The 57,671-nt window shown below is 34.0% G+C and carries 48 protein-coding genes (1 of these 48 running past the window's edge); 23 read left to right on the top strand and 25 right to left on the bottom strand.

The genetic code is table 11. The features are described from left to right. Positions 1–958 (bottom strand): GMC family oxidoreductase (locus tag ABJF52_RS08605; RefSeq protein WP_348149091.1); only part of this gene is annotated, 958 nt, incomplete at its 3' end. 173 nt (positions 959–1,131) lie between these two features. Here ABJF52_RS08605 and ABJF52_RS08610 point away from each other — a divergent pair. The 4 genes from ABJF52_RS08610 to ABJF52_RS08625 all read left to right on the top strand — a co-directional run bounded on the left by ABJF52_RS08610 (position 1,132) and on the right by ABJF52_RS08625 (position 5,098). Beyond that, positions 1,132–2,124: a sugar phosphate isomerase/epimerase family protein gene (locus ABJF52_RS08610; RefSeq protein WP_348149093.1), complete on the top strand. Its 993-nt coding sequence runs from the start codon at positions 1,132–1,134 to the stop codon at positions 2,122–2,124. A gap of 125 nt (positions 2,125–2,249) precedes the next feature. Continuing rightward, positions 2,250–2,693: a DinB family protein gene (locus ABJF52_RS08615; RefSeq protein ID WP_348149095.1), complete on the top strand. Its 444-nt coding sequence runs from the start codon at positions 2,250–2,252 to the stop codon at positions 2,691–2,693. A 10-nt stretch (positions 2,694–2,703) separates the two neighbouring features. Continuing rightward, positions 2,704–3,930 (top strand): nucleoside permease, encoded by a 1,227-nt coding sequence (locus ABJF52_RS08620; RefSeq protein WP_348149097.1) that lies wholly within the window; start codon positions 2,704–2,706, stop codon positions 3,928–3,930. Positions 3,931–3,958: 28 nt separating this feature from the next. Further along, complete coding sequence (locus ABJF52_RS08625) at positions 3,959–5,098, top strand: Gfo/Idh/MocA family oxidoreductase (protein ID WP_348149099.1); 1,140 nt, start codon at positions 3,959–3,961, stop codon at positions 5,096–5,098. 78 nt (positions 5,099–5,176) lie between these two features. On the opposite strand, the gene ABJF52_RS08630 is transcribed toward ABJF52_RS08625, so the two are convergent. Together ABJF52_RS08630 and ABJF52_RS08635 are read right to left on the bottom strand one after the other, a co-directional pair. Next, positions 5,177–5,647 (bottom strand): ASCH domain-containing protein, encoded by a 471-nt coding sequence (locus tag ABJF52_RS08630; protein WP_348149101.1) that lies wholly within the window; start codon positions 5,645–5,647, stop codon positions 5,177–5,179. Positions 5,648–5,717: 70 nt separating this feature from the next. After that, positions 5,718–7,421: a GMC family oxidoreductase gene (locus ABJF52_RS08635; RefSeq protein ID WP_348149103.1), complete on the bottom strand. Its 1,704-nt coding sequence runs from the start codon at positions 7,419–7,421 to the stop codon at positions 5,718–5,720. Between the two features lie 152 nt (positions 7,422–7,573). Between ABJF52_RS08635 and ABJF52_RS08640 the strand changes: the two genes are divergently transcribed. The 5 genes from ABJF52_RS08640 (at position 7,574) to nadD (ending at position 11,536) form a co-directional block, all read left to right on the top strand. Beyond that, positions 7,574–8,626, top strand: coding sequence for a sugar phosphate isomerase/epimerase (locus ABJF52_RS08640; protein ID WP_348149105.1), 1,053 nt, complete (start codon positions 7,574–7,576; stop codon positions 8,624–8,626). Positions 8,627–8,638: 12 nt separating this feature from the next. After that, on the top strand, positions 8,639–9,400 hold the full coding sequence (locus ABJF52_RS08645) for a DUF1080 domain-containing protein (RefSeq protein ID WP_348149107.1): 762 nt from the start codon (positions 8,639–8,641) through the stop codon (positions 9,398–9,400). 95 nt (positions 9,401–9,495) lie between these two features. After that, complete coding sequence (locus ABJF52_RS08650) at positions 9,496–10,353, top strand: YicC/YloC family endoribonuclease (RefSeq protein WP_348149109.1); 858 nt, start codon at positions 9,496–9,498, stop codon at positions 10,351–10,353. Continuing rightward, complete coding sequence (gmk, locus tag ABJF52_RS08655; protein WP_348149111.1) at positions 10,353–10,946, top strand: guanylate kinase; 594 nt, start codon at positions 10,353–10,355, stop codon at positions 10,944–10,946. Before ABJF52_RS08650 ends, gmk begins: the two co-directional genes overlap by 1 nt. 2 nt (positions 10,947–10,948) lie before the next feature. After that, positions 10,949–11,536: a nicotinate (nicotinamide) nucleotide adenylyltransferase gene (gene nadD, locus ABJF52_RS08660; protein ID WP_348149113.1), complete on the top strand. Its 588-nt coding sequence runs from the start codon at positions 10,949–10,951 to the stop codon at positions 11,534–11,536. A gap of 28 nt (positions 11,537–11,564) precedes the next feature. Here nadD and ABJF52_RS08665 read toward each other — a convergent pair whose 3' ends face one another. The 5 genes from ABJF52_RS08665 to ABJF52_RS08685 form a co-directional block, all read right to left on the bottom strand. Then, the gene (locus ABJF52_RS08665; protein WP_348149114.1) at positions 11,565–12,734 is read right to left on the bottom strand and encodes a sialidase family protein; all 1,170 of its coding nucleotides are present in this window, start codon (positions 12,732–12,734) and stop codon (positions 11,565–11,567) included. A 66-nt stretch (positions 12,735–12,800) separates the two neighbouring features. Further along, positions 12,801–13,211, bottom strand: coding sequence for a hypothetical protein (locus tag ABJF52_RS08670; protein ID WP_348149116.1), 411 nt, complete (start codon positions 13,209–13,211; stop codon positions 12,801–12,803). Between the two features lie 113 nt (positions 13,212–13,324). After that, positions 13,325–14,272, bottom strand: a complete 948-nt coding sequence (locus ABJF52_RS08675; RefSeq protein WP_348149118.1) for a CAP domain-containing protein — start codon at positions 14,270–14,272, stop codon at positions 13,325–13,327. 81 nt (positions 14,273–14,353) lie between these two features. Further along, positions 14,354–16,654 carry an inorganic phosphate transporter gene (locus ABJF52_RS08680; RefSeq protein WP_348149120.1) on the bottom strand — a complete coding sequence of 767 codons (2,301 nt, stop codon included), beginning with the start codon at positions 16,652–16,654 and terminating at the stop codon, positions 14,354–14,356. A 71-nt stretch (positions 16,655–16,725) separates the two neighbouring features. After that, entirely contained in the window at positions 16,726–17,922 is a 1,197-nt protein-coding gene (locus ABJF52_RS08685; protein ID WP_348149122.1) for a porin, read from the bottom strand. 387 nt (positions 17,923–18,309) lie between these two features. Here ABJF52_RS08685 and ABJF52_RS08690 point away from each other — a divergent pair, with 387 nt between their 5' ends. Further along, entirely contained in the window at positions 18,310–18,666 is a 357-nt protein-coding gene (locus ABJF52_RS08690) for a nicotinic acid mononucleotide adenyltransferase (protein WP_348149124.1), read from the top strand. Between the two features lie 75 nt (positions 18,667–18,741). Here ABJF52_RS08690 and ABJF52_RS08695 read toward each other — a convergent pair whose 3' ends face one another. The 3 genes from ABJF52_RS08695 to ABJF52_RS08705 all read right to left on the bottom strand — a co-directional run bounded on the left by ABJF52_RS08695 (position 18,742) and on the right by ABJF52_RS08705 (position 23,646). Further along, on the bottom strand, positions 18,742–19,128 hold the full coding sequence (locus ABJF52_RS08695; protein ID WP_348149126.1) for a carboxypeptidase-like regulatory domain-containing protein: 387 nt from the start codon (positions 19,126–19,128) through the stop codon (positions 18,742–18,744). Between the two features lie 166 nt (positions 19,129–19,294). Further along, positions 19,295–22,126, bottom strand: coding sequence for a TonB-dependent receptor (locus ABJF52_RS08700; RefSeq protein WP_348149128.1), 2,832 nt, complete (start codon positions 22,124–22,126; stop codon positions 19,295–19,297). 83 nt (positions 22,127–22,209) lie between these two features. Continuing rightward, positions 22,210–23,646: a hypothetical protein gene (locus tag ABJF52_RS08705; RefSeq protein ID WP_348149130.1), complete on the bottom strand. Its 1,437-nt coding sequence runs from the start codon at positions 23,644–23,646 to the stop codon at positions 22,210–22,212. A gap of 227 nt (positions 23,647–23,873) precedes the next feature. Here ABJF52_RS08705 and ABJF52_RS08710 point away from each other — a divergent pair, with 227 nt between their 5' ends. Next, positions 23,874–25,217, top strand: coding sequence for a deoxyguanosinetriphosphate triphosphohydrolase (locus tag ABJF52_RS08710; protein WP_348149187.1), 1,344 nt, complete (start codon positions 23,874–23,876; stop codon positions 25,215–25,217). Between the two features lie 57 nt (positions 25,218–25,274). On the opposite strand, the gene ABJF52_RS08715 is transcribed toward ABJF52_RS08710, so the two are convergent. Next, a complete protein-coding gene (locus ABJF52_RS08715; protein WP_348149132.1) occupies positions 25,275–26,402 on the bottom strand; it encodes a DUF3078 domain-containing protein in 1,128 nt (375 codons plus the stop codon). Between the two features lies 1 nt (position 26,403). Further along, positions 26,404–28,176, bottom strand: coding sequence for a 1-deoxy-D-xylulose-5-phosphate synthase (dxs, locus tag ABJF52_RS08720; RefSeq protein ID WP_348149134.1), 1,773 nt, complete (start codon positions 28,174–28,176; stop codon positions 26,404–26,406). 285 nt (positions 28,177–28,461) lie between these two features. On the opposite strand from dxs, the gene ABJF52_RS08725 reads away from it, so the two are divergent. The 4 genes from ABJF52_RS08725 (at position 28,462) to ABJF52_RS08740 (ending at position 32,276) form a co-directional block, all read left to right on the top strand. Next, the gene (locus ABJF52_RS08725; RefSeq protein WP_348149136.1) at positions 28,462–29,274 is read left to right on the top strand and encodes a LuxR C-terminal-related transcriptional regulator; all 813 of its coding nucleotides are present in this window, start codon (positions 28,462–28,464) and stop codon (positions 29,272–29,274) included. 154 nt (positions 29,275–29,428) lie between these two features. Beyond that, positions 29,429–30,193: a LuxR C-terminal-related transcriptional regulator gene (locus ABJF52_RS08730; RefSeq protein ID WP_348149138.1), complete on the top strand. Its 765-nt coding sequence runs from the start codon at positions 29,429–29,431 to the stop codon at positions 30,191–30,193. Between the two features lie 155 nt (positions 30,194–30,348). Then, entirely contained in the window at positions 30,349–31,716 is a 1,368-nt protein-coding gene (locus tag ABJF52_RS08735; RefSeq protein WP_348149140.1) for a DUF5723 family protein, read from the top strand. Positions 31,717–31,826: 110 nt separating this feature from the next. Beyond that, entirely contained in the window at positions 31,827–32,276 is a 450-nt protein-coding gene (locus ABJF52_RS08740) for a nucleoside deaminase (protein WP_348149189.1), read from the top strand. Here the strand turns inward: ABJF52_RS08740 and ABJF52_RS08745 are convergent. The 3 genes from ABJF52_RS08745 to aspS form a co-directional block, all read right to left on the bottom strand. Next, positions 32,273–32,524, bottom strand: a complete 252-nt coding sequence (locus tag ABJF52_RS08745; RefSeq protein WP_348149142.1) for a hypothetical protein — start codon at positions 32,522–32,524, stop codon at positions 32,273–32,275. The genes ABJF52_RS08740 and ABJF52_RS08745 overlap by 4 nt on opposite strands. Positions 32,525–32,553: 29 nt before the next feature. Then, positions 32,554–34,335, bottom strand: a complete 1,782-nt coding sequence (locus ABJF52_RS08750) for a chloride channel protein (protein ID WP_348149144.1) — start codon at positions 34,333–34,335, stop codon at positions 32,554–32,556. Between the two features lie 89 nt (positions 34,336–34,424). Beyond that, positions 34,425–36,173 (bottom strand): aspartate--tRNA ligase, encoded by a 1,749-nt coding sequence (aspS, locus tag ABJF52_RS08755; protein ID WP_348149146.1) that lies wholly within the window; start codon positions 36,171–36,173, stop codon positions 34,425–34,427. Positions 36,174–36,486: 313 nt separating this feature from the next. Between aspS and ABJF52_RS08760 the strand changes: the two genes are divergently transcribed. Then, the gene (locus tag ABJF52_RS08760; RefSeq protein WP_348149148.1) at positions 36,487–37,233 is read left to right on the top strand and encodes a DUF4184 family protein; all 747 of its coding nucleotides are present in this window, start codon (positions 36,487–36,489) and stop codon (positions 37,231–37,233) included. Positions 37,234–37,340: 107 nt separating this feature from the next. Here the strand turns inward: ABJF52_RS08760 and ABJF52_RS08765 are convergent, their stop codons facing one another. The 6 genes from ABJF52_RS08765 to ABJF52_RS08790 form a co-directional block, all read right to left on the bottom strand. Continuing rightward, a complete protein-coding gene (locus ABJF52_RS08765; protein WP_348149150.1) occupies positions 37,341–40,862 on the bottom strand; it encodes an efflux RND transporter permease subunit in 3,522 nt (1,173 codons plus the stop codon). 4 nt (positions 40,863–40,866) lie between these two features. Then, complete coding sequence (locus ABJF52_RS08770; protein ID WP_348149152.1) at positions 40,867–42,039, bottom strand: efflux RND transporter periplasmic adaptor subunit; 1,173 nt, start codon at positions 42,037–42,039, stop codon at positions 40,867–40,869. A 41-nt stretch (positions 42,040–42,080) separates the two neighbouring features. After that, positions 42,081–43,421, bottom strand: coding sequence for a TolC family protein (locus tag ABJF52_RS08775; RefSeq protein WP_348149154.1), 1,341 nt, complete (start codon positions 43,419–43,421; stop codon positions 42,081–42,083). Continuing rightward, positions 43,421–44,026 (bottom strand): TetR/AcrR family transcriptional regulator, encoded by a 606-nt coding sequence (locus ABJF52_RS08780; protein ID WP_348149156.1) that lies wholly within the window; start codon positions 44,024–44,026, stop codon positions 43,421–43,423. The genes ABJF52_RS08775 and ABJF52_RS08780 overlap by 1 nt, the downstream gene beginning before the upstream one ends. 89 nt (positions 44,027–44,115) lie before the next feature. Continuing rightward, entirely contained in the window at positions 44,116–44,523 is a 408-nt protein-coding gene (locus tag ABJF52_RS08785) for a hypothetical protein (protein ID WP_348149158.1), read from the bottom strand. Between the two features lie 11 nt (positions 44,524–44,534). Then, on the bottom strand, positions 44,535–45,077 hold the full coding sequence (locus tag ABJF52_RS08790) for an RNA polymerase sigma factor (protein WP_348149160.1): 543 nt from the start codon (positions 45,075–45,077) through the stop codon (positions 44,535–44,537). A gap of 152 nt (positions 45,078–45,229) precedes the next feature. On the opposite strand from ABJF52_RS08790, the gene ABJF52_RS08795 reads away from it, so the two are divergent. Next, the gene (locus tag ABJF52_RS08795; RefSeq protein WP_348149162.1) at positions 45,230–46,204 is read left to right on the top strand and encodes a polyprenyl synthetase family protein; all 975 of its coding nucleotides are present in this window, start codon (positions 45,230–45,232) and stop codon (positions 46,202–46,204) included. Here ABJF52_RS08795 and ABJF52_RS08800 read toward each other — a convergent pair. Next, positions 46,201–48,465: a TonB-dependent receptor gene (locus ABJF52_RS08800; RefSeq protein WP_348149163.1), complete on the bottom strand. Its 2,265-nt coding sequence runs from the start codon at positions 48,463–48,465 to the stop codon at positions 46,201–46,203. The two genes, ABJF52_RS08795 and ABJF52_RS08800, sit on opposite strands and share 4 nt — an antisense overlap. Positions 48,466–48,621: 156 nt before the next feature. Between ABJF52_RS08800 and ABJF52_RS08805 the strand changes: the two genes are divergently transcribed. The 6 genes from ABJF52_RS08805 (at position 48,622) to ABJF52_RS08830 (ending at position 54,143) form a co-directional block, all read left to right on the top strand. Beyond that, positions 48,622–49,278, top strand: coding sequence for a metal-dependent transcriptional regulator (locus tag ABJF52_RS08805; protein WP_348149165.1), 657 nt, complete (start codon positions 48,622–48,624; stop codon positions 49,276–49,278). 2 nt (positions 49,279–49,280) lie between these two features. Then, the gene (locus ABJF52_RS08810) at positions 49,281–50,102 is read left to right on the top strand and encodes a ZIP family metal transporter (protein ID WP_348149166.1); all 822 of its coding nucleotides are present in this window, start codon (positions 49,281–49,283) and stop codon (positions 50,100–50,102) included. Between the two features lie 97 nt (positions 50,103–50,199). Then, positions 50,200–50,637: a hypothetical protein gene (locus ABJF52_RS08815; RefSeq protein ID WP_348149168.1), complete on the top strand. Its 438-nt coding sequence runs from the start codon at positions 50,200–50,202 to the stop codon at positions 50,635–50,637. Between the two features lie 99 nt (positions 50,638–50,736). Next, a complete protein-coding gene (locus ABJF52_RS08820) occupies positions 50,737–51,105 on the top strand; it encodes a nuclear transport factor 2 family protein (protein WP_348149170.1) in 369 nt (122 codons plus the stop codon). 230 nt (positions 51,106–51,335) lie between these two features. Next, positions 51,336–51,722: a DUF423 domain-containing protein gene (locus ABJF52_RS08825; RefSeq protein ID WP_348149172.1), complete on the top strand. Its 387-nt coding sequence runs from the start codon at positions 51,336–51,338 to the stop codon at positions 51,720–51,722. A 204-nt stretch (positions 51,723–51,926) separates the two neighbouring features. Continuing rightward, positions 51,927–54,143, top strand: a complete 2,217-nt coding sequence (locus ABJF52_RS08830; protein ID WP_348149174.1) for a response regulator — start codon at positions 51,927–51,929, stop codon at positions 54,141–54,143. Between the two features lie 22 nt (positions 54,144–54,165). Here ABJF52_RS08830 and ABJF52_RS08835 read toward each other — a convergent pair whose 3' ends face one another. Together ABJF52_RS08835 and feoB are read right to left on the bottom strand one after the other, a co-directional pair. Next, positions 54,166–55,695, bottom strand: coding sequence for a carboxypeptidase-like regulatory domain-containing protein (locus ABJF52_RS08835; protein ID WP_348149176.1), 1,530 nt, complete (start codon positions 55,693–55,695; stop codon positions 54,166–54,168). 375 nt (positions 55,696–56,070) lie between these two features. After that, a protein-coding gene (gene feoB, locus ABJF52_RS08840; RefSeq protein ID WP_348149178.1) for a ferrous iron transport protein B crosses the window boundary here: on the bottom strand, positions 56,071–57,671 show its 3' portion. 619 nt of this gene lie beyond the right edge of the window; 1,601 of the gene's 2,220 nt are visible here — the last part of the coding sequence; its start codon lies off the right edge, out of view; the stop codon is at positions 56,071–56,073.

A 57,671-nucleotide genomic window follows, 5' to 3' on the forward strand; every position in this document is an offset into this window, starting at 1 on the left:
ACTTGGATTGCATTAGAATTGAAGCAGATGCGATTGCGGAAGCACAAAGGAATATTACTTTTGCTTTAAACTCATGTGATTCTTTGGTAACTCTATCAATTACTTTAACACCTATAGCTTTTTTTGTATCAGCATTATAAATAATTTCATGAACTATTGAATCTGGCCTTAAGGTTAAATTCCCAGTTGCTTCTGCTGCAGGTAAAGTGGACGAAAGGCTGCTGAAGTAACCTCCAAAAGGACATCCACGAATGCAACGATTTCTAAACTGACATTTAGTTCTTCCATCAAAATTCTTGGTACCAGTTATATGCGCAACACGTCCAATAGTAACGGGTCTATCTTCAAATCCTGCTTTTACTTGTTCTTTAAAGTGTTCTTCAACGCAATTTAAATCCATTTGAGGTAAAAAGTTGCTATCAGGTAATTGTGGAAGGTTTAGCGCTTCACCGCTAACTCCAATATAATCTTCCACTTTAGCATACCAAGGTGCAATGTCTTTATATCGTACTGGCCAATCAACGGCAATACCTTCATTTTTATTCGCCCCAAAATCTATATCACTCCAGCGATAACTTTGACGACCCCATTGTAATGAACGTCCACCAACGTGGTAACCACGCATCCAGTCAAAACGTCTTATTTCATTATAAGGGTGTTCTAAATCATTCACAAACCACATTTTATTAGCGGCATTAGTAGTATAGCCAGTTCTATTTTGTTTTTCTTGTTTGGCTATATCTGCTTGGGTTGGTTTGCCTGCATTTGGAAAATCCCAAGGATCCATGTTAGCGGTTTCATAATCATCAATATGTTTAACCATTCTGCCGCGCTCTAACACAAGGGTTTTTAAACCGTTTTCGCAGAGTTCTTTTGCTGCCCATCCTCCACTTATACCTGAGCCAACTACAATTGCATCATAAGACTCCTGTACTTCGTTGTAATAGAAATTATTCATGTATAAATTGTTTATCGTCTAAATTTATTAAATATTAAATTAAATTTCTACATTTAAACCTTAACTCTTTTGAATATATAGCAATTTGTAGCTAGTTTTAGAGGAGAATTCAAGGAGATTTAATAATATAGTAGTTTCCTCAAATATAAATTTTATTCACATTGTAAATTATTATGAAAGCAAAGAACTTATTTAGATTAAATTCTATTATCGCGTTGGCGTTAATAGCGACTATTACATACTCATGTAAAGAGAAAAAGAAAGAGGCTGAAGCAGCAGCTGTAGAAGAAGTTAGTGAAGAAGCTACAGGTCCCTTTTTTCAGTTATCGTTGGCGCAATGGTCTATTCATAATATGATTAGAGAAGATAAAGTGGATCCATACACTTTTGCTGAAAAGGCAAAGAAATGGGGTTTTACAGGTTTAGAATATGTAAGTCAGTTATATCCTGCAGATTTAGAAGATAATGAATATTCGCCTGAAGCAATGGCGGCGTTTGTTGAAAAATCTAATGCTGAAGCCAAGAAGCATGGTATGCAGAATGTATTAATAATGATTGATGGACAGGGGAATCTAGCGGTAAGTGATAAAGCTGAACGTGATGCTGCAGTAGAACGGCATCATAAATGGGTTGATGCGGCCGCAGCAATGGGTTGTCATGCAATTCGTGTTAATTTAAATGGTGAATCGGATCCAGTAAAATGGCATGCCAATTCGGTTGATGGTTTAACTAAACTAGCAACGTACGCTAAAACTAAGAATATTGAAATTTTAGTTGAAAATCATGGTGGACTATCTTCAAACGGAGCAATGCACGCAGCGGTTATGGAAGAAGTAAATATGGATAATTGCGGAAGCCTACCTGATTTTGGTAATTTTTGTATTACTAGAAAAAAAGATAGCTGGGACTGTGCGGAAATGTATGATATATACAAAGGTGTAACTGAATTAATGCCACACGCAATGGCTGTAAGTGCTAAGTCGAATGACTTTGATGAGAATGGGAATGAAGTAAATATTGATTACAAAAAAATGCTTCAAATTGTGAAAGATGCTGGATACACAGGCTTTATTGGCGTGGAATATGAGGGTAAAGATTTAAGTGAAGAAGAAGGTATAATTGCTACAAAAGATTTAATGTTGAAAGTGGCTAAAGAATTAAAATAGGATAAAAAATGTATAGTGTAATGAAGGTTTGCCTTTATTAAATTTACTTTAGTAGACAAATTCATATAAGTGCACAACTTATTTCCCCTGATGAGGAACTACAGAAGTTAAAATGTGATTGGTAGATGAAAGTCTTTTTTAATCAGCTTTTTGATTATAATTTTTATTGTAATAAAAAAATAATTGAATTGTGTGCAGGAGAATCGGATGTGTCTGAAAAAACTATTGAGTTGTTTTCACATATTTTAAATGCGCATCACATCTGGAATTCGAGAATAATAGGTAAACAACCTGAGTTTGATGTATGGCAAATTCATACTATAACTTCATGGAATGATATTCATTATGACAATCAAAGGTCTACATTCGAAATTACTTCGAATGTAGATGATTTTGACAAAAGAATTGATTACGAAAATTCGAAAGGACGTTTATTTGCCAATAACGTGAAAGATATTTTATTCCATATCCTTAATCATTCTACCCATCATAGAGGACAAATTTCAATGAATTTAAGAGCAAATAATATAGAACCCATGCCTTTAGATTATGTTTTTTATAAACGTTAAATAATTAATTATGAACCCGAAAATTAGGGTGCAACTTTCTATAATGATGTTCCTTGAGTTTTTTATTTGGGGAGGCTGGTTCGTTACTCTAGGTTCTTATTTAAGTAATAATTTAAATGCTACGGGGGTTGAAACGGGAATGGCGTTTTCAACACAATCGTGGGGCGCTATTATTGCACCATTTATAGTGGGTTTAATTGCTGATCGTTATTTTAATGCAGAAAAAATACTTGGAATATTACATATTATAGGGGCATTGCTAATGTATCAAATGTCGCAAGCAACTGAGTTTAGTTTTTTCTATCCTTATGTACTGGGTTATATGATTTTATATATGCCGACTATAGCTTTGGTAAATTCAATTTCTTTTAGGCAATTAACTAATCCTAGTAAAGAATTTCCATTTGTTCGGGTTTTTGGTACAGCGGGGTGGATAATTGCAGGTTGGGTTATTAGTTTTGGTTTTCAGTGGGATTCTATAGAGAATATTGGGCAAGGAGCCTTGTCGAATACTTTTTTAATGGTGGCAATAGCATCGGGAATTCTTGGCTTGTTTAGTTTTACGTTGCCAAAAACTCCACCTACAGCTAAGCGTGATGGTAAAATAAGTATTTCTGATATTCTTGGTCTGGATGCATTAAAGTTGTTGCGAGATCGAAATTTTTTAATTTTCTTTCTTTCATCCATATTGATATGTATTCCATTAGCATTTTATTATCAAAATTTAAGTTTGTTTTTAACAGAATATAAAGTTGAAAATTCTACAACATGGGCAACCTTAGGACAAGTATCGGAAGTAATGTTTATGTTGTTGTTGCCTTTTTTTTTCAAACAATATGGGTTTAAGAAAACGATACTTTTTGGAATGTTAGCCTGGGGAGTACGCTATGTTTTATTTGCTTTTGGCGATGCTGGCGATTTATTCTTTATGTTAATCTTAGGGATAGGGTTGCATGGTATTTGCTATGATTTTTTCTTTGTCTCTGGACAAATCTATACAGATTCCAAAGCTGGTGAAAAAGTAAAAAGCGCAGCTCAAGGTTTAATAACTTTGGCTACATACGGAGTGGGAATGCTAATAGGATATTGGGTTGCTGGTATAATTTCTGATGAGTTTTTAATTTCGGAAAATGTACATAGCTGGAAAGAAATATGGATTTTCCCCGCGATTTTTGCAGGAGCAGTTTTTGTGATATTTTTGTTTTTCTTTAAAAACGAAGAGATAGAATACAATTGATTATTTATAACATTAATATTTAAGTATTATGCCAAAGAAAATAAGGTTAGGAGTTTTAGGAGGAGGCGGAGATTCTCTAATAGGAGTTTTACATAGAGTTGCTTCTCAAATAAATGATAATTATGAAATAGTAGGTGCTTGCTTCAATCCGGATTTTAAAGCTAATAAGGCATTTGCCCGTGAAATAGATGTTCCATTAAACAGAATTTACGAAGATTTTGATACGTTAGTGGAAGAAGAGTTAAAGTTGCCGGAAGATGAAAGAATACAAGTTTGTTCTATTTTAACTCCTAATTTCTTGCATTTCCCGATGGCTAAGAAATTGCTCGATAACGGTTTTAGTGTTATATGTGAAAAACCGATGACGACTTCACTAGAGGAAGCAAAAATTCTTCAAAAAGCACATAAGAAATCAGGAAAAGTTTTTGCTTTAACACATACGTATACTGGATATCCTATGGTGCGTCAAATGCGCGAAATGATTAAATCTGGTGCTTTAGGAAAAATACATAAAGTTGATGCTAAGTACTATCAAGGTTGGATTAATACTATTATTCATGATAAGAAAAAACGTTCTTCTGTGTGGAGACTAGATCCTAAAAAAGCAGGGATTAGCTCTTGTATGGGTGACATCGGAGTACATGCTTTTAACTTAGTAGAATATACTACAGGTTTAAAAGTGAAGTCTATACTTTGTGATTTTAATTATTTGTACAAGGATAATAAAATGGATATAGATGGCACGGTTTTAATTCGTATGGATGACCATGTAAAAGGTGTAATACGAAGTAGTCAAGTTGCTACTGGTGACGAAAATGGATTAGCTATTTCAATTTACGGAGAAAAAGCGTCCTTGCATTGGGAACAAGAAGATCCAAATTTCTTGTATGTAAAGAGTGATACTCAGCCAATGCAGGTATATAAACCAGGACATGCTTATAATTCTAAGCTATCTTTAAATGGAACGAAATTACCAGCGGGTCACCCTGAGGGAATTTTCGATTCTATGGCTAATATTTATTTAGGAGCTGCAAAGGCAATTAGAGGTAGAAAGTACAACGATGGTGAATTTCCAACGATGGAAGATGGTGTTCGCGGTATGAGCTTTATTGAAGCTACTGTGGAATCTAATAAGAATAATAATACTTGGGTGAAGTTGGTAAAATAACTTCAGTAATCGTATAAATTAAAAAGCCTGCTTATCCATTGATTAGCAGGCCTTTTATATTTTATCTAACTTGTCTGATTATTTTTTCCGTTCAAAAACTTTTTTGAAAGTTTGGCAAACAACAATCATACTTTCGCGAGGTACACGTTCAAATTCTGCCAATTCTCGGGTGTAATAATCCCAATGCGTTTTTTTCCAATAAGCTAAAGATTTGTCACCCTCACCCTCAATTTGTGCATATTCTTCGTCGATACTAAAAAAAGGTTTAAGCACAACCTTAGTGGTTTCAACAATACATTGCGCCTCACCGGCCCAATTAGTTACAACAGTAAAATCGCCTATTTTAGGCAGTCTTTCATTTCTATGTTGTAATCCTAATAAAGAGTCTGTTGTTGCTTTTTTAATTCCATCTTTCACTAATTGAGCACATTGATTAGCATCGTGTTCGTTATCGCAAAAGAGTATGGTTTTAGGTGCTTCGTGAAAGACATCCTCAAGGTGATTTTTTAAATAATCTCCCCACATGTTATTAGCTGATGTGTTTTCCATGAAATCTAAACGTATTGTATTTGTTTAATATTGTCAGTAATACTTGTCATAAACCTATTTTTCCTGCTATTTATGCGAATTTACCAGCCTTTAATTGTTGGGCTGCATGTTCCGCTGCTCTTGCGGTAAATGCCATATAAGTTAATGATGGATTTACGCAACTAGAAGAGGTCATAAATGCTCCATCCGTAACATAAACATTTGGAACTAAATGAACTTGATTGTGTTTGTTTACAATCGAAGTCTCTGCGCTGTGCCCCATTCTTGCTCCACCCATTTCATGAATTCCTAGTCCGGGATAAGAAGATTCCTCGTATGGTTGAACATTTTTAAAACCTGCAGCCTTAAACATTTCAACAATATCAGTCACCATATCTTTTCGCATATTGTGCTCATTCTCTTTAAATTCAACATCAAAATCAAGTTGAGGTAAGCCCCACTTATCTTTTTCAGTTTTACTTAATGTCACCCTGTTATCATCATGCGGTAAAAACTCGCCAAATCCAGTAACTCCTATGGTCCATTTACCTGGCTTTAATATTTCTTCTTTCAAATCTTTGCCATAGCCCATTTCTGCTACAGCTTCAGACCAAGAACTTCTACTGGCAGATCCCTGATAACCAAAGCCACGCAAATATCCTTTTCTTTTAGTTTTTTCATCTAGGTTTGCAAATCGAGGAATATAAAATCCATTTGCTCGCCTTCCTTTATAATATTTGTCTAGATACCCATCTACTTGTGCATAAGCTCCTAATTTATAATGATGATCCATTAATCCACGACCCAATGCATCGGAATCGTTACCCAATCCGTTAGGAAATCGCTCAGATTTTGATTGCAACAAAATTCCAACAGATGCCATTGCTGATGCACACAAGAATATAATTTTAGCTTTGAATTCTAGCTTTTCGTGAGTTTCAGTATCAATTACACGAACACCTGTTGCCATTTTAGTTTTATCATCATAGATAACTTCATGAACAATTGAATTTGGTCTCAATGTCATGTTTCCTGTTCTTTCGGCAGCCGGTAAGGTTGAAGAATTACTGCTAAAATAACCTCCAAATGGACAGCCTCGTCTACAACGGTCTCTATTTTGGCATTGCGTTCTTCCCTCTATTTTGGCATCGGGATCGGTAATATGAGCCGTTCTGCCAATGGTAACTAATCGCCCGTCATCGAATTTTTCTGAAACAGATTCTTTAAAATTTTCTTCCACACAATTGAGTTTCATTGGTGGTTGAAATTTGCCATCGGGTAGTTGTTTTAATCCTAATTTTTGGCCACTGACACCTATATATTCTTCCACCTTGTCATACCATGGTGAAATATCTTTGTAACGAACAGGCCAATCAATACTAACACCTTCTTTTTTATTAGCGCTAAAATCAATATCGCTCCATCTATAACTTTGTCTTCCCCAAGTTATCGAACGCCCACCTACATGATAACCCCGTATCCAATCAAAACGTTTGGTTTGTACATAAGGATGCTCCAAGTCGTTTACAAAAAAGTGCTTATCTGTATTGTCTGGGGCCCAATTTAATCGATGTTGAATATGATAATTTTTTTGATCCTCCTTAGAAAGGCGAGTTTTTAGTGGGTCATCCCATGGGTCGTCATTCATAGTAGGGTAGTCCTTAATATGTTCTACCATTCTACCTCGTTCTAAGACTAAAGTTTTAAGACCTTTTTCGCATAATTCTTTGGCTGCCCATCCGCCACTAATTCCAGTTCCTACCACAATGGCATCATACTGCTCATCTAGATTCATAAATTTATTGTATTAATTCTGATGGTTTTCCTATATTTATATCTTCTCAAAGAAAAAGAAGTTTGGATATTTTTCAAATCTAAATATAGGGTTTATTCCTAAAAACAGCACAATAAAACCAAATTCAACTAACATAATAGAATTAATTATATATGAAGACAATTAAAGGTCCTGGCGTATTTTTGGCGCAATTTGTAGATGATAAGGCTCCATTCAATTCATTAGATGGAATATGTAAATGGGCATCAGATTTGGGGTATAAAGGCATTCAAATACCTACTTGGGTAGATTTTTTAATAGATCTAGATAAGGCCGCTGAGAGTCAAGATTACTGCGATGAATTGAAAGGCAAGGTTAATTCTTATGGTTTAGAAATAACAGAACTTTCTACGCATTTGCAGGGCCAATTAGTGGCTGTACATCCAGCATATGATTTAATGTTTGATAATTTTGCACCTGATAGTGTAAAAAACAACCCAAAGGCGAGGACCGAATGGGCTGTAGATGTGGTTAAAAAAGCAGCTACAGCAAGTAGAAGGTTGGGTCTTAAAGCGCATGCTACATTTTCTGGAGCTTTGTTATGGCACACATGGCATCCATGGCCACAAAGACCGGCAGGTTTAGTGGAAATGGGATTTGAAGAACTAGCAAAAAGATGGATGCCTATTTTAAATCATTTTGATGAAGAAGGCGTGGATGTTTGTTATGAAATACATCCTGGTGAAGATTTACATGATGGTGATACCTTTGAGCGATTTTTAGAAGCAACCGGAAATCATAAACGTGTAAATATACTGTATGACCCAAGTCATTTTGTATTACAACAACTGGATTATATTGAATATATAGATCATTATCATGAGTTTATTAAGTCGTTTCATGTAAAAGATTCTGAGTTTAATCCAACAGGTAAGAAGGGAGCTTTTGGTGGATATAATGATTGGGGTGATCGTGCTGGAAGATATCGCTCTTTAGGTGATGGTCAGATTGACTTCAAAACCATATTCTCAAAATTAACGCAGTATGGTTGTGATGTTTGGGCAGTTATGGAATGGGAGTGCTGTATAAAAAGTCCTGAACAAGGTGCTCGAGAAGGTGCTATTTTCATTCAAGATCATATTATTGAAGCTACAGAAAAGACTTTCGATGATTTTGCTGGAACAGCAGTAGATAAAGAGATGTTAAAGAAAATATTAGGAACATAAATAAAACAATTCATGAAAAAATTAATAGTAACGGTTTTACTAATCTTTGTAAGTATTTCCTGTAAAGAAAAAGCTGAAAAAGCAGTTGATGAAGGGAATGTGGCAGTAGATTCTGAGCAACCTAAGTCTGAATGGATCACATTATTCGATGGCACTTCCTTAGATGCATGGCAGGCTTATATGGGAGGCGATGTGCCTGCCAGTTGGAAAATTGAAGATGGAGCAATGGTTTTTATTCCACCAACCGATGAAGAACGCAAAGATGAGAATGGTAAAAAGCAAAGTTTTAATCTGGTTTCTAAACAAGCATTTACAAGTTTTCAACTGTCTTTAGATTGGAAAATTTCTGAAGCTGGTAACGGAGGTATTTTCTGGGGCATTGTTGAAGATGCTAAATATAGTCAGCCTTATCATTCAGCTTTAGAAATTCAAATTCTTGATAATGATAAGCATCCGGATGGTAAGAATGGAACATCGCATCAAGCCGGGGCTTTATATGATTTAGTTTCACCATCTGAAGAAGCTACAAAACCCGTAGGCGAGTGGAATACTGCCGTAATTACTATAAATCATAATACAAACAAAGGATCATCTGTATTAAATGGAATAGAAGTTGCGACTTTTCCTGTGCATGGCATAGAATTAGATTCTTTGCTTAAAGGGTCTAAATTTGATGGTTGGGATGGTTTTGCGAAAGCTAAAACAGGTAAAATAGGTCTGCAGGATCATGGCAATGTTGTAGCCTTTAAGAATATTAAAATTAAAGAACTTTAATATTTATTTGCCTAAAATCAGTTGTTTGAAATGCCAATGAATATCAAGAGCAAGGAGCTAATTTTGGCTATCTTTGTTGAAAATAATAGCTGTCTATGATTCAGTCAATGACCGGTTTTGGGAAACATGTAGCCCAACTGCCTTCAAAAAAGATTACTGTAGAACTTAAATCTTTAAACAGTAAAAATCTTGATTTAAATGCTCGTATGCCGCAGGCTTATCGTGCTAAAGAATTGGATTTACGTAAGGTGATTGCTAGTTCTTTAGTGCGCGGAAAAATAGATTTTAGCTTATATGTAGAATTAACAGGAGCAGAAACTTCAGCGGTTGTAAATGAAGAAGTAGTAAAGCAATATATGCAACAACTTAAGTCTATTGCAGATGGAGATGATATTCATTTGTTAGAAATGGCTTTGCGATTACCGGATTCTATGAAAACCGAACGTGAAGATTTAGATGATGAAGATTTTGCAGTTATTCAATCAGTTTTAAAGGAAGCGTTATTAGAGATAAATATATTTAGATCAGAAGAAGGAAAAGTTCTTGAAACCGATTTTATTAATCGCATAAAGAATATTGAAAGTCTTTTACAAGAGGTTATAAAAATTGATGTTGATCGAATTGATACTATTCGAGAACGCTTAGAAAAAGCGATGGCTGATTTACAAGCTGAGGTTGATGCTAATCGATTTGAACAAGAATTAATATACTACCTCGAAAAGTATGATATCACTGAAGAAAAAGTGAGATTGGCAAATCATTTAGAGTACTTTTCTAGTACTCTAAATTCTGCCGATTCTAATGGTAAAAAGCTAGGATTTATTAGTCAAGAAATAGGCAGGGAAATCAATACTATTGGTTCTAAAGCCAATTATGCTCCTTTGCAACAAGTAGTGGTGCAAATGAAAGACGAATTAGAAAAGATTAAAGAACAAATGCTAAACGTACTTTAATGAAAGGTGGTAAGCTCTTAGTGTTTTCGGCACCCTCTGGTAGTGGTAAAACTACGATAGTAAGGCATTTATTAAACCAGCCAGAACTTAATTTAGCATTTTCAGTTTCAGCTACTTCAAGGCCGCGAAGAGTAAAAGAAAAGCACGGCGAGCATTATTATTTTATTTCTATTTCAGAATTTAAAAATCATATTAAAAATGACGATTTCTTAGAATGGGAAGAAGTATATAGAGATAATTTTTATGGCACGCTCAAAACTGAAGTTGAACGACTTTGGGCAGAAGGAAAAAATGTAATTTTTGATATTGATGTTGTAGGTGGGTTACGAATAAAAAAGAAATTCCCCGACCAAACATTAGCTGTTTTTGTAAAGCCGCCTAGTGTTGATGAATTGAAAATACGGTTAAAAAAACGTAGTACTGAAAGTGAGGATAAAATTAATATGCGAATTGCCAAAGCTTCAGTAGAGTTGGCTACAGCGCCTCAATTCGATAAAATCATCAAGAACTATGATCTTGATGTAGCTTTACAAGAGGCGAAACAATTAGTCTTAGATTTTATTCAAGAACCTAAATCGGCATCAAAAGACTAGAAGTGAAGAAGGTTGGACTTTATTTTGGAACCTTTAATCCAATACATATTGGTCATTTAGTGATTGCCAATCATATGGTTGAGTTTTCTGAGTTAGATGAAGTTTGGTTTGTAATAACACCTCAAAGTCCGTTTAAAGTAAAGCAGTCGCTTTTAAAAGATAATCATCGCTATCAAATGGTTTCAGAAGCCGTTAAGGATTATACCAAATTAAAACCATCTAAAATTGAATTTGGACTGCCGCAACCTAATTATACAGTGCATACTTTGGCACATTTAACAGAGAAATATGGCAATTCTTACGAATTCTGTCTTATCATGGGAGAAGACAATTTAAAAGGGCTACACAAATGGAAAAATTATGAGGTTATTCTAGAAAACCATAAGTTGTTTGTTTATCCGAGAATATCTGAAGGAAAAATAGAACATCGTTTTAAAGGACATCCTAAAATTAATAAAGTGAATGCTCCTATTATGGAAATATCTTCAACTTTTATTCGTAAAAACCATAAGGCAGGTAATAATATTAGGCCATTATTACCAGAGGCCGTGTGGGAATATTTAGATGAGATGAATTTCTATAGGTCATAGAAATAGCTCATTCAATTCTTATTAAAATTCATTCCATTGGAATTCTTGTAAACCGTATTTTCTTGTAATCATCAGTTTCGTAGATAACGCCTAAATTATTTTTGTCTAATTGCACTAAATCTGAATATGCTGCATAACCTTTGTGAACTTTAAAAAGTGTTTTCCAAGTTTTAGAATTGTCTGTACTTGACATTATAATTAGATTCTCACGTTTATTGAAAGTTGAAGGTGTTGAAAATAAGAGTAATTCTTCTTTGCCTCGCCAACTCAATAATGCAGATTGCACAACTGGACTGGGAAATTTATTAGATTCTATAATTGCAGTTTCGAAACTTTCTCCTCCGTCTAAACTGAATACTTCACCTCTATTTTTTACAGGTGAACCTCCATGTTGATCTCTGGTATTTACATAAATGCTGCCGTCAGGTAATTCAGCTATCGTTGTTTCATTGGCTTGTATATCATCCGTTAAATTAGTGTCTTCTGCTCCAATTTGCCATGTGTTGCCCGAATCATCGGAATAAATTAACGCAATACAATAGGCTTTTTTTCCTTTTTCGATGCTATTTGCTATAGGCACTACTAATCTACCTTTGTGGCTTCCGTTTTTTAGTTCAATACCATGTACTGGACCAATAGCATGCCACCGCCAATGTTTGCGTTTTACGGTGCGTGTTATGTTTTTTATGGGAGCCCATGTCACGCCTTCATCGGTTGTGAAGGTCATAAAGGCCATACGCTCATCTTTTAACTCATAATCTTTATTTAAAATATTATGTTCACTCATTGAAGTAGTATTGAACAGGAATACAATTTTGTTTTCATGCTCCACATGAATGGGTACAGGGTTTTGAACTGCCATTGTATCTAAATCATAAAGCACTTTCATAGGCTGCCAGGTTTTACCATGGTCTATAGATTTTCTGTAAACTATGTCTATATCACCGAAATCACTTGTAGAATTTTTACGTCCTTCTGCAAATGCGATTAAGGTGTTTTTTGTTTGAATTATTGTGGGTATTCTAAAAGCATGATATCCATTCATCCCTGAGTAATAAGGTATAGATGTACGTGAAGAATCCTTAGAAATATTAGTTTCAAAAGAAACGTCTGTTTTTTGGGCTAAACACGTGAATGTTGTGCAAACAATAATTAAACTAGATAGAAAGAAATTTTTGAGTGCTTTTATATGCTTCATTATACGAATGTTCTTAAAAGATCAATAATCCTTTGAAGATATAAAATACTGGTATATTGAGGAATTTTAAGAACCTTTTTCTAACACCTTTTCAGCCCAAGAAAAAGCACTATCAATATTGTCAAATACTCCTATTGGTTTTGCAATGAATAGTTTTTCTAAAGTAACTAGCATGCGTCGATATTTGTTATTAGAGACTATAGCAAAGCCTTTAAAATTTGGAAACATTTCAATAACCTCCTTGTAGCCCATAGTGTCTGCAGAATAGGAGTTCAAACGATGAGATATATAAATAATTGGCTTATAATCCCCGTAAATTTTTTGGCAAAGATATATTGGCTCAATAGCATTTTCTTTGGTTACATGAACACCTTCGTCAAATTCGCCTACCACAATATTAGTGTAAAAAAGGAATGTTCCTATATTTAATTTGTGTTTCGCAATAAGTTGCTGAGTTGTACTTGGTATAATCTCCATGATGTAAAAAATGCCCAGCGAAATATACAATAATCCATAGGATAGTAATTAAAAAACCCTTGTTTTATTTGTAGGTATCGAGAATAATGGCATAAGAATTTATGACTATAAAATTATAGATTTGGGTCAAAAAGAATTACAGTATATTCGAAATTTTCAAGTTCTCCGTCGATTTCCACATCTGTTAAGTTAACCACATAGGCGGTATCTTCTGTTTCATTAGTATTAATGTTTTGAGGTACCCAAACTATAGTTGGATCACCATAAACAGTGTTTAAATCTTCCATTGTTATAGATACAGAATTCCCCATTTCATCAACCATTGAGACAGTAGTTTGACTAAAATCGGCACCTTTAATGGAAAAGGACCACCTAGGATATACTAGGTTGTTGGGTACATATTCTGCTGGCGGCCATGCAATATAGTCAGGTTGGTCCTCCGGGGCTGTGCCAGAATTACCAACTACCCATAATACATTTGAATTATCTGTGTTTCCTACTCCTATTGATTGAAGCCTTGGCCATAACAGCCATCTTCTATGGCCTACTGGTCCATTTGCACTCCCAGGTTCACTAATATATAGGTCTACGGCTTCTGCATTTTTCGACATAGCTAAATTTGATTTTCCTGCTGCTTCACTTCCGTCATCAGTATAACAGGACCAACTGGAAGGTGGAAAATGATCGAGTTCTTGGTTGCTTTTCATCATTAATGCAGCTTCTTGAGCTTTTGCGCTTTGACCTGAATTTTCAGTTAAAGTGTTATTTAACCCAACGGCTAATCTAAAATAATGTACTCGTTGAAAAATTTTCGACATTATACCATCTGTGATTGATCCGGCATCACAATTGGCCGAATCACCATTCCATTGCGCGTCTGAAGAAGTGGTTTTAGAAGCTTCGTAATAATCTTGATATAGCGTTTTGGCGGTTGCTCGTGCAACATTATCCGTTTCAATTTCAGGAGGTATGGCCGTTTCATCATCTTTACTACAAGAAGCAAGAACAATAAATAATAGAATAGCTGAAAAGAAATAAGAGCGTTGCAAGAAGCGATACATAACGATTTGGATTTGCTATGTTAACGCAGAATTCTTTAAAACGTGATATTTTTTCGATGAAACGACGAACGACGAAAAATATTACTCTTCAGGAATTATTGGTTTTGCCGGTGGAATACTACTATCATGTTCCTGGAAATACTGTTCTAGAAGATTAGTAGTTGCTGTTAGTAAATCTTTCGTTTCTAAAAGAATTGAAAAATAAAGTGTAGTGTTTTTTGGACTAGATTCTTCAGTTCTTGTACGTGCAATTTGCTTTGCTATTTTTTGCGAAACAAGGTCAAATAGTTCTTGTTTGCCACCTAATATATCTCCAATTTGTTCAAAGGAATGTGAATCAAATGCTTTCTGGGTTTTTGTAAAAATCTCGTCCAGTTTGTGATCAATTTCCTTTAACTCTTTAATTTGATTGTATTTTAATTTTTTATGATTATTGTACACGTGCTTGTGGCTAACCTTCCCTATGTATTCTAAAGATTGAGAGATATCCGTTAAATGCGCCAAGGCATTAATATAGAAGTTACTTGCACCAACACTTGCTTCATCTAAGTTTTTAATGAAATAGAAAATATGATCGCGAAGTCCATCTATTTCGTCAGATAATTTAGCTCCTTGCTTTTTATTCTTCTTAAGTAGGTTTAAATCTTGTGTTGCAAGACCGTTAATAGAGTTGGTATAAATTTTATTTGTACGTTTAATTACAGTTGAAATATTCGTGGCACTTTCTTCTATTACACCTTGTATTGAGCTGCTTTCTGCTCGTTGCAATTGGTCTTCTTCTTTTATCTCTTTTGATTTTTTGTTGTAATTGATATAGTTTCTAGCCAATAAAAGAATAGCTACAAATAACAGAATGGCAATAGCAGCACCCTTACCAAAACTAATTAGCGAAAGAATAGCGCCTGATGCTATAAAGGCAATGATGGCAGTCATAAACCAGCCGCCAATTACATTGAGTACACCAGCAACGCGATAGACAGCACTTTCTGCGCCCCAAGCTCTATCAGCAAGCGAAGAACCCATGGCCACCATAAAAGTGACGTAGGTTGTAGATAGCGGTAGTTTATATGAGGTAGCGATAGAAATTAAAATACCAGCTACCATTAAATTTACTGCGGCACGAACTAAGTCAAAAGCTGGTAATTCGTGAACTCTATCTTTTGATAAAGTAATTACCGGCTTTTCAAATTGTTTGTCTATAGAGCTCTTCCACGTATTTGGAACAATCGTACCTGTATATTTAGCTATTGCAATAGATGCGCGAACCAATCCTCGGGAAAGAAAATTAGGTTGAAAACGCTCTTTAGTTTCACTTTGACTTGATAAATCTATTGATGTTTTTACAACACCTTTAGCCTTATTCGAAAACCAAAGAGTTGCTATCATTATCATTCCTGCGAATAATAGCATTAAGGTGGGAGTAGGTACTTTAGAAGCAAGTATTCCCATACTAAATTCCGTTGGGTCTACCCCCGAAAGTAACCAAGCTTCGTATGACTGCCATGCGGCGATAGGTACTCCAATAAAGTTAACCAAATCGTTACCAGCAAATGCTAATGCAAGCGCAAAGGTGCCAACTCCAATAATCAATTTGTATATATTAGTTTTAAAAAATTGAACCAATACATAGGATAGTATCGACCAAAAAACAAAACTAACAGCGGATATTGCGAACCAGTTTGATTCTAAAAAATCTTTTATTGTTTGCCCATCCAATGAATCAAGGTTTTCATTGGCAAATGCAGTTCCTTTAATGCCCTTCATTAAAATGAAGTAGGTGATTGCAGCTAGGGCAGCACCTCCAAAAAGTGCTCCAACCCATTTCGGTTTTTTACCATAATTAAATGATAATAACAACCGCGATAACCATTGAACTATTGCGCCTACAGAAAATGCGACTACTACTGAGAGTAGTATGCCGATTATAATTTCAGTGGCCTTATTTGTGTTAATATAATTTACAACATCAGAAAAATTTCCACTATCAGCACCTATTTTAATAAGTGCCATTGCTACAGCAGCCCCTAAAAGTTCAAATACAATTGAAACTGTTGTAGAGGTAGGCATTCCTAGTGTATTGAAGAAATCGAGGAGTAAGATATCGGTTATCATTACTGCCATAAAAATGAACATGATTTCGTCAAAATAGAACTCACCAGGGTTAAAAATCCCTTTACGAGCTACTTCCATCATACCGCTAGAAAATATTGCGCCAAAACCAATACCTAAACTGGCAACAATCATTATTGTTTTAAAGGAAATGGCTTTTGAGCCAATTGCAGAATTTAAAAAATTCACCGCATCGTTACTAACTCCAACTACCAAATCTGCAATTGCAAGAGCTACAAGAGCAACAATCATTAATAAGTAAAAATTATCCATAAGTGAACTCAAAAAATAGTTGGCAAATATCTATAACTGTTCTTTGTACAATGTTATCTAAAGGTTATATTTTAAAAGTGAATATCAACTTGTAATCTCCACATTAATTCATCGTTGTCAACAGTTTCAGATAAGTAGCTCAAATCAGTCTGTACTTTTAATTTATGACCAACAATATACTTAGAAAGTCCTAATGTATATTGGTTTTGTGCACTTATTCCAGTAATTTCTTCATCCAAGTCAATATTTGTAAATCTACCAGATACTTCCCAGTTATTACTTAGTAAGTATCCAGTTTGTAGATTTAGTCCACTGCCTATTTGAACGATATCCCCTGTCGGTGTGCCATCCGAATTTATTGCAATTGGGTCAGTGGCATTTCTGTAGGCAAATTCAGCCATAAAGGAGTACCCTAAATATTTAAACATGGCATCCACAAATATGGTATTAATGTCTGTTTCGTAAAAGCCGATATCAGTTACCATAAAACTTCCTTGATTACTATGTGTTTTTACAGCATCCTTATTGTAATCAAAGGTAGCAGCAAGCATTAGTTTTGGGCTCGTGTTTCTTTTTAAATCACTGGCAACATATGCTTTAAAATCACCAAAAGGAAAGATCTCAATGCGTGCAGTATGTTGTAATCCTCCTAGATTGCCACTTGTAATATTTCTGCCTTCACCTTGTGAGAGCGCTAGTTTTTCTTTGATTAAGAATTTTTCTGAGAGTTTGAAATGATGTCTTATTTGAATGCCTTGATCTCTATCTAAAGTAAATTTACTGTTTAATAATGAACGATTAACTTGTTGCAAGTTACCTGAAGAAATTACCCTTTCCATGTTTCCTGGAAGCTTAGTTTGCCCCATCCAAAACTCGAAATTACCATAGAAATTATACATTAAAACGCCATCCAGAATATATCTGGGAGAATTGCTCGTGAATTCTGAAGCGCCGGAAATGTCCCTATTTGAAAGGCCTAATTCAATTTTATATTTAAGTTTAGGTGAATAGGCGAATCCATCAAATTTCACACGGGCTCTTCGGATTGAGAAATTTTCCTGCAGATTTTCAAATCCACCATCTATATTTTTATCCCAATTTGCAACCGTAAGAAATTGCATTCTAAGACCTGCTTTCATTGACCAGGTGCTGTCTTTACCAATCAAATTAAACAAGCCATTTCCAAATGTACTGGATTTAGTTTCTTGAGCGTACGAAATGCATTGGATGGACAGGAATAGTCCTAAAAAAGTATGCTTGAGTTTCATTTGAGGTTTTGAAATAATTGTCTCAATAGCGTTTTTGTCAAAGTTAATTTAATGTAATGTAAATATTACGTAATACTCTTGAAAGTAAAAAATTTAAAAATATATTGAACATTATTTAGGTTGATAGTAAACTATTGAAGTTGTATTTCTTCCTGAGTAAATGAATATATAACATACTGATATTGTGTAAAGAAAGATTAATTATTATGGCGTTAAAACTGGAGTAAATGTAGATGAAAGAGAATTTTATTCATAAATAGGTTTTTGGTAACATACTAATAATCAATATAAAAGGTTTCTAATGTAAATTTAATGTTATCAAAAAGTTGCTTAAATGTTACCTAAAACGTATCTTTAAATTTATTATTTAAAATAAATCAGATTATTATGAAATATATATATTTAATTCTTACCATATTGTTGGTATCAAGTTCTGCCTTTGCTCAAAAAGAGAAAGAGATGAAAATGAATACTGAAACTAATTTAATAGAAGCTACTTATTATCATGAAAATGGTGAGATTAGTCAACAAGGCACTTTTAATTTGGATAAAAAATTACATGGTAACTGGATTAGTTATAATGAAGCAGGTGAAAAAATTTCGGAAGGTGCGTATGTGAATGGTATGAAAACTGGTAAATGGAATTTTTGGAACGAAGGTTCTTTAAAAGAAGTTGAATTTAGTAACAATGCAATTGCTAGTGTAGTTAATAAAGAAAGTTCAGTGCGTGTAACTAAAAATTGAAATTAGTTTGATGAAACAAAAAAATCCGTCAGTTTTAAACTGACGGATTTTTTTATGCTTTATATTAATATAGTTCTATTTCCTACTTGTATTCGCAGCAATTTTTTCTTCATTACTTGCTTTAGAATTTAGTGTTGTATCATCAAATTCAAATGTAAGAGCTGATAATGTTTCTTGTATTACAATAGTTTCATTCGCTACAACATTTACGGCAACTTCTTTGGTGTTATACCCTGCAAAGCTAATTTGAACAATATAATCTCCTGGTTGAACATTATCAAGTTCAAAGTTTCCGAAAAGATTGGTTTGCTTACTTATGTTGTCTCCTTTCAAAGAGATGTTAGCAAGCAATAATGGTTCGTTATTCATTTCTTGGTCTAGAATAGTACCTCTAATTGCTCCCTGTTGAGCAAATAAGCCGGTAGAAAAAAAAAGAACAACTAACGCCAAAATATTTTTCATAAGATAATATTATCTAAGGCAAAGAAAGTTCTTGTATGTAAAGTTAAAGTTAGGTGTAAGTTAATAGTAGGTTGCAAAAAGGTTAAGAAGTGTGTTCTATTAAAAGCAAAAAATAACGTCCTTGCGAATTGAGCAAGGACGTCATATGTATAGTGGGTGTTTTTACTTAAAATTTAATACTATATCCTAATGAGAAAGCCGTTCCTGGACTTCTTAAAGAGAATATTTTATTGGTTGCGCCAAACGATTCATATTCACTTAAAACGTCATCACCTAATAAATTAGTAACCTTGAAATTAATACTTTGATTGTTGTTTTCTCCAAAGCCTTTAGATAGGTTAAAGTTTAAGTTGTTATAAGGCATAGTATATACATCTGGAGCAAATCCATTACCTACAACCTGTAATGTTTTACCTTGTACATTATATGATAATCGAATTTGAAGATTGTTTTCTTCTCCTTCATAACTTAAACCTGCATTTACTAAAAATGGAGATTGCCCTTGTAATTCACGATCTTCACCTAGTGTTTCGCCGTCTCTTAAACCTAATGTACGCAAGTTGCGTTCTTGCTCGCTGTATATTTGAGTGGATTTTATGAAAGAAGTATTTACATTAAAACTAAAGTTGTTGAGTGCGCTAGTTATAAAACCTAAATTTTTACGAATTTCAATTTCTACACCAAGTACATCTGCATCACCTAAATTCTGTGGTTGAAAATTGTCGGTAGACGATTCAAAATAAGTAAGTTCAATAGGGTCTTTAAACTTTTTGTAAAAACCACTTATAGCAATCATCTCAGCATTAGTTCCAAACCATTCAGCACGAACATCGAAATTATTAATGTACGTCGGTAATAAGTCGATATTTCCTATAAAAGTATTATTCGATAATGGATCGAAAATTTTTGCAATGGACGCTTCCTTAAATGAGGGTCTTGCAGTTGTTCTGGCAAAAGAACCTCTTAAATTTACTTGTTCAGTTAATTCGTAAATTAAATTGGCAGTAGGGAAAAAATCGAATTCGTCAATTATTGTTTGATCATCATATATAACTTTTTGCGGATCGCTAGCATCACGGTTATCCTCTCCAGTATATTTAGCTTCAAACTTCTCCATTCGAACTCCAAGTACCGTTCTTAGTTTTGTCCCCAATTTAAATTCATTTGAAACATAACCTGCAATATTTTGTTGTACCGCTTCATACGAGTTGGCAGGTTCACTAATAGAAATGTCGGGGTCAATAAAAGAACCTACAGGATTTGCAGTTGTCCAAAGGTTTTCGTCTTTTAAAATATTATCAGCCATGCCATCATAGATTAGGGTAGAGGCATTACTTTCTATTTCAAAATTTATTATACCAAAATCTCTAGCTTTATAAGATCCATAGGCGCCAAATTTAAGTTTAGCATCTTTTTCGTTTATTTGATATCTTTTAGTTAAATCTAATTTTGCAACTCCATTAACCTCCTCTAAATCTCTCCATATCCTTTTAGGCTGGTTGTTTTGAGGTATTGAAGAAATACCATCTTCAACTTGAAAAGATGTAGTACGAATATCTTTATCTTCTATTCTTGATAAGGTAGGAGAAAGCGCCCATTCCGTTGTCCAAGTAGCCTCTTCATTGGTATGCGTTCCAGATAAAAGAGCGTTTGTAATAGAGCGTTGTGTATACTCTAAATTATCTTTAGAGAAGTTTACAAAGTCTGTAAAATTGAGCGTTTGGCTAAATATGCCTGCAGTTGACTCTCCATTTTGTAAATGCAAAAGATTTAATTTGTATTTAGAACGTTCTGTTTTAAAGGAAGTACCTAATAAACCGCTAACCAATACATTGTTCGTTCCAATATTTCCTCTTTGGGTTCTAAAAGTTTCGAGCTCATTTATTGAAGTATCAGAATTTCTTCGATAAAAATTGTTTTGTGCATTATCATAATAAGTAGTAGTGTTTTTGTACGACACGGAAGCTAAAAATCCAACACGATTAACCTCTTCTTTGCCAACTATATATTGATTTCCGGTAGTGAATCCTACGCTATAATCCATGCCATTACTGCTTTTCATTGCAGCTAAAGTTGGGCTAAAACTATTTGTAATAGTCGTTAATCGAGAATCATAGGCTGATGTGCTTGGAATGTCTTGATTTGAATTAATAGGCACATCTCTACGGCCACTATCGAAACCTAGAAAATCCGTTTTACTTCCTTCATAATCTAAATAATCACTATTAAAGTGCATATCTGGATTATAAGTTCCACTTATAGAAAGAGTATGTTCTTTTTTCGTAGGATAATCTTTTGTAATGATATTTACGATACCACCTGTAAAGTCTGCTGGCAAATCTGCAGAAGCAGATTTTAATACTAATACATTATCGATAATATTAGTAGGGAAAATATCTAATTGTATGGTGTTTCTGTCAGGATCGAGTCCGGGGATATCAACACCGTTTAATATTGATTTAGTGTATCGATCTCCGAGACCTCTTACATAAACATATTTCCCACCTTGCACTGAAACTCCTGGTACTGCTTTAATCGCGCTAGCAACATTGCTAGATCCAGTTTTCTTAAAAGTTTCAGCAGATAACCCGTCAAGTACATTAACGGCTTTTTTCTGAATACCTAAAACAGCCGTTTCTGTATTTTTCTTTACAGATACTGAAACTACTACTTCATCTAACCCTTCAGCTAAGACTTGCATGGTTAAGTTTACAGTTGCAACTTCTCCTTCTTTTATTACAACTTCAGTAATCTCTACACTTTTATAGCCTAAGAAAGAAAACTCTAAAGTATAAGTGCCAGGTTCTAATGAGAGGGTGTAGACACCATCGAAATCTGTAGTTGTACCAGTAGTAGTTCCCTTAACTAAAACATTGGCAAATGCAACCGGGTCTTGGAAATCTGCATCGATAATTTTTCCGGTAACTTCTCCTTCTTGTGAGAAAGCCGATTGAATAATTAAAAGGGCGAGGGCTAGTAATTTAAAATTTATTTTCATTGAAATAAAGGTTATCTCTTTATAAACCAAATGCCCGCCTTTGAAAAGGCGAGCAAAAGGATATAGTTATTGTTGATATTGTATTAGAATCCTAAACCAGCTTTAGTGTTAGAATACGTCCAGCTAAAGTCTGTTAAAGTAGCTCCGACAGTATTAGCATCTTGGTCTACCGTAGTAGTCCAGTCTTCAGCTGCTTCAGTGAAAGTTGGATCTGCAATGATTGTAGATTCGATTTCAACATCGTTTTCATCTTTAGCAACTTTTTCAGCAAAAATGGTATAGTCAGCTCCAGTTACTTCCCAGAATTCGAAGTTTAATAAGTCATCAATATAATTCTGCGCTACATCATTAGCATCTAACTCAACATCTTTACCATCTTGAAAACCAGAAGCATAAATGTTTTTAGTAATACCCATAGCGTTACTTCTGTAATCAGCATACTCTCCGTTTGGTGCAACTGAACTACCGAATATTGTAACGTTCTCAATAATGAATGAGTCAGTTGTAGGATCTGCTGTACCTTCTGGACCATCAATTTCGAAAGCGTGATCAGAAACATCACCAGCAACAACAACTGCATTGCTAATTGTACCGGAATAACCTTGGTCTACATCAATAGCATCATCACCTTGAGCCCAAACCATTAGGTTAGTCGCGTCTACTGTTCCTCCAAAAAATTCAACACCATCATCAACGTTTCCAACAACCTCAATATTGGAAATAACAGTACCACTTCCTACAGAACCAAGAGTAAGTCCGTTAATCTCATTTCCTTCTCCAATTAAAGCACCACCGTGTCGGATAGAAACATAATTTAAGATTCCTGAATTATCTGCGTCGTTTTGAGCATCTCCAGGGCCATAAAGACCAAAATTATCATCTGCAGGAATTCCTTCTATTTGTACTTCCGTAACATCACCTTTAAAAGAACCGTTTGCTCTTCCTAATATAATTAAACCGCCCCATTTACCTCTTTGGTTTTGATCTAAGTTTGTGCCGGCAGTTGAACCAATAGCAATATTATCTTCTTCAGCAGTAAAAATGATTGGTGCTTCAGCAGTACCTTCTGCCATTATTTTTGAATCTCTTTGAACAATTAAAGCAGAAGCTAAAGAACCTGAACCTGGCTTACCTTTAATAATGGTACCTGGTTCAATAGTTAAAGTAACACCTGTACCAACAACAACTTTACCTGCTAATAAGTACATTTTTGAAGCTTCCCAGGTTGTGTCAGTAGCAATCTCACCTGAGACAGTAATTATTTCAGAACAAACTCCACCCTCATCTACTCCAGTTTCATCTTGATTTTGAATACCATCGCTACATGTAGCTGTTGGGTCAACATCAGAAACACAAGCTTGGCAATTTGGACCACCACAATCGACACCTGTTTCGCCCTGGTTTTGAATACCATCGTTACAAGTTGCCTGAGCATCTATAATAGCCGGTTCATCATCATCACTACATGATGATACAACCAATGCCGTAGTAGCTAATAAGGATAAAAATAACTTTTTCATTTGTCTCGTTTTAATTTATGTATTGTTATAGTTTGTTTTGAGCACCTGCTCATTTTTAATACGTTGCAAATAAAGTGGTCACTTGTAAAAGTGGTATGATGCGGAGGTTAAATGTGTATTGCTTTTATGTTAGTTAATTGTTAGATCGTTAAGAGAATGTTAAGTGAATTATAATGATGACTCTGTGCGCCTGTAAAATGATGTATCTTGCACAGAAATCACTATTAATGAACTGGGAAGAGTTACTCTCATTAAAAAGACAAGGCGATACCAATAAAAGATTACGTAGAGAACAAGATGAAACCCGGTTGGGTTTTGAAGTGGATTATGACCGAATTATTTTTTCGTCTTCATTTCGCAGTCTTCAAGACAAAACTCAGGTAATCCCACTTTCAAAAACAGATTTTGTACATACGCGTTTAACACATAGTCTTGAAGTTTCTGTTGTAGGCAGAAGTTTGGGAAGAATAGCTGGAAAGAAGATTTTAGAGAAGCATCCGCACTTACGAGAGGTGCATGGGTATCAATTTAATGATTTTGGAGCTATAGTAGCTGCTGCTGCTTTAGCACATGATATTGGCAATCCACCTTTTGGGCATAGTGGAGAACAGGCAATAGGCGAGTATTTTAAAAATGGAAATGGCCAAAAATACCAATCTGAAATATCAGCAAAAGAATATCAAGATTTAATTGATTTTGAGGGCAATGCTAACGGGTTTAAATTACTTACCGAATCGCGAGAAGGTGTTGCTGGTGGCTTGCGTTTAAGCTATGCTACTTTGGGAGCATTTATGAAGTATCCAAAAGAATCGCTTCCAAAAAAACCTACAAAGCATATTGCTGATAAAAAGTTTGGCTTTTTTCAGTCTGAAAAAAATGCTTTTGAAAATATTGCTAAGGAGCTAGGCTTGTTGCAAACTAGGAAAGGCGATGATATTTCTTTTGCAAGACATCCGTTAACTTATTTGGTTGAGGCAGCTGATGATATTTGCTATACCATAATCGATTTTGAAGATGGAATTAATTTGGGTTTAATTTCTGAAGAATATGCCTTAGAGTATTTAATTAAGTTGGTAAAAGATAATATTAATACTAAAAAGTATCACTCACTTAAATTCAAAGCTGATCGTTTGAGTTATTTAAGAGCTTTAGCAATTAGTACTTTGATCAATGATGCAGTAAAGATTTTTATTGCGAATGAGGATGCTATTTTAAAGGGTGATTTTGATGTTTCTCTATTAGATAAGAGTGCATACGAAGCTCAAATAAGTGATATTATTTCGTTAAGTGTTGAAAAGGTATATCAATCGACTGAAGTTCTGGAAAAAGAAATCGCAGGATATAAAATAATTTCTGATATACTTGATGTTTATACAGGTGCACTTATTCGAGAACAAGAAAATAATGCCTCTAACTACGATAAATTAATGTTACAAACATTTCCAAAATTGTACCATAATAAAGAAGCTTCTAAGTATAATATTCTTTTAAACTGCTGTTGTTATGTAGCCAGTTTATCTGACAGTGCTGCAGTACATATTCACAGAAAAATATCTGGTTTGGAAATATAACTATCAGAAAGGGTTTAAGCTTTGTATTGAATTATAATAGCTTAAACCCCATCATAGTTAGAAATTATAGGCTACCCCTACACCAAGTAGTTGTTTAAACTGTATTTTAGGTTTACCGGCATACGTTACAATACCAGCATCGTTTGTTATAGGGTCAAATAGAATGTCATCATCATAAATTACATTTGTTCCTAAACTTGTTACAATATATTTATTGACCTTTAGGCTGAAGTTGAGTTCCCAATCCACATCAATATTTCCAAAGCTTTGCAGATAATCCGTATATAGATTCAACCGATGTTTGACACCAATATTCTCCATGAGTTGAGTTTCCCAATTATTAGTGACGAGTAAACCAACCTCTAAAAATATGTTCTTTCCCTCTTCTATAATATTTCCATCAGTATCTAAGACTGCTTTTTCCACACCAAAAGAACCTTTATCTGCTAAGTCTTGATCAAGCACAAAGGTTGATTTTACAGTAAGTGGTGAGCCGTAAAAATTAAATTTTCTATCCTCAGATATATAAGAGGTACCCGCGCCTAAGAAAAAGTAACCAGGGCTCATCACTCTAGAAATTGGTGTTTCTCTGTCGGGATATGTATAACCATCGGTATATTGAGTGTTGAAATTCGCTTTCATAGAGTAGTACCAATTACTAATAGTATCTCTTCGGTAACCAAAAGTAGAGCTTACACGAATGGCGTCATCGGTTTTCCTTATTTTCTGACCTTCTTGTAAGTTGATGCCGTATTGGGTTTCTAAAATATTCTCCCATTGCAAATACCTGAATTTGTAATTGCGCTCAAAACGAGCATTAGTTTGAGCAGAAATAGAATTGTTACCCCCAGCATTCCAGTTTACAAAAGCAGCTTGACTAAAATTTAAGCCTACTAAGTTTACACTTTGCCAAAATGTTGGAACTTGAAATTTTTTATACCCTTCTTTTAATGGTTTCGTTTTTTTGAACGAAATAGTAGTGTTTTGTAGGTTTACACTTTCAGTTCTTTGTTTAATCCTCGATTGCATCCTTCTTATAACAATAGTGTCAATGAGGGTTGTGTCCATTACATACGGAGCTGTTTTTATAGAATCCGTTTTTTGTTCGTTCGGTAATTCGTCTTGTGCAACTAGGTTCAAAAAGCTTAAAAACAAAACAAATAGGAGTGCAATTTTTTTCAACATATTATAGGGTCTCAATTAATTTCTGTAAATGTTTTTTAATAGTTGTGTTGTCAATTTTAGCAAGTTGATACAATTCTTGAGTAGTGCCATGTTCGAAGAAGGAATCTTCAATTCCGAAGATTTTGATTGTGTTTTTAAAATTATGATTATTGGCGAATTCAAGAATTGAAGAGCCAAAACCTCCTATTTTACAACCATCTTCAACAGTAATGATATAACCGTAATTATTGAATATATTTTTAAGTAAAGATTCATCCAATGGTTTTACAAAACGCATATTGTAATGACCAATGGTTGTATTATGGTCAAGTTCGGATATAATTTCGGTTATAGTATTCCCAATAGGTCCAATCGATAAGATTGCTATATCCGAACCTTTTCTTAGTTCTAAGGACTCGCCTATATTTATTTTTTGAAAAGGTTTTTTCCAATCTTGTGTAGTTCCGCTACCTCTAGGATATCGAATAGCAATTGGATTTTTTAAACCTTTCTGAGCTGTATACATCATATTCCGTAGCTCTTCTTCATTTATAGGTGTAAAAATAATAAGGTTAGGTATACAGCGCAAGTATGCAATGTCATAAATTCCATGGTGTGTGGCCCCATCTTCACCAACAAAACCAGCTCTATCTAAGCAAAAAATAACTGGGAGATTTTGAAGTGCTACATCATGAATAACTTGGTCGTAGGCTCGTTGCAAAAAAGTTGAGTATATATTGCAAAAAGGAATAAGGCCTTCTGTCGCCATTCCAGCTGCTAATGTAACCGCATGTTGTTCGGCAATACCTACGTCAAAAGCACGATTGGGAAATGCATGCATCATATATTTCATGGAACTACCAGTGGGCATGGCTGGAGTTATTCCAATTATTTTTTCATTTTTTTCGGCAAGTTCAAGCAATGTATATCCAAAAACATCTTGATATTTTGGAGGTAAATTCTCGGTTGATTTTGGCGCTAACTCCCCAGTTTCGCTATCAAATTTGCCTGGTGCATGATAAACAACTTGATTTTCTTCAGCTTTTTTTAACCCTTTACCTTTTGTAGTAATAACATGTAAAAGTTTAGGTCCTGGGATAGCTTTTAGTCGCGTAAATTCTTTAATCAAAGTGTCTAGGTCATGACCGTCAATAGGACCCGAATAATTAAAATTTAAGCATTCAAAAATATTTTCATCCTTAGCAGTTCCCTTTTTTACATTGGTGAGATATCTTTTTAATGCTCCAACACTTGGGTCTATTCCAATAGCATTATCATTTAATACTATGAGTATATTAGCATCGGTTACGCCAGCATGGTTTAACCCTTCAAAAGCCATTCCGCTAGCGATAGAAGCGTCACCAATTACGGCAATATGGTTTCTATTGGAATCCCCCTTTAGTTTTGAGGCGATAGCCATGCCTAAAATAGCGGAAATTGAAGTTGAACTGTGACCAGTGCCAAAATGATCATATTCACTTTCACTTCGTTTAGGGAATCCACTAATGCCATTTAATTGACGGTTGGTTTCAAAAATTTCTTTTCTGCCCGTTAATATTTTGTGGCCGTAAGCTTGATGACCAACATCCCAAATGAGATTGTCATTTGGAGTATTAAAAACATAATGTAAGGCTATTGTTAATTCAACTACACCTAAACTTGCCCCTAGATGTCCTTCCTTAGTTGCAACAATATCAATTATAAAAGCACGTAGTTCTTGGGCGAGTTTAGGTAATTCGTTAATTTTTAATTTACGAAGGTCTATTGGAGAACCTAATTGCGAAAGTAAAGCCATCTGCGAACTACAAATTTAATCGGGTAATATTAAAAGCACTGTTAAATAACTTGTTAATTATACATTTCAACTCAAATGTATTTCTAAGTTTTTGGTTTTGAGTACTTTTTGCTAAATTGAAAATCCAAACCTAGACAATAATATGATATTCCCTCACCACATTTATCAAAACCGTAATACAAACGGTGCACCATCTCTTCAAAATTTGAAATTTATTGTATTTCCTTATCAAGAATAATGCCCTTATTATAGTTGACCATAAAAAGTCAATTTTTTTATAATTCAATGAAATCACTAAGAGTTATTTCCCCTCTTCAAAATTATAACACCTATAAAACAGTACAACTACTTGTAATGAAGCAAGACTATAGAAAAAATATGCAACTTTTTAAATCAGAAATTAAAAGTATTGTTTCTAATTATGAATGCAATAAGGTATCCTATGAACATTTAGATAATTTTCCTATAAATAGCAAGCAGTGTATATATGTTGCATGTTGGTTGCATGGTGGAAATGTATTTGAAAAAGGACTTAAAAATCTAACGGGATATGATTTAGAAGAGTTTAATACCGAAGACTTAATTGAGTATATACATCCTGATGATCGGGAATTAGTTATGAATATTGTCCAAGAAGTAATTAAACATGCAATAGCTGTTGATTTAAGTGAGGGGCCAGCTCACTTGTTTCTCACTTTTAGGTTACGTAAGAAAGATGGTACTTACATGAAGGTTTTGCGAGAATCTTCATCTTATGAATTAAATAATGAAGGAAAAATGATTAGTAATTTTTCATTGCTAACAGATATTTCATTTATGGATAGTAATGATTGCGTTGAATGGAGTTTTGAGGCGAATGAATTGGATATACAGTCTTTTAAGAATATTGTTTATTCGGTGTACCAAGATTACTTTACCAATCGAGAAAAAGAAATAATAGCGCTTATAAATGATGGAAGTACAAATAAGGAAATTGCAGAGAAATTATATATAAGTAAGCATACGGTTGCCACGCACCGAAAGAAAATTTTTAGAAAAGCAGGTGTAAGCCATGTCCAGGATCTTATTTTATTCTGTAAGAAAAATGGAATCCTTTAAATATACCCTGTGGAGGGTATATAAAAACCATATTTTAATATCTATTTTGTCGAACAAATAAAACCCCTGCCTTGAACTTTCCTTTTTTCTATTTTAAAAACATTTTAATTTATTTGAATTTCAGCACCATGGTGCAAATTTATTAGAACGAAATATGAATTTAGAATCATACGAAAAAACATTTAGTACAAACGCTACAATAGATTATACAGCGGTTGACAAGCATATTAAAAAACTAGCTGAACTAGACCAATATTTGCCAAAATTACAGTCTTATATATTAGTTCAAAATACCGTTGATCAGAAGTATGAATATATATGTGAGAACTATGAGAAACTTTTAGGGTATAAAAAAAGTGATGTGGTTGAAAATGGGATGTCTTTTCATTTTTCTAAAATTCATCCAGAGGATGTGCCTATTTGGTTGAAAATATTAGATGATCTTATGATTCACACCATGAATAAAGTTGAGAAAAAGGATAGAGTAAATTGTGTATATTCTTGGAACTATCGATTAAAAAACAGCAAAAATAAATATGTGAACATTCAAGTTCATCAAACACCATTATATTTTGATAAAAAGGGTAAACCAATACTTGGTTATTCTCAGAATGTTATCTTAGGTAATGTAAAGAAACAGCCAATGGTTGGAGTTTGTAAAAAGTTGAATGCTAACGATGAGTATGAAACCTTGTTTTACAAGAATTACTCTGAATCACTTCTTATTGATTGTTTAACTAATCGTGAATTTGATGTTGTCCGTTTATTAGCAAAAGGCCATTCTACCAAGGAAATATCAACGAGATTAAATATTAGTATTCATACTACTGCAACGCACCGAAAAAACATATTATCAAAATTAAAGTTTAACTCTTCTTCAGAGATAATAAATTATTGCAATCAGAATCAGATATTCTAAGTTGATTAGAATAAGTCGATTGTATACCAAAGGGCATTTTGTTATACATCACTAAAATTGTAGTATAAATCCTACTTAACAATTATAATTTAATTAATAATTACACGTTCAATAGCCTAATGAAATTCACTTTTAGTGCTATTTAATGTGTGATTATGATACGAAAATATAATAAGGTTATAAATGCATTTCACCTATTTGGCTTGGCTATAATAGGGGTCTTTTCTCATTCTCATTTAAACGCCCAAAGTTATGTTGGTAATGTAATGGATAATTATGCAGGTGTTCATGGGGTAATTGTTAATCCGGCAAATGTTTTTGATTCTCCTTTTAGCAGTGATATCAATTTAGTGTCTGCTAGTGGTTTTGTGGGAAGTGATTTTATTGGTATGTCAATCTCTGATTTAATTTCCAATGGTGAGTTTGATTTTGATACAGATGCCGAACGATATCCGTTATCAAATAATCATTTCTTTGGTAATGTAGATGTGTTAGGTCCCTCTTTTATGCTTAATGTAGGGGAAAAGCAGAGTATTGCTTTAACAACTAGGGTTAGAGGTCTATTTAACTTAAATAATATTGATGGTAACTTGTATGAGCGAATATCGGATGGTTTTGAAATCGGAAATGATTTTAATTTCGACTCCAATAATTTGAACACAACTATCCATGTGTTTTCAGAAATAGGACTTACCTACGGAAGAGAGATATTAAAAACAAAAGATCAGTTTATCAAAGGTGGTGTAACTTTTAAATATCTTATGGGAGCTGGTGGCCTTTTTGTTGATTCTCCAGAGTTAAGCGGTAATTATAATGGGACCACAAATTTTTTATCAACTCAAGGTTCATTAGCCTATGGAAGTACTCCAGGATTTGAAAGTGACTCCCCTGAATTTAGTGATTTGCAAAGTGGTTTTGGCGTGGATTTAGGGTTAGTATATGAATTTAGAAAAAGAATTATTGACGACAACGTCCAAGGTACGATTCCGCAACAATATAAATTTAAGGTAGCACTGGCAATTACTGATATTGGTAGTATTAATTATAAAGATACCGAACGTACCGACTATGATGCTACTGGAAATGTTAATGCGTTAGAATTTGAAACTAAAGATTTAGATGAGGTTTTAGAAGATAATTATACAGGAACAACTACTACTGGTGAACAGAAAATATTACTGCCTACAGCTATGCAAATTATGGCAGATTATTATGTTGGTCATAAATGGTATGTGGGATTGCATACGTCACTTTCAATGCGTAAATCTACCAGCGGTATTGTTAATAACATAATTAATACAGCGACTTTAGCGCCAAGATGGGAATCTAAATGGGTTAGTGTTTATTCTCCAATAGGTATACGTCAATATGGTGATTTGGCCTGGGGACTTGGATTTAGATTAGGGCCGTTAACATTTGGTTCTGGTTCTGTTTTAACAAATTTAATTTCTGAAAACAGTAAAAATGCCGATGTCTATGTAGGATTAAAAATTCCATTATATAAAAAGATTAATTATAATTAGTGAATAATATGTCAATTGTTAGACATATTCTAGAATATACCCTACTTTTTAAGTAGGGTTTTTTTCTTCCTTTTTTTTAATCATTAATGAAGAATTGTATTTTAGCCTTTATGATGCTACCCTACGATGATGCTTATTACATGAAGAAAGCTTTACAAGAAGCGGAAGCCGCTTTTGAAAAGGATGAAGTACCCGTTGGAGCAATTATTGTAGTAAAAGATAGAATAATAGCTAGAGCACATAATCTTACTGAACAATTAAATGATGTTACTGCACACGCAGAAATGCAAGCGATTACGGCTGCTGCTAATTTTTTAGGAGGTAAATATCTGCGCAATTGTACGCTTTATGTAACACTAGAGCCTTGTCAAATGTGTGCAGGTGCTTTATATTGGAGTCAAATCTCGAAAATAGTATATGCTGCTAAAGATGTTGAACGTGGTTTCGAAGCTATTGGTGCGAAATTGCATCCCAAAACAGAAGTAAAAGGAGGGGTTCTAGAAGATGAGGCTGCTGCATTATTAAAAAAATTCTTCGTCAAAAAGAGAAATCTTAACTAAGAATCTTCAGGTTTTTTAGGCTCTTTCCCTTGCATACGTCTAACGCTCTCATCAGTTAGCATATAATCTTTGAAGTTTCTTGATTTACTCTGTTTGTATAAAAATAAAGGCATTGCAACTAAGAAAATTAGTAGTGTACCTGAACCAATATATTTATTGGCAAGATTTTCTAAAGAAGCATCCAACGAAAATCCGTAAATAATTAAACCCAAAGAAACTATGACCAATAAAAGAATGAAGTATTTCATCGTTTTTTATTTATATCTAGTATGCAAACTTACCGTGTAAAATTAAGAAGTTCTTTTCGGTAAGCTGTTAATAGTTTCGATTTTGATATAAAACCGTAATACATACCGTTCTTAATTACAGGTAAATTCCAGGCGCCACTTTCCTGAAACAACTGCATAACTTTATGCATCGAATGTTTTTCATATTCAATAATGGCTGGTGGATCATGCATAAAAGCTGCTACTATTGTAGTTTTATACAAAGATAAATCGAACATAAATTCGCGAATGTCGTCGAGTAAAATTATTCCAACAAGCCTTTTATACTCATCAACAACCGGAAAAATATTTCGAGTTGATTTCGAGACCGATTCATGTAACATTTCTCCGAGCAACATATTTGGTGTAACCACTTTAAAATTTTGTTCAATTACATCATCAAGTTGCATAATGTTAAGTACATTTTCATCTTTATCATGAGTTAATAATGCTCCTTGTTCGGCTAATTCTCTGGTGTAAATAGTATGCTCCATTACTTGTTTCTTACCTAAATATGAAATTGAAGCGGTAATCATTAAGGGTACAAAAAGCTCATATCCACCGGTAATTTCAGCAATTAAAAAAATTGAAGTTAATGGTGCGTGCAATACCCCGGCAATTAAACCAGCCATTCCAATAAGTGTAAAATTACTTTCAGATACTGCAAAACCTAATCCAGAGTTATTAATAACCTTAGCCATCACGTTGCCAAGAGCACTGCCCATTACTAAGGTGGGAATAAAAATACCACCAACACCTCCAGCAGCTAGGGTGGTAGTCATTGCTACTGCTTTAAAAATTGTTATTCCAAATAAAAGGGCTATTACAACCCAAATATTACTAATGTATTTATCGAATGGGGTTTGACCTAACGCTGCAGAGTGATTTCCTTCTAATAGATTATTGATAAAACCAAAACCTTCACCATAAAGTGGTGGAATAAAATATAACATGATTCCAATAGCAATTCCGCCAACCAATAATTTGTATTTCGGACTTTTTAGTGGTTCAAATAATTTAATTATACCGAAATACATACGTGTAAAATACACGGAAGCAATTGCCGTGCCAGCACCTAGAAGGATATAAAAAAGAGTGTCTTTTATTTCAAAACTTTGAATTAATGAAAATTTGAAAAGCACTTCATTGCCCATAAAAAAGTAGGAGGTCAGTACACCTGATATGGAGGCTAATAAAAGCGGTAATACAGAAAGCATAGTAAGGTCTAAACTAAAAACTTCAACTGCAAAGATAATGGCCGCAATTGGCGATTGGAATATTGAGGAAATGGCTCCAGCAGAGGCACATGCTATTAGTAAGGATCTTGTTTTAGCATTGATGCGGAACGCTCGACCTAAATTGGAACTAATAGCTGCTCCGGAAGCAACAGCAGGGCCCAATAATCCGACCGAACCACCAAAACCAACTGTTAGTGGTGCCGCTAAAAGCTGCGTGTAGATTTGTTTGGGAGCTATAATTCCTTTCTTTTTTGATAACGAAAATAAGATAGATGATATGGCACTCTGTAGTTTTTCTTTATGTACAAATTTGATATAAAGGAAGACCAAAAAGAGTCCTAAAATGGGTAGGATAAAATAGAAATTGTTCGATATTAGAATACCTTTTGAAAGAATTGATTCTATGAAAAAGGTAAAGTTTTTAAGGGTTACTGAGGCTAAGCCAGCTAATAGACCTACAAAAACACTCATGATATACACAAAGGTCTTGTGTGAGATATTTTTGTACCTCCATTTTAAGGCACGCTTAATTAATGAATTTATCTTGGTTGGCATTGGTGTAGGCCATTTATACGATGCCAAAGGTATCTAATTCTCATTAAGAATTAAATGCTAAAAATTTAAAAGCGGATTTTAGAATTAATTTATAATTCTACTTTCAAATTCAACTCTTTCAACTGTTCATCGTCAATTGTAGCTGGGGCATCAATCATTACATCACGACCACTATTATTTTTAGGGAAAGCGATAAAATCGCGAATGGTTTCCTGTCCACCTAAAATAGCTACGAGTCTGTCTAATCCGAATGCGATACCTCCGTGTGGAGGAGCTCCATATTGAAAAGCATCCATTAAGAAGCCAAATTGTGCTTTCGCCTCTTCAGGGGTAAAGCCAAGATGTTTGAACATCGTTGCTTGAATATCTTTATCGTGAATACGTATAGAACCGCCACCAATTTCATTTCCGTTTAATACCAAATCATATGCATTCGCACGCACTGCACCTGGGTCAGAATCTAATAATTCTAATTGTCCTGGTTTCGGAGAAGTGAACGGGTGGTGCATTGCGTGGTAATGACCAGTTTCTTCATCAAGTTCTAATAATGGAAAATCCACAACCCACAAAGGAGCAAATACCTCTGGGTCACGTAACCCAAGTCTTTCGGCTAATTCCATTCGTAAAGCACTAAGTTGCGCTCTTACTTTATTCTTGGCGCCAGAAAGTACACAGATTAAGTCTCCCGCTTTAGCGCCTGTAACTTCAGCCCATTTTGCTAAATCTTCTTGGTCGTAGAATTTATCAACCGAAGATTTAAAACTTCCGTCATCGTTACATCGACAATATACCATGCCTAAGGCACCTACTTGTGGCCGCTTTACCCAGTCGGTAAGTTTGTCGATTTCTTTTCTTGTGTATGAGTTACCACTGGGAACGGCTATACCAACAACCAATTCTGCCGAATTAAAGACATTAAAATCTTTGTGTTGGGCAACCTCATTTAATTCACCGAACTCCATTCCAAAACGAATATCAGGTTTGTCATTGCCATATTTTTTCATGGCATCATCAAAGGTCATTCTTGGAAAAGAATCTATCTCAATTCCCTTTACGTCTTTTAGTAAATACTTTGTAAGACCTTCAAAAGCACTCAAAATATCTTCTTGTTCAACATAAGCCATCTCACAATCTATCTGTGTAAACTCAGGTTGTCTATCGGCACGTAAATCCTCATCCCTAAAACATTTTACAATCTGAAAATATTTATCTAAACCACCAACCATTAATAATTGTTTAAAGGTCTGAGGTGATTGGGGTAATGCGTAGAATTGTCCTTCGTTCATACGACTAGGTACTACAAAGTCACGTGCACCTTCTGGAGTAGATTTTATTAAATAGGGGGTCTCAACTTCTATAAAGCCTTCGTCAGAAAGATATTTTCTAACGGCCATTGAAACTTTACTGCGAAAAATAAGGTTGTTTTTTACAGGGTTTCTTCGAATATCTAAATATCGATACTTCATACGAAGGTCTTCACCACCATCTGTTTCATTTTCTATAGTAAAAGGCGGTGTTTTGGATTCGTTTAGAACATTGAGCTCAGTAACCAAGACCTCAATATTTCCAGTTGGAATATTTGGGTTTTTTGAAGCTCGTTCGATAACCTGCCCCTTTATTTGAACGACAAATTCTCTACCTAATTCACGTGCCTTAGCAATAAGCTCACTTGAAGTACGGTCCTCATCAAATACCAATTGCGTTATACCATAGCGGTCTCGAAGATCAACCCAAGTTACAAACCCTTTGTCTCTGGTTTTATGAACCCAACCAGATAAAGTAACTTCATTGTTAATGTGTGAATCTCGTAATTCTCCGCAAGTGTGACTTCTGTACATTAGATAAATTTAAAGACGCAAATTTAAGAAGTATTTATCACTGTACTATTTATTTACCGTAATAATTGCCAGTGTGTTTGATCAATGTGAGGTTGATTTATCTAGAGATCAACTTAAATAGTACAGACTAATTTTTTTTAAGGTTGCTTTGTTCATCACTCCTTAAGAACTGCACCAAATCGAAGTAATAATTTGTAGGATTATTCTTAAAATATATTTTAAGTTTAAACGTTCAGCATATTAGAATTCGAACAATAATTATCAATTAAAAATAGTTTTAAATGTATATATGGTTTAAAACTATGAACTAATTATGCCTTTTACAGCCTCACATCCAGCCATAATATTGCCTCTTTTAAAGCGTAGAGTTTTCTCTGCCTCAGGTTTAATTATGGGGAGTATGGTGCCTGATTTCGAATTTTTTTTAAGATTTGAAGCTAATGGGCCACATGGGCATTCGGTTTGGGGTATGTTATGGTTAAATGTGCCAATAGCGTCACTATTTATTACACTGTATCATGTGTTAGTTCGCAATCAAATGATATTAAACTTGCCAATATTTTTTAGAAAAAGATTTGCTGATTTTTTAGAGTTTAATTGGATTGCATACCTGAAATCAAATTTTTTTAAGGTTATTATTTCAATCCTTGTTGGAAATTTTAGTCATTTACTTTGGGATTCGTTTACTCATTTCGACGGTTTCTTTGTAACTAAAATGGCCTTTTTTAATGAGGAGGTGTATCAAATACCTGTATATAGTATACTTCAATATGGTTTTAGTTTGCTAGGAGCACTAGCAATCTGGAGTTTTATTGTGAAAATGCCCGAGGTTAAAATAGTCAATCAGACAGCAATTAAGAATATACTGGGTTATTGGTTCATGGTTTTTTTTATTACCGTTCTTGTCTATTTTATTAGATATTTTTTTGAAGATTATAATGAATTTGGTGAGCGCATTGTAATTCTGTGTGCTGGTTTTTTAATCGGACTAATATTGAGTTCTAGTGTTTTCAATTTAATACATCCAAAAAAGCATTTAGCCTTATCAAAAGACGAATAAAAAAGCCCAGATTTAAATCAGGGCTTTTTTGTAGTTATTGTCTCGTCCTGAAATAAGCGATTTTGTGTCAACCTATTTTAGGACGATTCATATATAGAATTTATGAACTAGATAAATGAATTTTCTGGATTATTAATTATTACTTCCTCCTCTTCTATAACCTCTTTTTTGCTTTTACTTCTTATCCAAATTTTAAGTCGATATGTAATATTAAATAATACCGGAACTATAATTAAAGTCAAGAAAGTAGCGACAATTAATCCAAAAATTACTGTCCAAGCTAATGGTCCCCAGAATACCACATTGTCACCACCGATATAGATGTTAGGGTTACCCGTATTAAAAAGTGAAAAGAAATCTATGTTTAGTCCAATCGCCAATGGTATTAGTCCAAGTACGGTAGTAATGGCTGTTAGAATTACTGGACGTAAACGCGCCTTACCACTTGTTGTAATAACTTCTGTTACTTGTGGCAAGGTCAATAAATCTTTATCATCGAGGTTTAGATTAACCTTTTTTCTGTCAATTAAAATTTGAGTATAATCTAATAATACAACACCATTATTTACAACAATACCGGCCAAAGAAATAATGCCCATCATAGTCATCATGATAACGAAGGACCATCCGGTTATCATCAATCCTCCAAATACTCCAATAAAACTAAGGAAGATAGCAATCATTATAATAAATGGTTTTGAGATACCCCCAAATTGGAAAATCAAAATCAAGAAGATAAGTCCAAGTCCGGAAAAGAATGCTCCTACTAAAAACATCATCTGCGTATTTTGTTCTTCTATTTGGCCGGTATAATCAATTTTAACATCAGCTGGAAGTTTACCATAGCTTCCCATCTCTTTTTGTATTTCTGCTACGATTGCACCTGCATCACTAAAGCCAGGAGTAAGTTGCGAATAAACTGTTACTACCCTTTTACTATCCTTGTGTTTTATCGCACTGAATCCAGAAGAGTTTTTCTGCTTTGCCACTGCGGCTACAGGAATCTCTTTAATTTGGCCTGTTGCGGGATCTCTAAAAATCATATTTTGGTTAAATATGGCGCTTTTATTATAGCGCAGATTTTCATTGAAGCGAACATTAATATCATAATCTTCACCATCCACTTTATAAACACCTGCTTTTTCACCAAATACAGATCTACGTAATTGCTGACCTACTTGGCCAACAGTAACACCGAGTTCACCAGCTTTTTCGCGATCTACAACCACTTCCATTGAAGGTTTCCCTTTGTTAACATCAATCTTTAGTTCTTCAATACCAGCAATATTTTTCGTATTGATGAAATTTCTAATATCTTCAGCTGTATTGATTAATTCAGTATAATCTTTACCTTCTAATTCAATATTTATAGGGTAACCAGCAGGTGGACCATTGGCTTCTTTTTCAACAGAAATAGCTACGCCAGGATAAATGCCTGTTAATGCCTTTTGAATATCAGCACGAAGTTCTTCAGTATCCCTTCCTTCTCTATACTTATATTCACGCATAGATACTGTTACTTTTCCTCGATGCGGCATTTCAGCAGATGAACCACCATCAGTCATCGGATTTCCTGCACCCTCGCCCACTTGTGTAATTGCAGATTCTACTAGATAATTGAATTCACCATTGGTGTATTTATCTTGGTTAGCCACTTCAAAAACTTTTTGTTCAATTTCTTTAGTAAGCTTATCTGTTTTTGCAATAGAAGTTCCTTGTGGATATTCTATATAGGCGTAAACTTCATTGGGTTTGTTATCCGGAAAGAATTCAACTTTAGTTCGTCCACTACCTAGGGAAGCTCCGAAAAGCATGAAAACCGCAATTAACATCATAAAAGTGATGCCAAAATACCAATATACGTTTCGACCTCTTAATGCATGTTGAATTCTTCTTTCATACCAATTTTCAAAACGAACCATGGTAGTATTCTGAAAGCGTACAGCCCATTTTTTTAATGCATACTTATACACCCAGAACATTGCTGCAGTTAATATTAAAACACTTCCTAATCCGCGTATTTGACCTCCAAATATTAAGATAAACAGGCCAAAACCTCCAAGAATTATACTTAAACGAATAAGTTGTTTTAGTTTCAATTCTTTTTCACCAAGTTCCATGAATTGGGAAACTAACATGGAGTTCATGAAAATAGCAACAAAAAGAGATGATCCTAAAACCACTGAAAGTGTAATCGGGAAAAACTTCATGAATTGCCCGAAAATACCAGGCCAAAGACCAAGTGGGACAAAGGCCGCAACTGTAGTTAAAGTTGAAATTATAATTGGGAATGCAATTTCACCAATACCTTTTTTTGCAGCTTCGGTTCGCGTCATGCCTTCACTCATTAAGCGATAAACATTTTCGACTACTACAATACCGTTGTCAACCAACATACCAAGCCCCATAATCATTCCAAAAAGAATCATGGTGTTTAAGGTGTAACCCAATAAATTCAAAATCATAAATGACATGAACATTGACATGGGTATAGCAAAGCCGACAAAAAGAGAATTTCTAAATCCTAAAAAGAACATTAAAACCGTTACCACTAGCAGGATACCGAAAATAATATTGTTTACTAAATCATCCACATTATTCAGTGTTCTGCCAGAAGAATCATTAGCAATAGTGATATTTAAATCGGCTGGGTAATATTCTTCCTGAGCAATTTTTACTAACTCTCTTACACTGGTAGTGGCTTCAATCATATTCTTGCCAGCACGTTTTTTAATGTCTAGCATTACAACGCTTTCGCCAAACTCACGAGCAAAGGTTGTTTTTTCCTCTTCATGAAATTTAACTTTGGCAATATCTTTAAGATAAACAGCTCCGTTTTCAGATTTAACAACAAAGTCGTTTAACTCATTGGGATTAGTAATTTCTCCTAAAACACGAATAGTTCGTCTTTGACCACCACCTTCAATGTTACCTGCAGACATGGTTGTATTACCGTTACTCACAGCAGATAATACATCTTGAAAACTAACCTTAGCGGCCATCATTTTGTAAACGTCAACAGCAATTTCAATTTCTTTTTCTTGTGCTCCACGTATACTTACTTCCTTAATTTGTGGAAGGTCTTCTACCTCGTCCTGTAAATATTCTGCAAATTCTTTAAGTTTTTCTACCGGATAATCGCCAGTGAAATTAACATTCATTATCGGAATAGATTCTGACAGGTTCAGGTCGAAAATATTAGGTTCAACCTTGGCATTGTTAAATGTTGGCCAATCTTCACTCGCTTTTTCACCGTCCACTTCATCCTTTACTTTTAGTTTGGCGGATTCTACGGTGATTTCTTCATCAAACTCCACTATTATAATCGAATAATCTTCCTGTGAAGTTGAGGTTACTTCTACCACATTACTCACGTTTTTTAAACGATCTTCTAGTGGGTCGGTAATTAAACGCTCCACATCTTCTGCTGTGTTACCTGGGTAAGGAGTGCTGATGTATACTTTAGTTTCTACGATTTCAGGATATTCTTCTCGAGGCATTTCTTGATAACCTGAGTATCCAATCCATAAAAAAATAGCAATCATTACATAAATAACCGATGGATTATCAATTGCCCAAGATGATATGCTAAACTCTTTGTCTGCGTTTTTCTTTTGCTTGCTACTCATGAGTTTATAGGTTTGAGATTTGCACTTTTTGACCATCTTTAACGCTTCTTGCGCCTTCATTTATCAATTGATCACCATCATTAATACCTGATAAAACTTCTACAACACTGCCTTGAGTTTTACCTGTAACAATTACTTGTCTATTAACAGTAGCTTGGTTTTCAGCACCATTTGCTTTAGCGATATATACATATTGGTCACCCTCTGCGTTTTCAGATATAATACTTTGCGGTACAAGTATTGCCTTATCTTTACTATAGTCGTTAAGACTTACTTTGGCCGTAAGGTTGGGTTTTATATTTCCTTTTTTATTCGGTACTGGAATTTCGACTGAAAATGCACGATTACTAGGATTAATAAAGTTTCCTGTCTGGCGAATTTTGGTTTTAACAGAATCACCTAATACTGGAAAATATACCATAGCGTCTTTACCCTTAGTAATGCCACCTAAATAGGTTTCGGGAACATCAACTTCAATATACATATCGGCTAAGTTTACAATTCTGAAAACTTCAGAACCAGGACCTGGCGAAACCACAGTACCTTGGTCTTTTATTACATTATCAATAATGCCGGAAAAAGGAGCTCTAATGGTAGATTTACCTAATTGACTTTCCATTTGTTTAACCGCACTTTCATTTGCTTCGTACTGTGCTTTAGCCTGTAAAAATTGAATTTCAGAACCTATTTTCTGATCCCATAAACTCTTTTGTCTTTCAAATGTAGTTTTGGCTAGTTCGGTTTGTGTTTTTAATTGTGATAATTGGCTGCTCATGCCACCGTCATCAATAGTAGCGAGCACTTGTCCTTTAGCAACACGTTGTCCTTCTTTTACATAAACACGCTGTAAAGTTCCTGACATCTCTGGGTAGATTAAAACATTTTGTTTTGTTTTTACATTACCCTGTAGTTCAAGAAAGTGATCAAATTTCTGAGCTGTTACTTTAATAGCGGTCACTAATGGTAATTTCTCTACCCCTGATTTAGTGGCTATAACAGAATCTAATAATTTAATTTGGGCTTCAAGCTGTTGCTGTTGCGCTGAAAATTCTGATTTCTTTGCTCTTAAAGATTCTATGTTGCCGTTGGCAATAACATCTTCTATTGATGTTGTTTGGTTTCCTCCACAGGATATTAAAAGACTTGTGACGATAAGAAAATATATGATGTTTCTCATTTTATGGTTGTTTATAGATTGATGTTTTTTATTAAAAATTATTAGTTGTTGATTATTGTTTCTAGGGTAGTTTTCTTATTAATGACTTCTACCATGGATTGTAAATAACCCTGTTGTGCATCGTAAAGTTGGGTTTGAGCCTGGCGTAATTCAAAACTACTTGCTAATCCTTCTTTATATTTTATTTGATTTTTATTCTCAATTCGTTCAGCTAAATCAAGATTGTTTTTTGCAGTATCGTATTCTTCAATGGCGAGAATATAATCGCTTTTCGAACTCTCTAATTGTAATCTAATTTGTTCTTCCGCTTCTGATAATTGTGTTTTTGCTTTTTCTAATGCAATTTTAGCTCTGGCGGTACTTGCAGTTCTTTTAAAAGAACTAAATATAGGGATGTTTAAATCCAGACCTAAAATTGAAGAATTGAACCATTGTTGTTCACTTTTAAAAAAGTCAAAATTATCGGCGTAGGCAGCAGTTCCATAATTTACGAAAGCATTAAGTGTAGGTAGTGCTCTACTTTTAGCAAGTTTAAGCTCGAAGAAACGTTGTTCATTTAAATTGAGAGCCATTTTATAGTCCACATTGTTCTCAATATTAAAATCTTCCTCTGTTAGCTCTGGCACGATTTGTTTTTGAGCTAAATCGTCTAAATTTTCAGATAGTTTAGTTGGAGCATCAATGGCAATTCCCATTACTACATTGAGCATTTGTAAGGTTATACTTTTTAATCGTATGGCATTTTTTAGCTGATTATCAACAGATGATAATGTTATCTGTAATTGTTCAACACTCTCTTCTTCTCCTAATCCATTTTCATAAAGCTTTTCGGTTTCGTAAAGGTTTTTCTCTAAGGCTTCTTTATTTTTTTCAAAAATTGTAACGCTTTCTGTCGCAAGAAGAACATTGCCGTAGGCTTCAGTTACTGCCTTACGTACATCTTGATCTGTTTTCTCTTTGTTGTTTTGACTATAGCTTAAAAATGCTTTTGTTGCTTGCACACCAACGATGTAAGAACCGTCAAAAATTTGTTGTGTTAAAGTGGCTGTTGCAGTGGCACTTTGAGGTTGCGAAAATACAACTTCTGCATAAGTGCCCGGTTCACCTCCAAATATTTCAGCAGGTATAACAGTTACAGGTTGTTTAAGTTGGTTCTGGTAGCTTATGCCAGCGTTGACCTGAGGTAATCCAGATGCTATGGTTTCCCATTTTTGTTTTTGTGCATCTTCAATATCTCTATTTGCATTTATGGCACTATAATTATTCTCTAAGGCAAAAGCTATGGCTTCTTCTAAAGTGAAATTTGATGTTTCTGTTACATCTTGGGAATAACCAATAGTTGCAGCTAAAAAGGTTACTAAAAGTATTAAATGATTTCTCATTATTCTTGATTTGAATTGATGATTGTGTTTAAAATTTTTCTGCCTTTGGGAGTGACAATACCTCTTAAATGATACTCGAGATAATCATCCATTAATTCTGTTATTGGAAACTTATCTGAAGGAAACATTTTTTGATCTTTAATGCCAATAACACCAGTAAAATATATTTTTGCTACGAATTCAATATTCAGATTTTCGCGATATATTTTTTGCGCTATACCTTTTTCTATATTATGAACAACACATTCTTTCATAACATCGTATTGTTTCAGCTTTAGCGAGTCGTGTATTTTGGGATAATATTTCTGCAATTGAAACTGAGGCGATGATTTCTCATTTTTTAAGTGCATCATTACAAATTTCTTTATTTCGTATAACTCTTCAATCGGATTTTTATTTGTCGAACATATGTCGTCAATACCCTGTGAAATGTTACAAAAAAGAAAAGAAGTGCTTTCTGTAATTAAATTAGTTTTGTTTGTAAAATGCGAATAGATTGTTTTTTTGGAAATACCCATTTCACCCGCAAGGTCATCCATAGTAACACTTTTGAACCCTAAGGTCAAAAACATGTCTGTAGCTTTATTTAAGATTTTTTCTTTCATATGAAGTGGCAAAAATACAATAGGAAACTTTAAAAACATTAAAAGTTTCCAAAGTATTACAATTTTTTAACACTGCTTTATGATATTTATCATAGTTTTTCTCCCCGGTTTCTTTTTACATAATCATCAAATGCGGTTTCGCCTTCTTCTTTCCAGAATTTGTCATAGAATTCCCATTTAGAGAAATCACTTTTACAATTTTCCCATCCATTATTTTTTGAAGGTTTATGTTGTTTGGATTTGCTTTTTTTATGCCCTTTACCTTCGAAGTTTCCAAATAGTAACTTTGCCATTACTAGAATACCAACTGCTTTCCAGTAGGATAGTATAGGTAAGCCAAAAACATCGGGCATTAACCAATTCCATAAATGCATAAATCCATAGCCAAACAGCAAGAGAAATATGATGGCTGCTATTATCATAAATAGTATTTTGAAAAATCCTCGAAAGAATTTTTCTGCACTTCCTTTTACGCGATGTTCTATATACTCTTCCATAATTATATGTTTTAATTTATATTTTGTTTTTTAGGTTCTAGTTCTTTTAATAATATTGATAATGCTCGGTGTCGTCTCGACATTAAGGTTCCCGGAGGAATGTTTGTTCGGCTAGACAGTTGATTATAAGTGTAGCCTTCAAAGTCTATAGCTAGAATAATATTTCTATACAGTGGTTTTAGGTTTCCAATAGCACTTTTTAATTCAGTAATCATTTCTTCTGAATAGTGGTTTGCTGTGTTTCTGTAAAATAGTTCTGAAAACTCATGAAGGCGATTTTCCATATCTTCTTCAAGACTGGTTTCTTTCTTTTTCTTTCTCATAATGTCTATAACCCTATTACGAATAGAATTGTAAACGAAACCGGCTATATTGTCAATCGGCGATAAACTATCTGCTCTTGAAAAAAGTTTTAAAGCTACTTCCTGTACGATGTCTCCAGCATCACGGTCGGCCGTATCATCAATACGAGATTTAGCATACGATTTAAGCGCATGATATTCATCATCGAAGAATGATTTTAGGTTTTTCTGATTTTCTGAATTAGTTGGCATTCAAAAATAGTTTGCTGTGGCTTCAATAGTAAAGACGTCACTTTTCAAAACTATTGCATTTTTGTGTTGATTTTTTTTAAAATAACCATGTTGAATTGATGATCTGGTCTATTTATTATTAAAATGAATGTATTTTTGGCCAAAATTTGAGCATGCAATCTATTGATTCTTATCGAAGCACATTTATTAATTATTTAGAGTCTAAGGTTAGGACCAAAGAACCGGCTAATCTTTATGAACCTATCACATATATTCTAGGATTAGGAGGAAAAAGATTGCGTCCGATTTTGACCCTTATGTCTGCAGAGGTTTTTGATGCAGATTATAAAAAGGCATTAGATGCTGCATTGGCTATTGAAGTATTTCATAATTTCTCGTTAGTACATGATGATATTATGGATGATGCTCCTCTTCGAAGAGGTAAAACTACAGTTCACGAAAAATGGGATATTAATACAGGAATCCTTTCTGGTGATGCGATGTTAATCAATGCCTATCAGTTATTCGAAAATTACGAAGGTGATATTTTTCGACACTTAGCTCAATTGTTCAGTAAAACAGCTTTAGAGGTTTGTGAGGGACAACAATATGATATTGATTTTGAAACTCGAGATGATGTCACCATACCTGAATATCTTAAAATGATAGAGTATAAAACTGCAGTATTAGTTGCTGCAGCTTTAAAAATGGGTGGAATTATAGCGCTAGCCTCTCAAGAATCACAAGATAGTATCTATGAGTTTGGTAGAAATTTAGGTATAGCTTTTCAGTTGCAAGACGATTATTTGGATGCATTTGGAGATCCTGAAACTTTTGGCAAACAAGTAGGCGGGGATATTATTGAAAATAAAAAAACCTTTTTGTACTTAAAGTCGCTAGAGTTGGGTTCTGCGACAGAACAGAAAGAGCTTCAGGATTTGTTTTCATTTCATGTGGAAGATTCTAAAGATAAAATTGATTTAACAAAAAGTATTTTTGTCGAAACTGGTGCGGTCCCAGCAATTCAAAAAGAAATAGAAACTTATACGCAAAAAGCTTTTGATGTGCTTATTCCTTTATCAATATCAAAAGAGAAAAAGGAATTGCTCAAAGAATTTGGTGAAAACCTAATGCGTCGTAAAGTTTAATTTAAGCTGTACCGCACTCCAAAAAAGGTCCGTATTCCTTGATTCGGCCCATAAACATAGGATGGATCAAAGGTTAGTGCATTGGGATTATTAGCGGTGGCAACAGCATCTCCGTTATTGTCGAAAGTTACATTTTTATCAAAAGGGTCATGAGCCCTTGCTATTATAAACGGATTTCCATTGTTCGGCGTCCAGTCCAATAGGTTTTTTACCCCACCGTATAGTTCAAAGTCTTTTATTCCTTTATAGGTAAATTGTATGTTTTGGATACTCCAAGTAGGGGAATAGTCTTTTCTTGGATCGTTTTCTCCTAATGTAGGCAAACGCATGGGTCCGTATATGTTTCCAGTATAATCGATACTTAAATCAATTTTTCTAAAATTGTAGCCTATATTCCAAGTGCCTGTATAAGATTCTGTCAAAATCTGTCTACTTGTTATTCCATTTTCGGTTTGACTTACGTCTTGCAGCGTTCCACCAAGTAATAGTTTAAGGCCGGAAGGAAAATTTACATCAACGTTTATGCTAATGCCTTGTGAAACTGATTTGCCATCTAAATTATTATAAATTATTTGATTAGGATTGGTGTCGTAGTCAGGTAAAATAGCGTTGCTAAAATTTGTGTAGAATACGGAAGCGTCAATATTGGCATAAATTCCGTTACTAGAATAAATTTTTTTCAAGTAGTTTAGGTTGACATTAAAAGATTGTTCTGGGTCTAGTTCTTCAGTAACAATTACATCGCGAGCCCCTGTAAGTGCTGCGTGTTCTTCCGTAAATAAATTAACTACACGAAAGCCAGTCCCAGCATTAATTCTTATGATATCATTATCACTTACTTTAAAGCGATAAGCAGCTCTTGGTGTCCAAATATTACCATGCCTTTTGTCATAATCATAGCGCATACCTAATAGAAGGGAATGTTGTTTTGAGATGTTTAGCTCATTTTGAACAAATAAACTCGGAATAACCACTTCGTCAGCAGTAGTGGTGGCAGTTGTGTTATCATTATAGTAATTATAGCGCATTGCTGCCCCAGCCAATAAATCGTTATTGCCAACTTTTTTGTCCCAAGTAAGTTGTGTAAATCCTATTCGTTGGTCTGCTATGTAGGCAACATCACCATACACTGAGTTTTGAGCATGGTCATTATACGAGAATGATAACATTAATTTTTCTTTTAATGGTAATTGGTATTTACCTAAAATTTCCCATCGAGTGGTGTAAATACTTTCCCCATAAATTTCATTACCTCCTCTGTAATCTGGAGTCCATTGTAATTCGCCACCCCATCGATCTTCGTAAAAGAAACGACCGGCTACTGAAAAAATACGATTCTCGTCTCTTTTAATATTCCACTTTTGAAAGATTGAGATACGATCTTGCAAAGTTAAATCAGTAAAATTATCGCCATTATTATCTATGGGGTTATCGAAATTGAAGTAATTAATTCCTAAGAGTAAACTAGTTTTTTGACTGATATCTATTTTTGCGCCAACATCTAAATTATATTCGCCCCAATCAGTCATAAATGCATCTGCGGCAACGCGAGGAGCATTCAATGCATTTTTTGTTATAATGTTTATTAGTCCACCAACAGCTTCACTGCCATATAAACTTGAAGCTGGCCCCTTTACAATTTCTATTTGTTCAATTAGAGAATTAGGGATTCCGGAAAGACCATATACTGTACTCAAACCACTTACAATTGGCATTCCGTCTATTAATACAAGGGTGTAGGGTCCTTCTAAGCCGTTAATATGAATATCACCGGTGTTACAGACATTGCAATTAATTTGAGGGCGAACACCATTAACGTTTTGTAAAGCTTCAAATATATTAGCTGTTGGATTTTTCTTTAGGAAGGTGGGGCTGTAAACTTCTACAGGTACTGGACTTTCAGAACGTCTCACAGCTTTTAAGGTGCCCGTAACCACTGTTTCTTCTAATTGTTCAGATGTCGGTGTTAATACTATAGTAATCGTTTTGTCCTTCGCTACACTTATTTTCTTAGAATAGTTTAGATAACCAAGAGATTTTGCTTTTAACGTGTATTCTCCAATAGGAATATTTTTTAATATGAAATTCCCTTGTTCGTCAGAAGAAGCACCATATGCGGTATTATCTAAATAAACATTTGCAAAGGGAATAGTGGAGTCGCCATCCGATACTGTACCAATAATATCTACTTTTTGACCGTAAGTGGTAAAAGCAATCAAACAAAATATAGCGGTAAAAATAAAAGTGATATTTCGGTACATAATAAAAATTTTGTTTCGAAGTGTATAAAAATAAATTTAGACAAAACTAAAAATATGTTTTTACATATAAAAATGTATTTTTGTATAATTAATAATTAGCAACTAAAATGTGGTTAGTCTGGTTGTTATTGAGTTCTAAATTCAAAATCATTTTAAATGACGCTTTCAGAAGAAGACTATATAAAAGCAATTTATCATTTAGGTAAAGGAGAGAATATCACGGTCTCTACAAATGCTTTGGCTGAAATGGTTGACACAAAGCCTTCATCTGTAACGGATATGGTTAAAAAGCTCTCGGAAAAAGGGGTTGCTAATTATAGGCCATATAAAGGTGTGAGTTTAAGTGAATATGGCCAGCGAATTGCCCTTTCTTTAGTTCGCAAACATCGCTTATGGGAGGTTTTTCTGGTAGAGAAACTCGATTTTTCATGGGATGAGGTGCATGAGGTAGCAGAACAACTTGAACATATTAAGAGTGAAAAACTAATAGATCGATTGGATAAACATTTAGGATTTCCTCAAGTTGATCCTCATGGAGATCCCATTCCTTCGAAAAGCGGAGAATTTAAAAAAGCTATAAAGAAATTGTTAAACGATATACCAATTGGTTCAATAGGTGTTTGTGTTGGAGTAAAGGATTCTTCGCCACCTTTTTTAAAGTTTTTAGATAAAAATAAGATTGCTTTGGGTGATACTATTTTAGTTTTAGATAAGGAAGAATTTGATGGTTCTTATAATATTAAAATTGGTGAAAGAGCAATACATATTTCAAATCAAATCGCTGGTAATTTATATTTAAAAATAACGGAATAGTTATGCATGAGATAATTGAATATTTTGAAGCAATAAATCCCATTTTAGCAGCATTTTACGCTACACTTTTTACATGGGGTTTAACGGCCTTAGGTGCTGCATTGGTATTTTTGTTTAAAAATCCAAGTCGAGCTGTAATGGATGGGATGCTGGGTTTTACGGGGGGAGTTATGGTTGCTGCAAGTTTTTGGAGCCTACTAGCACCAGGAATAGAAATGAGTCCGGGTGAAGGGTTCGTAAAAGTGATACCAGCGGCTGTTGGTTTCTTTTTAGGAGCGCTATTTTTGTTTGGTTTGGATAAAGTTCTGCCCCATTTACACTTAAATTTTAAGGAGTCGGATGCAGAGGGTATGAAAACACCTTGGCATAAAACAACTTTACTTACTTTGGCAATTACTTTACATAATATACCGGAAGGTTTGGCGGTAGGTGTGCTTTTCGGAGGGGTAGCTGCAGGTTTTGAGGGCGCATCGATTGGTGGTGCTGTAGCGCTTGCAATAGGTATTGGACTTCAGAATTTTCCAGAAGGCTTTGCGGTAGCAATGCCTTTAAGAAGACAGGGATTAAGTAGATGGAAAAGTTTTCAATATGGTCAAGCATCAGCATTAGTAGAGCCTATTGCAGCAGTAATTGGAGCATGGGCAGTACTAACTTTTCAACCAATATTACCCTATGCATTAGCTTTTGCTGCAGGCGCTATGATTTTTGTAGTCGTTGAAGAAGTTATTCCTGAAACGCAACAAGACAAACATTCAGATATTGCTGTAATGGGGTTTATAGGTGGTTTTATTGTAATGATGACCTTGGATGTGGGTCTCGGTTAAAAAAAGACTAGTTTTTATTTCTATTAATTTGCGACTTGCGCAGAACAAATTAAAAATTTTATCGTTTAAAAATTGAGCTCGATAACTTTGAAGGTAGATGGCAACTAAGAAAAATAATTGGTTATGGAATATATTGATTGTAATTACAATCATAGTAAGTATTCTTGCTTTTACAGCGCATTATAAGAATTGGACGGCTAATGAGTCAAATAGCTTTCGGGTGCTTTCTGGTTTTTATTATGAAAAATTTAATTACTCTGAATTAGATAGTGTAGAATTTGTACCCAGAATTCCGCCCATGGAACGTTTAAATGGATTTTCTGCTTTTGATAAAGGTAAAGGCATTTATCAAGAGTTTAAAGACTCGTTAACTGATAAAAAAGTTCATGTTTTCATAGATAATTTTGAAGGAAGAAAAATTCGATTGGTAAAAAAAGATGCTTCCCAGGTATTCATCAATCTTAAAGATTCGGTTGAAACGGATAAGCTTTTTTTGCTATTTCAATCTAAACTTGAAGAAGATTCACTAAATTAGGAGATAATACCCAAAAACCGTATTTTTTATTTACCCCTGACATCATCTGTCGTTTGCAACGATATCTTTACACTATATTTAATCTATAAATCAAGGAAAATGGAAACAAAGGAAATTGCAAGTAAATTAGTTGCGTGGTGTAAAGAAGGAGATTTTGAAAAACCCTATCAAGAGCTTTATAGTCAGGAAATAGTTAGTATAGAAAATGATGGTAAAAGTGAAGGAGGTCATGTGGAGGGTTTCGAGGGAATCCAGCAAAAGGGTGAGTGGTGGAAAGAAAATTTTGAAGTTCACAATACAACAGTATCAGAGCCAATAGTTGCTGATAATTGGTTTTCGGTAAAATTTGAAATGGATACAACACATAAGCCATCGGGTATGCGTTCTACTACTTCGGAAATAGCGGTATATCAGGTAAAAGAAGGTAAAATTGTAAAAGAACAATTTTTTTATGATGAACAAGGCTAAAGTAATTACTTTGTAAGCATTAATAAATATAATTTTAAACCGACCTTTTGGTCGGTTTTTTTTATTTTACTACAGTAAATCAGTTAGTTACATATTGTGTGATATGTTTGGCAGACTATATAGTTGGTATTGGCTTAATCCCTACAAAATTAAATAGCTGTCAACTGTAATTTAAAAATGGCTTTTTAAGTACTTTTAGTGCTCTTAAATATTCTCTTAATTTTATAATAATGGTATTATTAGCACAATTTTTTGGAGCGCTATATGGTTTTTTGGCGGTAATTTTTGGCGCCTTTGGGGCGCATGCTTTAAAAAAAATATATACTGACGAACAGCTTAAAAGTTTTGAAACTGGTGTTAAATATCAAATGTATCATGCGCTATTATTACTTGTGTTAAGTTTCAATTTCAATTTAGAAACGACACTTGAAAAATACATGATTTATGGAATTGTAATTGGCACCTTTTTGTTTTCATTCAGTATTTATGGACTTACCTTGAGTGCTGCGAAGGGTAATAAAATGAAGTTTCTTGGTCCAATAACACCGCTAGGTGGTTTATTCTTAGTTATTGGTTGGGGATTGTTAATTTATATAATTGTTAGAAATTTAGTATAATTGCTGAAAAATCTTACGAATAATTAGGTAAAGTATGTATTTTTGGTGAATAATTATGTATCTTAATGTTATAATTAAAAGTATCCGAACTTGTAGGTGGCAATAATAACATTTCATTTTTCAATGTTTTGCTAAATATGATTTAAGTTAATTCGCGTATAATTAGGAGCTTAAAAGGTTAAATACGTCATTAATCTTTAGTGTATGATGCAGCTTTACAAATTTCGATTACTTATCTTAAGTGTGCTCTTAATTAGCTTTTCTTCTAGTACAGCTCAAAATAGAATAGTTTTAAATAAAGAATTAGATTCATTGATAGCAGTAGCTACTAATGGAGCAAATACTCAAAATTATTTTCAGTCATTAAAGTTGGCAGAGCGAGTAAAGAAGATGGCTCTTAAGTCAAATGAAATCTATTACTTGGCACAAGCAGAAGATATCATTGCTGGGGCGTATACCGATTTATATGAGTATTCAAAAGCTGAATACTATCAGTTAGAGTCTATTAAACATAGCGAAATCCTAAAAGATTCAAACCTTCTTGCCTTAGGCTACTCCAATCTTGCACATGCCTATATGTTGGCTAATAATTTTGAAAAGAGTAATCAGAGCATTAAAGTTGCTCAAGCAATAGATGCCGAAAATACATACAATACCAGACTATACATTTATGAAACAAAGGTAATGTCTTTGTATAAACAAGGTATGTACGATTCTCTTGTAAAAACAGCTCATGCAGGCTTAAATGAGTTAGATTTTCGAATGAAGAAGAATTTGTCTGATCCAAATTTCAAGTCTAACGAATGGATTGATCTCATGAATGTTCGCTTGCAAATCACCTTTGAATTATATGTTGCTTATGGGCTTATGGAATTAAAGGAGGATTTAGATTTAGCCAATGAGCTATTGAACAAACACAAGGATAAAAAATTAGAAGATATTCTTTATAATAGTGTTCGTGTTTATGAAAATTATTATAAAATTAATGAGTATAAGGCAAATTATTTCTTAAGTCTGCCAATTCGGCAACTCGATTCAATTAAGTTTTACGAAGAAAAGGAAGAAAAATATTATTACGAAACTATTGATTATTTAAATAAAATCTCAAAAATAAAAACTGACTACTTAACACAGGCTATTGAAAGTGAGAATAAAGCAGAGCAGTTACAATTAATAGCTGAAAATAGAATTAAGGAAGATGAATTCAATGGTAGACTCATTTATCTTCTAAGTTTTATGGTCTTGCTGGCTTTAGCTTTTATCGGTTATTACATGCGAGCGAATGCTGCGATTAAAAAGGTTAATGCATCCTTGGATGAAGCCAATTTAAATTTAAAAAACCTGTTTTTAAATCGTGATCAATTCTTAGCTGTTGTAAGTAATGAAATAAGAACTCCTTTGTTTGCGTTAGAACAGCTGATAGAAACTGTACCAATCAATGATTATGAAATAGAAGATGAATTGGTGTTAGCTAATTATTCGCTATTAAACTTAAGACATTCAATAGACAATTCTTTACAATTTTCTAAGTTGAATTATTTTAACAATAATGAAAACGAATTAATTAATCGACCCGTAAATCTGAAAGATTTATTAGAGGACTTAAAAATGAATTTCAGGTCTTTGCTAATAGCTAATTTGGTTGAATTAGAAATTGCTTACAACGGGGATAACACTATTTTTAATTTAGAAAAATCAAAGCTAGTCTTAGTTCTAAATAACTTACTTAAAAACGCAATCGAAAAAGATGAAGTAACTAGGGTAGAGCTAAAGGTGATTGAAAGTCCAATAGGACAAATAGAGTCATTACTATCTTTTTGTGTTAAAGACAATGCTCAATTAATTCAAAAATCGGAAATAGAATATGTTGAAAAAGGCAACTATATTATTAATGATAAGAATATTACGAAGGGTATAAAATTAGGTTTAATTCTAAGTAATCAATTACTTTCCTTATATAATTCTAAATTAAAATTCTCTGGTAATGAACACTATAATTTAGTGTCTTTTGACATGAAGTTAGCAGCTTCTAATAAAGCAAAATTAGTCTCGAAAATAGACAATTCTAGAAAGCGAAATATTCTTTATGTTGACAATAATCAGTTCAATTTATCCACTTTTAATAAAATAATAGGGTCTTTAGATTATTCTTGCGATACAGTATGTTCTAATAGTGCTTTGGAAAAGGTAACGGAAAAAAGCTATGATTTAATTTTAATTGATGTAGACGAGCGAGAAGTGGATTGTTTTAGAGGTACTCGTGAGTTGCGAAACTATAACAATGCGCTGCCAATTATAGCAATTACTTCTTTAAGTAAGGATTTGGTTTTAAATAAATGCAAGGAGTATAGGATAAAAGATGTTTTAGCTAAGCCTGTTGACATTAAAGAGTTAAGCCGTGCTTTGGTTAAATATGCCTAAAACCTTACTGTACTATTGGAGGTTAATTTTCTTTGGTAGTAGTAAATTCTTTAATGGCTTGGTTGGGTTCAATAATGTTATATCCACTCCAGAATTCGGCGCTATATGCAGGTAAATAGGTGGGTAATATATCTTTCTTCTCTTTAAATGAATCAAAATTAGCTTCGCTTATAGGCTCGGATTCAAAAATTACAACTTCGTTTTTATCGATATTTCTTAAGGCGAAATCAATATTTCCAGACAGCTCGTTTTGCTTATTTTTCCCTTTAACAACTTTGTTCAATTCAATGATTTTTAGTGGGCGGTCAACACCCATTTTCATTCCGTTTTCAGATTCGAAATAGCGTAATTCATATTTGCTATCATTGCCTTTAGAAAAGATAATTTTTCCGTTGGATAGATACTGATTTGATGAAAAGCCTAATAGATTAAAAGTTTTTATTGATTTTACGTTGTTGTAATCTGCTTGAATAAGAGCAAAATCATCAGCATTAATATACAATCTTCCTCTATAATCTTCCGAACGTTTCGGTTTAAAATCAATAACATAAACAGCGTCATCTCCTAAATAGGTGAATTCTTGAAGAGTAAATTCATAACGGCCAGAATTCTTTAAAAAGTTAAGGTCGGTATCCTCTGTAATAGGTAGGTTGTTGTAAATTTCACCTAAGGTTTTTCTTCTGTAATTGGAAAAATTCTTTTTACGTTCTTCTTCAAATTTTTTAGTTTCAGCCAATTGCTTGTTTACAGCAGCAACATCGGTAGAATCAACATCTTCTTCAAAAATTTCATCACTGTCTAATTTTGTGCCAAAAAGACCAGATTTGATTTTGAAATAAGAATCCGTTTTAATATTCTTTTTTAAAATATCATTGAACTTTTCTTCAACTTTAGCAAAGTCTAGTTCCATGTTTTTATCATATAATTCGGAAGCTTTTATCAAATTTAGTTTTTGCCTTTCTTCATCATAATCACCATAAAGGTCTCCTAAAATTTCGGTGTAATAACTGTTATTTTCAGGAATGGTATTAATTATACTGTCCAAAAATTTTCTATTAAGCTCTTTAATTGTCGATTTTTTAAGGGAAAAGTCAGATTTAAGCATCCGCTGAAAGGAAGATCTTCGAAAGAACAATCGTTTTTTCGTTAAATCAAAATTGTAATTTTCTTCAATATTATCATTTACTAGGTCAATAATTTCATCGGCAGTATAATTTTTATTGCTGACCAATACTTCTTTAAGCTCAATTGCACTGGGCGACATATAAATTGCGGCTTTATTAAAAGTACTTAATGGTCTGGCAATGGATTCATAACCCATGCATGAAATAAATAGGGTATCCGTTTCTTTTGAATTTTCTTCTAATAGTATACTAAACCGACCTTCTTCATTTGTAATTGCACCTTTTTTAGTACTCCATTGTACGGTAACATAGGGTATTGGCTTCTGCGTTGTAGAATCTATAATTATAGAGCTTATTGTTTGCGCATTTGTTTGATAAATGGAAGATGAGATTAAAAAAATAAATAATAACAAAGAATTAAATCGCATAGGTTAGTGTTAGTTTTAAGACAAAAAAAAGTATAGCATTTTAGAATAGCCTACTATTTTTGATTTTCTTAGGATGATTTTATTGTTTATTTAACGATTCATGAAATAGCAGGATTAACTTTTAAACCAGACGATTAACCTCTGAAAATGTTACTAGTTTACGTTGATTTTTAGAAATATAAAATTGAAGAAGAGCTTTGAGCTATTTTTAAAAACAACCTAATTGCAACCGCAGTCACCATCACCACAATTTTTAGAGTTGTTTTTTTTAGAAGCTAAAAGACTTTTGGGTAATAAAAATTTCTTGAAAAGATAGCCAACTGCTAATGAGAGAATAATGTAAACTAAAATGGATTGTACAATCTGCATAGCTTTTTATTTTAGCGTTTGATAGGCTATAAGAGCAACAATATAAGCAAATATACTCATGAATACCAATTGAGCCATTGGCCATTTCCAGGTATTTGTTTCTCGTTTTACAATGGCTAACGTGCTCATACATTGCATAGCAAAAGCATAGAAAAGTAAAAGTGAAATACCAGAAGCTAAGTTGAATAAAGGTTTATTATTATCTTGATTAATTTCTGCAGCCATTCGATTTTTTATGGTTTCTTCCTCGTCATTACCCACACTATATATGGTAGCTAAAGTGCCCACAAAAACTTCTCTGGCAGCAAAAGAAGTGATAACAGCAATACCTATTTTCCAATCATAACCCAATGGTTTTACCAGAGGTTCAATGGCTTTTCCCATATAACCTATGTAAGAATGCTCTAATTTATAACTTGAAATTTCTTGTTCAATAGCTTTGTTGTAAAGTGTTTTTTTATGAATTTCCAGGGAGTCTGCTAATGACTGTGTTGATATATTTGTTCCAAGTTCTGTTTTGTAGCTTAGTAAATGAGCATCAATATTAGATTGATGTAATTCAGGAAGTCCGGTTTTGCTTATTCGCTCTTTAACAATAGAGTCTGCATTTTTAAATTTCTCCGAAATGCCATTAGATCCTAAAAACCATAGTACGATGGAGATTGCTAAAATTATTTTACCAGCACCAAGCACAAAGCTTTTAGTTTTTTCCCAAACAGTATAAATAACATTTTTCGGTAGTGGAAGCTTGTAATTAGGCATTTCCATTACAAAAAATGATCCACTTCTAATCTTAAGAATTTTGTTGAGTACCATAGCTGAAAAAATGGCCATACCAAATCCTAGTAAATAAAGTAGCATTAGTGTTAATGCTTGGTAGCTTACTCCAAGAAAACTTCCTTCGGGTATTACTAGTGCAATAATTATTAGGTATACGGGTAAACGAGCCGAACAAGTAGTAAATGGTACTACTAGAATCGTAATTAAGCGTTCCTTCCAATTGTCAATATTTCGTGTAGCCATTACTGCTGGAATTGCACATGCTGTCCCCGAAATTAAGGGGACTACACTTTTTCCACTCAATCCAAATGGGCGCATCAATTTATCCATTAGAAATACTACCCGACTCATATAGCCAGATTCTTCTAGAATAGCGATAAAGAAGAATAGGAATGCTATTTGAGGGATAAAAATTACAACACCTCCTATTCCAGCTAAAATCCCCTCGGCTAATAAATTAGTAAGTGCGCCTGCTGGTAATGTATTTTTCACCCATTCGCTGGCACTAGCAAAATTCTCATCAATGAAGTCCATTGGGTAGCTACTCCAGTCATAAATTGCTTGAAAAATAGTGAGTAATATGATGAAAAATATAAGGTAGCCAAAAACTTTATGAGTCAATACTTTATCTAGGCTAGCCCGTAAGCCTTTGGCAGCTGTACTATCTATTGTAAGAGTTTCTTTTAGCGATTCATTAATGAATTTATAGCGCAATACCGTTTCACGATGTTGCATTTTTTTAAGCTCAGCTTTAGTTTTGGTGTTAAAGTGGGCATCATCTTTTATGGTCTTCTTAACGATGGGCATAAAATTTACATCTTGAGTTA

The organism is Aurantibacter sp., from assembly GCF_039941195.1.
GTDB lineage: Bacteria > Bacteroidota > Bacteroidia > Flavobacteriales > Flavobacteriaceae > Aurantibacter_A.

Coding starts and splice junctions, on each gene's coding strand:
- ABJF52_RS08710 (WP_348149187.1), top strand. CDS start 23,874: ATGAACTGGGAAGAGTTACTCTCATTAAAAAGACAAGGCGATACCAAT.
- ABJF52_RS08790 (WP_348149160.1), bottom strand. CDS start 45,077: ATGCCAACTAATTCAGAAAATCAGAAAAACCTAAAATCATTCTTCGAT.
- aspS (WP_348149146.1), bottom strand. CDS start 36,173: ATGTACAGAAGTCACACTTGCGGAGAATTACGAGATTCACACATTAAC.
- ABJF52_RS08770 (WP_348149152.1), bottom strand. CDS start 42,039: ATGAGAAACATCATATATTTTCTTATCGTCACAAGTCTTTTAATATCC.
- ABJF52_RS08625 (WP_348149099.1), top strand. CDS start 3,959: ATGCCAAAGAAAATAAGGTTAGGAGTTTTAGGAGGAGGCGGAGATTCT.
- ABJF52_RS08705 (WP_348149130.1), bottom strand. CDS start 23,646: ATGAAAAAGTTATTTTTATCCTTATTAGCTACTACGGCATTGGTTGTA.
- ABJF52_RS08665 (WP_348149114.1), bottom strand. CDS start 12,734: ATGAAGCATATAAAAGCACTCAAAAATTTCTTTCTATCTAGTTTAATT.
- ABJF52_RS08715 (WP_348149132.1), bottom strand. CDS start 26,402: ATGTTGAAAAAAATTGCACTCCTATTTGTTTTGTTTTTAAGCTTTTTG.
- ABJF52_RS08825 (WP_348149172.1), top strand. CDS start 51,336: ATGGTATTATTAGCACAATTTTTTGGAGCGCTATATGGTTTTTTGGCG.
- ABJF52_RS08700 (WP_348149128.1), bottom strand. CDS start 22,126: ATGAAAATAAATTTTAAATTACTAGCCCTCGCCCTTTTAATTATTCAA.
- gmk (WP_348149111.1), top strand. CDS start 10,353: ATGAAAGGTGGTAAGCTCTTAGTGTTTTCGGCACCCTCTGGTAGTGGT.
- ABJF52_RS08610 (WP_348149093.1), top strand. CDS start 1,132: ATGAAAGCAAAGAACTTATTTAGATTAAATTCTATTATCGCGTTGGCG.
- ABJF52_RS08820 (WP_348149170.1), top strand. CDS start 50,737: ATGGAAACAAAGGAAATTGCAAGTAAATTAGTTGCGTGGTGTAAAGAA.
- ABJF52_RS08620 (WP_348149097.1), top strand. CDS start 2,704: ATGAACCCGAAAATTAGGGTGCAACTTTCTATAATGATGTTCCTTGAG.
- ABJF52_RS08685 (WP_348149122.1), bottom strand. CDS start 17,922: ATGAAACTCAAGCATACTTTTTTAGGACTATTCCTGTCCATCCAATGC.
- ABJF52_RS08695 (WP_348149126.1), bottom strand. CDS start 19,128: ATGAAAAATATTTTGGCGTTAGTTGTTCTTTTTTTTTCTACCGGCTTA.
- ABJF52_RS08730 (WP_348149138.1), top strand. CDS start 29,429: ATGAATTTAGAATCATACGAAAAAACATTTAGTACAAACGCTACAATA.
- ABJF52_RS08630 (WP_348149101.1), bottom strand. CDS start 5,647: ATGGAAAACACATCAGCTAATAACATGTGGGGAGATTATTTAAAAAAT.
- ABJF52_RS08615 (WP_348149095.1), top strand. CDS start 2,250: ATGAAAGTCTTTTTTAATCAGCTTTTTGATTATAATTTTTATTGTAAT.
- ABJF52_RS08785 (WP_348149158.1), bottom strand. CDS start 44,523: ATGGAAGAGTATATAGAACATCGCGTAAAAGGAAGTGCAGAAAAATTC.
- ABJF52_RS08650 (WP_348149109.1), top strand. CDS start 9,496: ATGATTCAGTCAATGACCGGTTTTGGGAAACATGTAGCCCAACTGCCT.
- ABJF52_RS08680 (WP_348149120.1), bottom strand. CDS start 16,654: ATGGATAATTTTTACTTATTAATGATTGTTGCTCTTGTAGCTCTTGCA.
- ABJF52_RS08775 (WP_348149154.1), bottom strand. CDS start 43,421: ATGAGAAATCATTTAATACTTTTAGTAACCTTTTTAGCTGCAACTATT.
- ABJF52_RS08670 (WP_348149116.1), bottom strand. CDS start 13,211: ATGGAGATTATACCAAGTACAACTCAGCAACTTATTGCGAAACACAAA.
- ABJF52_RS08645 (WP_348149107.1), top strand. CDS start 8,639: ATGAAAAAATTAATAGTAACGGTTTTACTAATCTTTGTAAGTATTTCC.
- ABJF52_RS08760 (WP_348149148.1), top strand. CDS start 36,487: ATGCCTTTTACAGCCTCACATCCAGCCATAATATTGCCTCTTTTAAAG.
- ABJF52_RS08740 (WP_348149189.1), top strand. CDS start 31,827: ATGATGCTACCCTACGATGATGCTTATTACATGAAGAAAGCTTTACAA.
- ABJF52_RS08745 (WP_348149142.1), bottom strand. CDS start 32,524: ATGAAATACTTCATTCTTTTATTGGTCATAGTTTCTTTGGGTTTAATT.
- dxs (WP_348149134.1), bottom strand. CDS start 28,176: ATGGCTTTACTTTCGCAATTAGGTTCTCCAATAGACCTTCGTAAATTA.
- ABJF52_RS08750 (WP_348149144.1), bottom strand. CDS start 34,335: ATGCCAACCAAGATAAATTCATTAATTAAGCGTGCCTTAAAATGGAGG.
- ABJF52_RS08800 (WP_348149163.1), bottom strand. CDS start 48,465: ATGTACCGAAATATCACTTTTATTTTTACCGCTATATTTTGTTTGATT.
- ABJF52_RS08735 (WP_348149140.1), top strand. CDS start 30,349: ATGATACGAAAATATAATAAGGTTATAAATGCATTTCACCTATTTGGC.
- ABJF52_RS08765 (WP_348149150.1), bottom strand. CDS start 40,862: ATGAGTAGCAAGCAAAAGAAAAACGCAGACAAAGAGTTTAGCATATCA.
- ABJF52_RS08830 (WP_348149174.1), top strand. CDS start 51,927: ATGATGCAGCTTTACAAATTTCGATTACTTATCTTAAGTGTGCTCTTA.
- ABJF52_RS08690 (WP_348149124.1), top strand. CDS start 18,310: ATGAAATATATATATTTAATTCTTACCATATTGTTGGTATCAAGTTCT.
- ABJF52_RS08805 (WP_348149165.1), top strand. CDS start 48,622: ATGACGCTTTCAGAAGAAGACTATATAAAAGCAATTTATCATTTAGGT.
- ABJF52_RS08810 (WP_348149166.1), top strand. CDS start 49,281: ATGCATGAGATAATTGAATATTTTGAAGCAATAAATCCCATTTTAGCA.
- ABJF52_RS08725 (WP_348149136.1), top strand. CDS start 28,462: ATGAAATCACTAAGAGTTATTTCCCCTCTTCAAAATTATAACACCTAT.
- ABJF52_RS08635 (WP_348149103.1), bottom strand. CDS start 7,421: ATGAATCTAGATGAGCAGTATGATGCCATTGTGGTAGGAACTGGAATT.
- ABJF52_RS08780 (WP_348149156.1), bottom strand. CDS start 44,026: ATGAAAGAAAAAATCTTAAATAAAGCTACAGACATGTTTTTGACCTTA.
- ABJF52_RS08795 (WP_348149162.1), top strand. CDS start 45,230: ATGCAATCTATTGATTCTTATCGAAGCACATTTATTAATTATTTAGAG.
- ABJF52_RS08835 (WP_348149176.1), bottom strand. CDS start 55,695: ATGCGATTTAATTCTTTGTTATTATTTATTTTTTTAATCTCATCTTCC.
- ABJF52_RS08640 (WP_348149105.1), top strand. CDS start 7,574: ATGAAGACAATTAAAGGTCCTGGCGTATTTTTGGCGCAATTTGTAGAT.
- ABJF52_RS08675 (WP_348149118.1), bottom strand. CDS start 14,272: ATGTATCGCTTCTTGCAACGCTCTTATTTCTTTTCAGCTATTCTATTA.
- ABJF52_RS08815 (WP_348149168.1), top strand. CDS start 50,200: ATGGCAACTAAGAAAAATAATTGGTTATGGAATATATTGATTGTAATT.